This window comes from Streptococcus himalayensis (assembly GCF_001708305.1).
GTDB lineage: Bacteria > Bacillota > Bacilli > Lactobacillales > Streptococcaceae > Streptococcus > Streptococcus himalayensis.
In genome coordinates, this window is record NZ_CP016953.1 from 2192085 (window position 1) to 2249755 (window position 57671).

54 protein-coding genes, 2 tRNA genes and 1 pseudogene (1 of these 57 only partly in view) are annotated in these 57671 nt (G+C 42.0%); 12 read left to right on the plus strand and 45 right to left on the minus strand.

What is annotated here, in order from left to right:
• From rpsA to parE, 8 genes are all read right to left on the minus strand, one after another.
• Positions 1–945: the 5' portion of a 30S ribosomal protein S1 gene (gene rpsA / locus BFM96_RS10285; protein ID WP_068993876.1), read on the minus strand. Its footprint begins 261 nt before the window's first position; the window shows 945 of its 1206 coding nt (coding positions 1–945); it begins with the start codon at positions 943–945; the stop codon falls past the left edge of the window.
• Between the two features lie 156 nt (positions 946–1101).
• Positions 1102–1173: transfer RNA gene (locus BFM96_RS10290), tRNA-Gln, on the minus strand.
• Positions 1174–1357: 184 nt separating this feature from the next.
• Positions 1358–1438, minus strand: a tRNA-Tyr gene (locus tag BFM96_RS10295).
• A 52-nt stretch (positions 1439–1490) separates the two neighbouring features.
• The gene (locus BFM96_RS10300; protein ID WP_068993879.1) at positions 1491–1721 is read right to left on the minus strand and encodes a DUF2969 domain-containing protein; all 231 of its coding nucleotides are present in this window, start codon (positions 1719–1721) and stop codon (positions 1491–1493) included.
• Between the two features lie 64 nt (positions 1722–1785).
• The gene (locus BFM96_RS10305) at positions 1786–2814 is read right to left on the minus strand and encodes a branched-chain amino acid aminotransferase (protein WP_068993881.1); all 1029 of its coding nucleotides are present in this window, start codon (positions 2812–2814) and stop codon (positions 1786–1788) included.
• Positions 2815–3097: 283 nt separating this feature from the next.
• Entirely contained in the window at positions 3098–5548 is a 2451-nt protein-coding gene (gene parC, locus BFM96_RS10310) for a DNA topoisomerase IV subunit A (RefSeq protein ID WP_068993884.1), read from the minus strand.
• A 71-nt stretch (positions 5549–5619) separates the two neighbouring features.
• Positions 5620–6231, minus strand: a complete 612-nt coding sequence (fic, locus tag BFM96_RS10315; RefSeq protein ID WP_068993886.1) for a protein adenylyltransferase Fic — start codon at positions 6229–6231, stop codon at positions 5620–5622.
• Between the two features lie 259 nt (positions 6232–6490).
• Complete coding sequence (gene parE / locus BFM96_RS10320) at positions 6491–8434, minus strand: DNA topoisomerase IV subunit B (RefSeq protein WP_068993889.1); 1944 nt, start codon at positions 8432–8434, stop codon at positions 6491–6493.
• A gap of 353 nt (positions 8435–8787) precedes the next feature.
• Between parE and BFM96_RS10325 the strand changes: the two genes are divergently transcribed.
• Positions 8788–9243 carry a DUF1694 domain-containing protein gene (locus BFM96_RS10325; protein WP_068993892.1) on the plus strand — a complete coding sequence of 152 codons (456 nt, stop codon included), beginning with the start codon at positions 8788–8790 and terminating at the stop codon, positions 9241–9243.
• Between the two features lie 20 nt (positions 9244–9263).
• Here the strand turns inward: BFM96_RS10325 and BFM96_RS10330 are convergent, their stop codons facing one another.
• The 11 genes from BFM96_RS10330 to cdaA all read right to left on the minus strand — a co-directional run bounded on the left by BFM96_RS10330 (position 9264) and on the right by cdaA (position 20463).
• The gene (locus tag BFM96_RS10330; RefSeq protein ID WP_068993894.1) at positions 9264–10376 is read right to left on the minus strand and encodes a glycerate kinase family protein; all 1113 of its coding nucleotides are present in this window, start codon (positions 10374–10376) and stop codon (positions 9264–9266) included.
• Between the two features lie 6 nt (positions 10377–10382).
• Complete coding sequence (gene serB / locus BFM96_RS10335) at positions 10383–11033, minus strand: phosphoserine phosphatase SerB (RefSeq protein ID WP_068993897.1); 651 nt, start codon at positions 11031–11033, stop codon at positions 10383–10385.
• Positions 11030–11206: a twin-arginine translocase TatA/TatE family subunit gene (locus BFM96_RS10340; RefSeq protein ID WP_068993901.1), complete on the minus strand. Its 177-nt coding sequence runs from the start codon at positions 11204–11206 to the stop codon at positions 11030–11032. The genes serB and BFM96_RS10340 overlap by 4 nt, the downstream gene beginning before the upstream one ends.
• Position 11207: 1 nt before the next feature.
• Positions 11208–11927, minus strand: a complete 720-nt coding sequence (gene tatC / locus BFM96_RS10345; protein WP_068993903.1) for a twin-arginine translocase subunit TatC — start codon at positions 11925–11927, stop codon at positions 11208–11210.
• On the minus strand, positions 11917–13614 hold the full coding sequence (locus BFM96_RS10350; RefSeq protein WP_068993905.1) for an FTR1 family iron permease: 1698 nt from the start codon (positions 13612–13614) through the stop codon (positions 11917–11919). Before BFM96_RS10350 ends, tatC begins: the two co-directional genes overlap by 11 nt.
• A complete protein-coding gene (gene efeB / locus BFM96_RS10355) occupies positions 13592–14824 on the minus strand; it encodes an iron uptake transporter deferrochelatase/peroxidase subunit (protein WP_068993907.1) in 1233 nt (410 codons plus the stop codon). The genes BFM96_RS10350 and efeB overlap by 23 nt, the downstream gene beginning before the upstream one ends.
• 3 nt (positions 14825–14827) lie before the next feature.
• On the minus strand, positions 14828–15685 hold the full coding sequence (gene efeO / locus BFM96_RS10360) for an iron uptake system protein EfeO (RefSeq protein WP_068993909.1): 858 nt from the start codon (positions 15683–15685) through the stop codon (positions 14828–14830).
• 311 nt (positions 15686–15996) lie between these two features.
• On the minus strand, positions 15997–17163 hold the full coding sequence (locus tag BFM96_RS10365) for an MFS transporter (RefSeq protein ID WP_068993911.1): 1167 nt from the start codon (positions 17161–17163) through the stop codon (positions 15997–15999).
• Between the two features lie 328 nt (positions 17164–17491).
• Complete coding sequence (gene glmM / locus BFM96_RS10370; protein ID WP_068993914.1) at positions 17492–18844, minus strand: phosphoglucosamine mutase; 1353 nt, start codon at positions 18842–18844, stop codon at positions 17492–17494.
• A gap of 24 nt (positions 18845–18868) precedes the next feature.
• Positions 18869–19618 carry a CdaR family protein gene (locus tag BFM96_RS10375; RefSeq protein WP_068993917.1) on the minus strand — a complete coding sequence of 250 codons (750 nt, stop codon included), beginning with the start codon at positions 19616–19618 and terminating at the stop codon, positions 18869–18871.
• A complete protein-coding gene (cdaA, locus tag BFM96_RS10380; protein ID WP_068993920.1) occupies positions 19615–20463 on the minus strand; it encodes a diadenylate cyclase CdaA in 849 nt (282 codons plus the stop codon). The genes BFM96_RS10375 and cdaA overlap by 4 nt, the downstream gene beginning before the upstream one ends.
• Before the next feature lie 126 nt (positions 20464–20589).
• On the opposite strand from cdaA, the gene murT reads away from it, so the two are divergent.
• The 10 genes and pseudogenes from murT to BFM96_RS10435 all read left to right on the plus strand — a co-directional run bounded on the left by murT (position 20590) and on the right by BFM96_RS10435 (position 29339).
• Entirely contained in the window at positions 20590–21933 is a 1344-nt protein-coding gene (gene murT / locus BFM96_RS10385; RefSeq protein ID WP_068993923.1) for a lipid II isoglutaminyl synthase subunit MurT, read from the plus strand.
• Positions 21933–22727, plus strand: coding sequence for a lipid II isoglutaminyl synthase subunit GatD (gene gatD / locus BFM96_RS10390; protein ID WP_068993926.1), 795 nt, complete (start codon positions 21933–21935; stop codon positions 22725–22727). The genes murT and gatD overlap by 1 nt, the downstream gene beginning before the upstream one ends.
• Positions 22728–22735: 8 nt before the next feature.
• The gene (locus tag BFM96_RS10395; protein WP_068993930.1) at positions 22736–23017 is read left to right on the plus strand and encodes a lipopolysaccharide assembly protein LapA domain-containing protein; all 282 of its coding nucleotides are present in this window, start codon (positions 22736–22738) and stop codon (positions 23015–23017) included.
• 160 nt (positions 23018–23177) lie between these two features.
• On the plus strand, positions 23178–24125 hold the full coding sequence (locus BFM96_RS10400; protein WP_145939734.1) for a hypothetical protein: 948 nt from the start codon (positions 23178–23180) through the stop codon (positions 24123–24125).
• 504 nt (positions 24126–24629) lie between these two features.
• A protein-coding gene (locus tag BFM96_RS11015; protein ID WP_145939735.1) for an IS630 family transposase occupies positions 24630–25677 on the plus strand; the annotation gives its coding sequence in 2 pieces (ribosomal slippage) (positions 24630–25067 and positions 25069–25677; 1047 coding nt in all).
• A gap of 120 nt (positions 25678–25797) precedes the next feature.
• Entirely contained in the window at positions 25798–25983 is a 186-nt protein-coding gene (locus BFM96_RS10415; RefSeq protein WP_068993935.1) for a hypothetical protein, read from the plus strand.
• A complete protein-coding gene (gene tnpB / locus BFM96_RS10420; protein ID WP_068993938.1) occupies positions 25964–26314 on the plus strand; it encodes an IS66 family insertion sequence element accessory protein TnpB in 351 nt (116 codons plus the stop codon). The genes BFM96_RS10415 and tnpB overlap by 20 nt, the downstream gene beginning before the upstream one ends.
• Before the next feature lie 49 nt (positions 26315–26363).
• Positions 26364–26570: an IS66 family transposase gene (locus BFM96_RS10425; protein ID WP_068993941.1), complete on the plus strand. Its 207-nt coding sequence runs from the start codon at positions 26364–26366 to the stop codon at positions 26568–26570.
• Positions 26542–27875: pseudogene (locus BFM96_RS10430) on the plus strand (IS66-like element short variant transposase). Before BFM96_RS10425 ends, BFM96_RS10430 begins: the two are co-directional and overlap by 29 nt.
• A gap of 207 nt (positions 27876–28082) precedes the next feature.
• Positions 28083–29339, plus strand: coding sequence for an ISL3 family transposase (locus BFM96_RS10435; RefSeq protein WP_068993944.1), 1257 nt, complete (start codon positions 28083–28085; stop codon positions 29337–29339).
• Positions 29340–29421: 82 nt separating this feature from the next.
• On the opposite strand, the gene greA is transcribed toward BFM96_RS10435, so the two are convergent.
• The 12 genes from greA to BFM96_RS10495 form a co-directional block, all read right to left on the minus strand.
• Positions 29422–29904, minus strand: coding sequence for a transcription elongation factor GreA (gene greA, locus BFM96_RS10440; RefSeq protein WP_068993946.1), 483 nt, complete (start codon positions 29902–29904; stop codon positions 29422–29424).
• Positions 29905–29967: 63 nt separating this feature from the next.
• Positions 29968–31605 carry an endolytic transglycosylase MltG gene (gene mltG / locus BFM96_RS10445; protein WP_068993949.1) on the minus strand — a complete coding sequence of 546 codons (1638 nt, stop codon included), beginning with the start codon at positions 31603–31605 and terminating at the stop codon, positions 29968–29970.
• Positions 31606–31891: 286 nt separating this feature from the next.
• Positions 31892–32389, minus strand: a complete 498-nt coding sequence (locus BFM96_RS10450; RefSeq protein ID WP_068993951.1) for a GNAT family N-acetyltransferase — start codon at positions 32387–32389, stop codon at positions 31892–31894.
• Entirely contained in the window at positions 32379–32798 is a 420-nt protein-coding gene (locus BFM96_RS10455) for a GNAT family N-acetyltransferase (protein ID WP_068993954.1), read from the minus strand. Before BFM96_RS10455 ends, BFM96_RS10450 begins: the two co-directional genes overlap by 11 nt.
• A complete protein-coding gene (murC, locus tag BFM96_RS10460; RefSeq protein ID WP_068993957.1) occupies positions 32788–34119 on the minus strand; it encodes a UDP-N-acetylmuramate--L-alanine ligase in 1332 nt (443 codons plus the stop codon). The genes BFM96_RS10455 and murC overlap by 11 nt, the downstream gene beginning before the upstream one ends.
• 9 nt (positions 34120–34128) lie before the next feature.
• Positions 34129–34728, minus strand: a complete 600-nt coding sequence (locus tag BFM96_RS10465; RefSeq protein ID WP_068993959.1) for a cystathionine gamma-synthase — start codon at positions 34726–34728, stop codon at positions 34129–34131.
• Between the two features lie 53 nt (positions 34729–34781).
• A complete protein-coding gene (locus tag BFM96_RS10470) occupies positions 34782–37862 on the minus strand; it encodes a DEAD/DEAH box helicase (protein ID WP_068993962.1) in 3081 nt (1026 codons plus the stop codon).
• Positions 37863–38041: 179 nt separating this feature from the next.
• Positions 38042–38479 (minus strand): GNAT family N-acetyltransferase, encoded by a 438-nt coding sequence (locus tag BFM96_RS10475; protein ID WP_068993965.1) that lies wholly within the window; start codon positions 38477–38479, stop codon positions 38042–38044.
• Between the two features lie 123 nt (positions 38480–38602).
• Positions 38603–39121 carry an isoprenylcysteine carboxylmethyltransferase family protein gene (locus BFM96_RS10480; protein ID WP_068993968.1) on the minus strand — a complete coding sequence of 173 codons (519 nt, stop codon included), beginning with the start codon at positions 39119–39121 and terminating at the stop codon, positions 38603–38605.
• Positions 39122–39256: 135 nt separating this feature from the next.
• On the minus strand, positions 39257–39859 hold the full coding sequence (locus BFM96_RS10485; protein WP_068993971.1) for a DUF1648 domain-containing protein: 603 nt from the start codon (positions 39857–39859) through the stop codon (positions 39257–39259).
• Positions 39846–40124, minus strand: coding sequence for an autorepressor SdpR family transcription factor (locus tag BFM96_RS10490; protein WP_068993974.1), 279 nt, complete (start codon positions 40122–40124; stop codon positions 39846–39848). Before BFM96_RS10490 ends, BFM96_RS10485 begins: the two co-directional genes overlap by 14 nt.
• 348 nt (positions 40125–40472) lie before the next feature.
• A complete protein-coding gene (locus tag BFM96_RS10495) occupies positions 40473–42041 on the minus strand; it encodes a DEAD/DEAH box helicase (RefSeq protein WP_068993977.1) in 1569 nt (522 codons plus the stop codon).
• A gap of 407 nt (positions 42042–42448) precedes the next feature.
• Here BFM96_RS10495 and BFM96_RS10500 point away from each other — a divergent pair, with 407 nt between their 5' ends.
• Entirely contained in the window at positions 42449–43072 is a 624-nt protein-coding gene (locus tag BFM96_RS10500) for a hypothetical protein (RefSeq protein WP_068993979.1), read from the plus strand.
• A 41-nt stretch (positions 43073–43113) separates the two neighbouring features.
• Here the strand turns inward: BFM96_RS10500 and BFM96_RS10505 are convergent, their stop codons facing one another.
• The 14 genes from BFM96_RS10505 to BFM96_RS10570 all read right to left on the minus strand — a co-directional run bounded on the left by BFM96_RS10505 (position 43114) and on the right by BFM96_RS10570 (position 57670).
• Positions 43114–44025, minus strand: a complete 912-nt coding sequence (locus tag BFM96_RS10505) for a magnesium transporter CorA family protein (RefSeq protein WP_068993982.1) — start codon at positions 44023–44025, stop codon at positions 43114–43116.
• 14 nt (positions 44026–44039) lie between these two features.
• On the minus strand, positions 44040–44636 hold the full coding sequence (locus BFM96_RS10510) for a YitT family protein (protein WP_068994331.1): 597 nt from the start codon (positions 44634–44636) through the stop codon (positions 44040–44042).
• Positions 44637–44646: 10 nt separating this feature from the next.
• Entirely contained in the window at positions 44647–45027 is a 381-nt protein-coding gene (locus BFM96_RS10515) for a PH domain-containing protein (RefSeq protein ID WP_068993985.1), read from the minus strand.
• Between the two features lie 15 nt (positions 45028–45042).
• Positions 45043–46587, minus strand: coding sequence for a peptide chain release factor 3 (locus BFM96_RS10520; RefSeq protein WP_068993988.1), 1545 nt, complete (start codon positions 46585–46587; stop codon positions 45043–45045).
• A gap of 617 nt (positions 46588–47204) precedes the next feature.
• Positions 47205–47912, minus strand: coding sequence for a YwaF family protein (locus tag BFM96_RS10525; RefSeq protein ID WP_068993991.1), 708 nt, complete (start codon positions 47910–47912; stop codon positions 47205–47207).
• A 39-nt stretch (positions 47913–47951) separates the two neighbouring features.
• Positions 47952–48563, minus strand: a complete 612-nt coding sequence (locus BFM96_RS10530; protein ID WP_068993993.1) for an NUDIX hydrolase N-terminal domain-containing protein — start codon at positions 48561–48563, stop codon at positions 47952–47954.
• Complete coding sequence (locus BFM96_RS10535; RefSeq protein WP_068994332.1) at positions 48553–49923, minus strand: UDP-N-acetylmuramoyl-tripeptide--D-alanyl-D-alanine ligase; 1371 nt, start codon at positions 49921–49923, stop codon at positions 48553–48555. Before BFM96_RS10535 ends, BFM96_RS10530 begins: the two co-directional genes overlap by 11 nt.
• Positions 49924–50027: 104 nt before the next feature.
• The gene (locus BFM96_RS10540; RefSeq protein WP_068993995.1) at positions 50028–51071 is read right to left on the minus strand and encodes a D-alanine--D-alanine ligase; all 1044 of its coding nucleotides are present in this window, start codon (positions 51069–51071) and stop codon (positions 50028–50030) included.
• A 16-nt stretch (positions 51072–51087) separates the two neighbouring features.
• Positions 51088–51684 (minus strand): recombination mediator RecR, encoded by a 597-nt coding sequence (recR, locus tag BFM96_RS10545; protein ID WP_068993998.1) that lies wholly within the window; start codon positions 51682–51684, stop codon positions 51088–51090.
• A gap of 10 nt (positions 51685–51694) precedes the next feature.
• The gene (gene pbp2b, locus BFM96_RS10550; protein ID WP_068994001.1) at positions 51695–53746 is read right to left on the minus strand and encodes a penicillin-binding protein PBP2B; all 2052 of its coding nucleotides are present in this window, start codon (positions 53744–53746) and stop codon (positions 51695–51697) included.
• A gap of 417 nt (positions 53747–54163) precedes the next feature.
• On the minus strand, positions 54164–55432 hold the full coding sequence (locus BFM96_RS10555; RefSeq protein ID WP_068994004.1) for a toxic anion resistance protein: 1269 nt from the start codon (positions 55430–55432) through the stop codon (positions 54164–54166).
• Positions 55425–56240 (minus strand): hypothetical protein, encoded by an 816-nt coding sequence (locus BFM96_RS10560; RefSeq protein WP_068994007.1) that lies wholly within the window; start codon positions 56238–56240, stop codon positions 55425–55427. Before BFM96_RS10560 ends, BFM96_RS10555 begins: the two co-directional genes overlap by 8 nt.
• Positions 56241–56409: 169 nt before the next feature.
• Entirely contained in the window at positions 56410–57102 is a 693-nt protein-coding gene (locus tag BFM96_RS10565) for a phosphoglycerate mutase (protein WP_068994010.1), read from the minus strand.
• A 112-nt stretch (positions 57103–57214) separates the two neighbouring features.
• Positions 57215–57670: a Fur family transcriptional regulator gene (locus BFM96_RS10570; RefSeq protein WP_068994012.1), complete on the minus strand. Its 456-nt coding sequence runs from the start codon at positions 57668–57670 to the stop codon at positions 57215–57217.
• Between the last annotated feature and the right edge of the window lies 1 nt (position 57671).

The following is a 57671-nucleotide window of genomic DNA, read 5'->3' on the forward strand; positions in this document are numbered from 1 at the left end:
ACGTTTGTGTGAAATTTGTGAAATGTGAACCAAACCATCGATCCCTGGCAACACTTCTACAAATGCACCAAAGTCTGTCAAACGTTTTACAGTTCCTTCAATCACATCACCAGCAGCTAATTTTTGCTCTACACCATCCCATGGTCCAGGCGTTGTCGCTTTCAATGAAAGTGATACTCGACCTTCTTCTTCGTTCAAGTCAAGAACTTTCACTTCAATTTCTTCACCAACAGACACAACTGATTTTGGAGATACATTACGCTCATGTGACAATTCTGTCAAGTGAACCAATCCATCTACACCACCAAGGTCAATAAAGGCACCAAAACTTGTGATACGAGCAACTTTACCAGTCACTACATCACCAACTGCCAATTTCCCAAATACTTCCGCACGTGCAGCAGCTGTTTCAGCTTCTACAACTTCACGACGAGATAAGATAAAGCGGCTTTCTTTTGGATCTACTTCCTTGATTTTTGCAGCAAATTCTTGACCTACAAAACGCTCAGTATTACGAACGAAACGAGTATCAAGCATAGACGCTGGGATAAAACCACGAAGTCCTTCAAACTCAACTGAAAGTCCACCTTTAACAGCACGAGTTCCTTTTACAGTAACTACTTCTTCTTCACGACCAACTAACTTGTCCCATGCCTTGCGAGCTTCTAAGCGTTTTTTAGATACTAGGTAAGTCACTGTATCTGTGTCTTTTCCTACTACCTGGCGAAGAACAAGCAACTCAAGTGTTTCACCTGGTTTAACAAGTTCATTGATGTCTGCATCACGATCGTTTGTCAATTCACGAAGTGTCAAAACACCTTCAACACCAGTTCCTGAGATTGCAACGTTAGCTTGGCTAGCATCAACTGTCAATACTTCAGCAGTAACGACATCACCTGGCTCGACTTGGCTAACACTATTTAGCAAATCTTCAAATTCATTCATCTAAAAAATCCTCCAACAATCAAGCGTTCTCGCTTGACATACTTATTTATATTTTTCCTAAGCACCCGCAACGACATGTCTATCTTTACCGTTTGTATCTACAAAAATAAAATATCATCAGATATTTTACCCTTTGTGTGATACTTTACCTAAGAACTGGGGTAGCTGGATTCGAACCAACGCATGAGGGAGTCAAAGTCCCTTGCCTTACCGCTTGGCTATACCCCAAAAATATCTAGATACCTTATCAACTCTTGCTAAACTTCAGTTGAATTCAAGCTAAATTCCCAACGAAAAAGAGACATAACTGTTCCAGCTTTAGCCGGATTACAGGTGTGGCTACCTTTAGGTATAAATTGTCTCTTGAACAACGTTCAAATCGTCAATTTCTGCGGTCTTTGTATCTTAGATATGGAGAGAGAGGGATTCGAACCCCCGAACCCGAAGGAGCGGATTTACAGTCCGCCGCGTTTAGCCTCTTCGCTATCTCTCCAGATAATCAACAAAGACTATCATATCATCTTTTACGAAAAAAAGCAAGCCTTTTATTTGCTTAAATTATAGGTTTCAATCAAATTTTCGACTGCTTTTTCCAGTTTTCGATAAAAACTATCGGCATTTCCGTTTTTGACAATTGCAAATTGATTGTCTAATTCTGCAATTTCTCCAATTGCTTTTTTACCAATCGACAGAATATAGCCATCGATGGTATCTGTCCCAAATTTGACTTTACCTTCGGAAATTTGAATTTCAATTTTTTTATCTTGTTTACTCATGGTTACTACCTCTCTTTAACTTCTCTATTTTACACAAAAAAACTAGAGCTTGCAAGTACAAGCACTAGTTTTCAGTCACTTTTACAATCCAACCTTCAGGTGCTTCAATATCCCCAAATTGAATGCCTGTTAGTTCTTCATAGAGCCTACGGGTAACAGGACCTACTTCTGTTTCGCTATAGAATACATGGAAGTCCTCACCGTGCTGGACCCCTCCAATGGGAGAGATAACGGCAGCTGTTCCACAGGCACCTGCTTCGATAAATTCTGGCAATTCATCCACCAAGACCTCACGCTCTACTGCTTTCATCCCTAAGCGATGTTCTGCTAGGTATAGGAGAGAATATTTTGTGATGGACGGAAGGATGGAAGGACTAATTGGGGTGACAAATTCATTGTTTTTGGTAATCCCAAAGAAATTCGCTGAACCAACCTCTTCAATCTTGGTATGGGTCGCTGGATCAAGGTAAATCACATCTGAAAAGCCTTTTTTCTTAGCATATTGACCTGGTAAGAGAGAGGCCGCATAGTTCCCACCGACTTTTGCTGCACCTGTTCCATTCGGAGCTGCGCGATCATACTGGTCTTGAATGAGGAAATTGGTCGGTGCAAGCCCGCCCTTGAAATAATTCCCAACTGGCATGGCAAAAACGGTAAAGATATACTCCTCGGCTGGCTTCACGCCAATAATATCCCCAACACCAATCAACAACGGACGAAGATAGAGTGTGCCGCCTGTTCCATAGGGAGGTACGTACTCACTGTTTGCCCTTGCTACTGCTTTGCAGGCCTCTACAAACATCTCAGTCGGTACTTGGGGCATTAAAAGACGATCAGCAGTCCGTTGCAGACGCTCGGCATTTTGGTCTGGTCGAAAGAGCTGAATGGATCCATCCTTTGTCCGATAGGCTTTCAAACCCTCAAAGGCTTGCTGTCCGTAGTGAAGGGCAGGCGAGGATTCAGACAGGTGAAGAGTTGCATCCTTTGTTAGGCTTCCTTCATGCCATTTTCCATCTTTATAGGTTACGAGATAGCGGTAGGGTAGTTTCATATAGGAAAATCCAAGATTTTCCCAGTCAAGTGATACGGTCATAGATTTCTCCTTTTTAAGAACCTATATTCATAAGCGAAGTCATTCTAATCGGGAGCTTATTTTACGATCATCAAGCCGTTTTTTTTGAAGGAATACTGACTGTATTTCGAAAAAAAGCAACGATGAGTAGCTAAAAATAAGCCCTGAATAGAGTTGCTGAGTTGTGAATACAGGTTCTAACTTTGTGCTTACTATTGTACACCATTTTTCGAGATTTTCAAGTATTATTTTCAATTTTCAGACAATTTCATCAACAGAAAAACCAGCACGAGGCTGATTTTCCTTATACGATATAAGCATCGCTGACTTCTTCATCAGAGATAGTATCTGAAATAAAGCTGCCATTGCTGGTGCGTTCTGAGAAGGAAAGTTCTGAAAGATTGATTTCATGGTGCTTGCCGGAGTTTGAGATAACGTGTAACAGTTGACCATCGTCAGAGCTATCTCCTTGGTGGAATAAATCAACCTCAACTGCTTCTCCTTGCACCATTCCTGCAACAAAGACGCGGTGCGGTTTGGCCTTTAATTCACGCAAGACTTGCAAACCGCGATTGGCACGGCTGGTTGCTGGAATCTCCTCAACTGCTACTTTCTTCAATGCCCCTCGATGGGTCAAAAGATAGAAGGCCTTGCTGGATACAAGGAAGGCTGCTGCCACGGTATCATCTCCTTTTAGGTTAATCGCTTTGACACCAGCTGCCTTAGCACCAACAACTGGTACTTCCTCACTATTAAAGCGGAGAGCATAGCCATTTTTCGTGATAATCATGACATCTTCTAGCTGAGCCGGTGCCACAAATACCACTTGATCCTCATCATTTTTCAATTTGGCAAATTTAAGGGATTTGGACTTATAGGTTCGCCAAGGACTGAACTCACTACGCTCGACACGCTTGATTTGTCCCATTTTGGTTGCAGCAATATAGATACCTGTATCAAAATTGTCTACTAATTCCGCATAGATGATTTCTTCACGAACTTCAAAATTGGAAATGGTCTGGCTGAGGTGTTCGCCAATTTCCTTCCACTTGATGTCAGATAATTCATGAACAGGTCGGTAAATAACATTTCCTAGACTTGTGAACAACAAGAGCTGTTGAGTCGTTTTTGCTGGGCTCATAAAGATTAAGCGATCATCGTCACGTTTACCGATTTCTTCTACAGTTGAAGCTGCAAAGGAACGAGGACTAGTACGTTTGATATAGCCTGCTTTGGTAATGCTTACATAAGTCTCTTCTTCTACCACAAGACTTGCTGTGTCGATTTCAATGGTCTTAGCCGTATCTTGCAGTTCACTCAGACGTGGATTGCCAAATTTCTTTTTCACCTCACGAAGTTCTTTTTTCATGAGATTATACATGGTACGCTCATCGCCGATAATAGCAGCCAAGTAGGCAATTTTCTCGCGAAGCTCTGCTTCTTCTTTCTCAAGAACGACAACGTCGGTATTGGTCAAGCGGTAGAGTTGTAAGGTCACAATCGCTTCTGCCTGCTCTTCGGTAAAATCATAGCTGATCTTGAGATTTTCCTTGGCATCCGATTTATTTTCGCTAGCACGAATAAGCGCAATGACTTCATCCAAAATCGAAATAACACGAATTAAGCCTTCAACAATATGTAGGCGTTTTTCAGCCTTTTCCTTGTCAAAGCGACTGCGAGCCAGAATGACTTCTTTGCGGTGGGCAATGTAACTGGTCAAAATCGGAACAATCCCAACCTGACGCGGTGTGAAATTGTCAATCGCAACCATGTTAAAATTATAATTGACCTGTAAATCCGTATATTTGAAGAGATAATTCAAAATCAAGTCACGATTGGCCTCTTTTTTGAGTTCAATGGCAATGCGCAAACCAGTTCGGTCGGATTCATCACGAACTTCCGCAATCCCAGCTACCTTATTATTCACACGAACATCGTCAATTTTCTTGACTAGAACAGACTTGTTGATTTCATAAGGAATTTCTGTGACAACAATTTGCTCCTTGCCACCTTTTAACTGCTCAATTTCAGTCTTAGACCGTACGACAACGCGCCCTTTTCCGGTTTCATAGGCTTTCTTGATTTCATCGCGCCCTTGGATAATCGCTCCGGTTGGAAAATCAGGTCCCGGCAAGAATTCCATAAGTTTGTCCACCTTGGCAGTTGGATGGTCAATCATGTAAATCACGGCATCAATAACTTCTGCAAGATTGTGCGGTGGAATGTCCGTTGCATATCCAGCAGAAATCCCTGTCGCCCCATTGACCAAGAGATTTGGAAAGGCCGCAGGCAATACAGTCGGCTCTTTCTCTGTATCATCAAAATTCCAAGCAAATGGTACGGTTTTCTTTTCGATATCCTCTAGCAGAAAGCCCGCCATTTCAGACAAGCGTGCCTCGGTATATCGCATAGCAGCTGGCGGATCACCGTCCATAGAACCATTGTTTCCATGCATTTCGACCAAAATCTCACGATTTTTCCAGTCCTGACTCATACGAACCATGGCATCGTAAATCGATGAATCACCATGCGGATGGAAATTCCCCATGATGTTTCCGACAGACTTAGCTGATTTTCGATAGGATTTATCAAAGGTATTGCCATCCTTATTCATGGAATAAAGAATCCGCCGTTGCACAGGCTTCAAGCCATCTCGAATGTCTGGCAAGGCCCGCTCCTGAATGATATATTTGGAGTAGCGTCCAAAACGCTCTCCCATAATGTCCTCAAGGGACATGTTTTGAATGTTACTCATAGTAAGATAGAAGGCTTAAAGCCTATTTGATTCCTTTCCTTAGATTAAAAAGGTATTTATTCTGTTCGTGTTTAAGATGACAGATTTACCGTTTGATACAAGCTGTAACCTTCGTAGTAATAACTGTGGTCAATCCCTTTCATATACAGTTCTCGACTTGTAATATCATCTGTTAATGCCTGTTTTAATACATGCTTCATTTCCGTATCTCGAATAGGGCTTCTTTCCATAGCAAGTAGGTAATCTTCTTTATCAACTTTCGACCAGTCAATCACCTGTCCTAACTCAACTTTTAACAGGTGGTCTAACCAAATACGCATACTTCGGCCATTTCCCTCACGAAAAGGATGGGCAATATTCATTTCCACATACTTCTCCACAATCTCTTCAAAAGTAGATTGAGACATCTTTTCGATATGATCAAGCGAGGTCTGTAAATACATGACCGGCGCAAAACGGAAATTTCCTTTCGCTAGATTAACTGTCCGCACATGACCAGCAAATTCATAGATTTCCTCAAAAAGAAAATGATGGATAAATAAAAGTGTCGCAACAGTCCCTGCTGGTTTATCAGCTATAAGATTTTCTTCAAATAAACGTTTGGCACGAATTTTACTGATTTTTTCTTCCTGTCTAGCCAATTCGAGAGAATCTGTTATTTCCAATCTATTTTCTAAAACCATAATTGCTCACTTTCTGACATAACTTTACATGCCCACATTTCAAATGGAAGACAACACTTAAACAACTAAAACGATATTTTTTAGTTGTTCAAGTTAGTGAGGCAGCTAGCTTGACCGCCCGATAGCGGTAAACGTGCTAACAGGGAGTGGGACTCAATCGTGATTTCGAAGAAATCGATTTTGTCAATTTCGCTTTCTCATTTTTAGGCTCAAGTATTAACAGTCCACTGGACTGTCCCAGCCTCTATTAAGTACTGCATTAAAACACCGTCGCTTCTTCCAAGGTAAACTTGACGTTATCTTCAATCCACTTGCGGCGAGGTTCAACCTTATCTCCCATGAGGACCGATACTCGGCGTTCCGCTCTTGCTAAATCTTCAATAGTCACACGAATCAGCGTACGGGTGTCAGGATTCATGGTGGTTTCCCAGAGCTGGTCTGCGTTCATCTCTCCAAGGCCCTTGTAGCGTTGCAACATGGCACCCTTGCCGAAGTCCTTGCGGAGTTGCTCCAGTTCATTATCCGACCACGCGTAGGCAATTTTTTCCTGCTTACCTTTTCCCTTACTCATCTTATAAAGTGGCGGCAGTGCAATATAGACCTTACCAGCCTCCACTAAGGGACGCATATAGCGGTAGAAAAAGGTTAAGAGGAGTGTCTGAATATGAGCTCCATCCGTATCCGCATCGGTCATGATGATAATCTTGTCGTAATTGGCATCTTCCAGATTAAAGTCCGAACCAACACCAGCTCCAATGGTATAAATCATGGTATTGATTTCTTCATTTTTGAGAATGTCTGCCATCTTAGCCTTGGCGGTATTGATAACCTTTCCTCGAAGGGGCAAAATAGCCTGAAATTTGCGATCTCGTCCTTGTTTGGCAGATCCGCCGGCTGAATCTCCCTCGACCAGATAAAGTTCGTTTTTGGCTGCATTTTTGGACTGGGCTGGGGTTAATTTCCCTGATAAGAGGCCCTTATCCTTCTTGTTTTTCTTACCATTTCGGCTTTCATCGCGGGCTTTGCGTGCTGCTTCTCTCGCATCTCTTGCCCGAATGGCCTTGCGAATGAGATTAGAAGCTAATTCGCCATTTTCCAAAAGAAAGAAGGTTAATTTTTCAGATACGATACTATCAACTGCTGGACGAGCAAGGGGGCTGCCTAGCTTGTCCTTGGTCTGTCCTTCAAACTGCAAATGCTCCTCAGGTACCAAGATCGACAGGACAGCTGCCAGACCTTCTCGGTAATCGGATCCTTCCAAGTTTTTGTCCTTTTCCTTGAGAAGACCTGTTTTTCTAGCATAGTCATTCATGGCCTTGGTAATGGCAGTCTTAAGCCCTGTCTCATGCGTTCCACCGTCTTTGGTACGAACGTTGTTGACAAAGGAAAGAATATTATCTGAATAGCCATCATTATACTGAAGCGCCACTTCAACTTGGAATCCACTCTCTTCCCCATCGAAATACAGAACAGGTGTCAAGGTTTCCTTGTCTTCATTCAGATAACTAACGAAATCCTGCACGCCATTTTCATAGTGGAATTGGCTTTCTTCTCCTGTCCGCTCATCCAGTAGGGTCAAGGTTACTTGTTTCAAGAGAAAGGCTGACTCATTTAACCGCTCCGCAATGGTATTGTACTTGAAATCAGTCGTTGAAAAAATACTGCTATCTGGCATAAAACGAACCTTAGTGCCAGACTTAGACTTGGGAGCTGTCCCAACCTTTTCCAGTCCTGTTACCGGTTTACCACCAGTTTCAAAACGCTGGCGATACACAGCTCCGTCACGTGTAATTTCCACTTCTAGCCAACTAGATAGGGCATTCACTACAGAAGAGCCTACACCATGTAAGCCTCCTGAAGTCTTATAACCACCCTGACCGAATTTACCTCCGGCATGAAGCACTGTAAAAATAACCTCTACTGTCGGAATCCCCATGGCGTGCATCCCAACGGGCATACCACGCCCATGGTCCGATACACTCAGGCTACCGTCTTTATGAATGGTGACATCAATCTGGTCTCCAAATCCTGATAAGGCTTCATCGACTGCATTGTCCACAATTTCCCAGACCAAATGATGGAGTCCAGCCCCGTCGGTTGACCCAATATACATCCCAGGACGTTTCCGGACCGCATCCAGCCCTTCTAAGACTTGAATCGCATCATCATTGTAATTGTTAATATTGATTTCCTTTTTTGCCACAAGGAACCTCCTGTGTTGTTCATCCTTACTATCTTACAGGTTTTTTTCTATTTTTGCAAATGCCAATCGGTTTAAAAAGCTTATCTCCGAAACCCAAGAACAAAAATCCGCCCTATCTGTGAGCACGACAAATGCATGCCGAACATGTCATTTTCAGATAACTTTTTTACTATGAAATTTTATGATAATCCAGATGAAAACAGTGATGAACTAGCACACATCTGTATATGACCTGAAAATGTTAAAACATATATGTCTTTAGAAAATACTTGCATGTATTTTTTTCTTTCCTGCGGTGTGATCTGTGAGAAGAAAGGCTGGTTTTTTATCGCCATTTTTGTTATACTAAAACCATGACAGATCTACATGAATTCATCCAACAACAGGCTGCAGGTGGGCTAAAAGTGAAGCCCGATGAACAGCGAAAATTTCTGGAAACCTTTGAAGAGCGGGTAATTGTCGATGCGACCTTGGAAGAGATTAACAATCCGCTGTTAAAAGAGTATTTCTCCCACATACTTACAGCGATTAAGGCAGATTTTCAGCCTGTTTTGGTCAAAATCTCTCCAATGATGACAACCAAGGATCAATTGTTTTATCTCAAAACTGCCCAAGATTTGGGCTGTGAATCAACGATTGTCAGCGAAGATTGCCAGTCTCCTTTGGGACTCGTTATTCATACAGACCATGCTGTGGAAATAGAAGACAAGGATATGATGACTCGCTATGCTCCTCTCTTGTTACCAGCAGAAGAAAAGGCTACACAGAAAACTAAAAAACTTTCCTTTTGGAAAAAATTATTTCAATAATCACAAAAATCAGCGATCCATCATTCGCTGATTTTTAAGATATTGCCAATATTACGAGCCGTACGAATCACATTTTCCTTGGCATGAAGCAAGGTCTCCTCTAAGCTTTCCACTTGTCTAAGAATGGAAAAAGCTGCTTTTATATTCTCGATTGGAAAAGCTGGAAGGTCTGCTCCCAAACTGCCACAGATGGCAAGGACTGGCACATGCTTAGGAGCTCGTCTTGCCACACCAAAAGGTGCCTTTCCCCTGATAGACTGACGATCCATCTTGCCTTCGCCGACAATCAAGAGATCAGCCTTCTGGCACCGCTCCTCAAAATCGAGCAAATCCAAGCATACATCAATGCCCGAGACAATCTTGCCCCCAGCAAAAGCGACTAAGCCTGCGGTCACTCCTCCTCCAGCCCCCGCTCCTGCTAGGGATAACACGTCGGAATAAAAGGTGCTGTAAAATTGTTCCATCGCCTGATCCACAGCAGGCATGAGAAAGGAGGGCAAACCTTTTTGTTCTCCAAAGACATACGTTGCCCCTTCAGGTCCACACAAGGGATTGCAAACATCGGTTAAAATCTGAAGTTCAAGTTGAAAAATCTCCTTTGGCACACATTCTGAGGATACGCGTGCCACACGCCCCAGCGAACTCCCTTTGGCCTGCAAACGATGACCGTCCTCATCAAAAAATGCATAGCCAAGACCAGCTGCAAGGCCCAGACCCCCATCATTTGTCGCAGAACCACCGACACCGACCAAGACTTTTGTCACACCGTCTTTGGCCAAATGAACCAATAATTCTCCCAATCCTCTCGTTTCTAAGGCTAGGGGATTTCGTTTTTCTCGTGGAATGAGGCCCAAACCAACCAAATCTGCCATTTCAAACAAGGCTAAGGATCCTTTTCGTCCATACGGCATGACTACCTGCTCTCCAAAAGGACCAGTCACAAGGAGTTCCTGACGTTCTGCTCCTAAAACCTGATTTAAACTAGCAATCGTTCCTTCCCCTCCATCGCCCACAGGCATGAGATCAAATGTCGCTGTCGGCAGAGCCTCAGACAACCCGGTCTGGATACAAATCGCCACTTCCTCAGCTGTCAAGCTCTCCTTAAAGGAATCTGGGGCAATCAAAATATGCATGGGGGCCTACTTTCTCTTCACAGATTGAATCAGATGCCAGACCTGATACAAATCGTATTCGTTAATCTGATACGGAGCGGCTTTTCGCACCACAGGCTTAGCGTTAAAGGCAATTCCAATTCCTGCTGTCTGAATCATCGGTAAATCATTTGCCCCATCGCCCACGGCAACCGTCTGAGAAATGGCTAGCTGATTTTCCCTTGCCCAGTGCAGAAGACACTCCTTCTTGGTTTCTTTGGTGATAATCTCACCCAGTACCTGCCCTGTTAGAAAACCATCTTTGATTTCCAAGCGATTGGCCATGACATAATCAATCCCTAATTGGCTAGCGATGCTGTCCACAGTTTCGTGAAAACCACCCGATACCACGCCAATTTTATAGCCCTCATGCTTGAGCCTGTCAATCAATTCATGGGCCCCCTTGGTCACATGAACCTTATCCAAGACCTCCTCAAAAATACTTTGGGGAAGACCCTTTAAAAGCGCTACACGGGCATAAAGAGCCTCTTTAAACTCTAATTCCCCTCGCATAGCTCGCTCAGTAATCCTAGCTACCTGCTCTCCAACACCCGCTGCTTCTCCCAGTAAATCAATGACTTCTTCTTGAATAAGGGTGCTATCCACATCCATAACCAAAAGACCTGTTACTGCTGTCATTTATCCTTACCTTCTTCTTTTTCTTCACCATTTTCCATGGCTTTTTTAAAGGATGAGATCATTTTACCAATCGATTCGCCCAACTCTGGTAAGCGTTTTGGTCCAAAAATCAAGAGGGCGCCCAAGACCAAGATAATCATTCCCGGTGCACCAATATCACGTAAGATTCCCATATTAGGTTCTCCTTTTTTCTTTTTTTCGATAGAGCCATTTACTGATACCGACACTTACTTCATAGATGAGGATAAGGGGAACCGTCATGGCTAAATCACTTGTAAAATCAGCTGGCGTGATAACTACTGCAATCACCAGCAAGGTAAAGTAGGCATGTCTTCTATATTGTACCAAAAATCGTGGACTAAGGACACCAAGGGAGGTCAAAAATGCCACTAAAACAGGTATTTCAAACAAAACAGCCATCGGGATTGTCGTATGCAACAAGAAAGCCAGATAATTTTGTGCTGTTAATTGCGTATCAAAGAGCCCATCCCCAAAGGACAAAAGAACCTGTAAAAGAGCTGGGCTGACCAGATAAAACCCAAATAGTAAGCCCAAGACAAAGCAACAAAAGACCGCTGGGATGTACCAGAAAATACTTCTGGCTTCTCCTTTATCAAGTGCTGGAACTACAAAAGCCCAAACTTGATAGGTCAAAAACGGCAAGGTCAGCGTAAAGGCTAGGAGGCTGGCTATATTGATATAAATCCATAATATATCGTTAGGACCCAAAACAATCAATTTCTGAGAAAATCCCTGAGTCAAAAACTGGTAAATACTTCTCGAAAAACAGAGACTGATCAAAAAACTAACGAAGAAAAAAGATAGGGTCCACATAAAGCGACTTCGAAATTCGGTCAAATGCTCGACAACGGTTAGTTCTTGTTTAGTGTGCATGATGTTCTCGATTCTTCCACGTTAAGCAAGCAATCAAGAGGATGAGAAAGACCTGTGGTAGCAGAATTTCTAGACTTGGATACAGACCGATCACATCTATTGTAGGAATACCTCTCACTACATGACTCGGGAGGATATTGGTCAATTGTAAGGCATGGATACTAACTCCCAACATCTTAAAGGCCAGGGCATAAATCAGCCAAGTCAGATAGAAAAATACCTTATGTGGCTTGATTTTGCTCGTTGTTTTCAGCATGACAACAGCCAAGAGTAAAAGGACTAAAAAGGCTAGACCAATTCCTAATAGAAAGTCATTGAGGCTAATCTTTGGTAGGATACCTGCATAAAAGAGAATGGTTTCTGCCCCCTCACGAAAGACCGCTAGAAAACTCAAAGCAAACATTGAAAGGAAACTACCGCTTGCCGTCACCACCTGCATCTGCTGCTCCATATAGGCATTCCACTTCTTGACAGAAGATTTACTATGGAGCCAAATACCAATGACAACCATCATCACAACCGCAACAATCCCCACCAAGCCCTCAATGATTTCACGATTGGCACCAGAGGAGAGCCTTGGGAAAAATTGGTGCAAGGCAATCGCCAACAGGGCACTGGCTAATAAACCGACGACAGCTCCGCCATAAACCCAAAGCAAGCCTTTTTTCTGCTTGCTCGCTTTTAGAGTAGAGACTAGAGCTAGCACGATGAGAAGAGCCTCAACTCCCTCCCGCAGAAGGATTAGCATCGCATCGAAGACAGTGTAGCTGGCTGAGGGATCAATGCTTGCCAAATCCGCAATCAGTTGGGCGAGCTTTTCTTGATAAGCCGCTTCGTCACCGCGTACCATGATAACGGGCGACTCACTCTCGACCCGAGTATAAAGACTTGGATTCCGTGTACTAACATCTCCTTCAATGGTCGGCCAAATGGTGATAAATTCCTTCATCAGAGAAGCCCCTTTGGTCTTATCACCCGCTTCAAAAGCAGTTTGTGCTTGCTTGAGCAGATCAATCCCATCTGTTAAGGTTACATCCGTTGCAGCTGTAGCTACCTTTTGACCAGCTACAAAGGCTTGAATAGCATTTTTTAAATCATCAAATGATGTTTGAATACTGCCATAGTCTACAGGTTCTGTTTCAATACTACTGCGTAAGAAAGAAATGGCTGTTTCAATTTTTCCGTAATGCCCTGTGCTAGTATCACGAACAATGCCTTCATTCACTGTCCACGTACTATTGAGTTTTTTGTAGTTCTCCTTGACACTGTCAATCTCCTTGCGCTCAATCGCTTCCTGCAAAAGGTCAAAGGCAGGAGATAACTTGTTCATCAGTTTTTCTTTTTCAGCAGTGACATCAACAGGATGTTGTTCCGCCTCAAAGTCCAACAAGGCTTTAGAAACAGCCACTAGTTTTTCTTCTGTCGGTTCTTGTTCCAATTCCGCTAGGCGGTTGGTCACCATCTGACCAGCCTTGGAATCATAGTTATCGACCTGTGTGAAATCTTCCTGCAACTGAGCAATCAACTGCTCTGCCCTTTCCTTATCCCCTTTGTTCAAGGCTGTGGTCGCATCTGTAATCGTGATAAAGAGATGACTATAGGAATCCTCTGCCGAAACAGGTCTTGCAAAAAAGACGAAAGCAAGTAAGGCAAGGAGTGCCAGTTTATTCAAATAAGGCTTGACCAATGTACTCTCCTTTTTTTACGCCAGCAAAGCAAGCAAATAAACCACTTCCGACATGGGTGATATACTCGTTCATCTTATCCATATTTCCCAAATTGTTTTGAATGGTGATAAATTGCTCTGGATTTTTTTGGAAAGAAATAAACAGTAAGCCTGAGTCAAACTGACCTGTTTTTTCATCAATTCCATCTGAATACGAATAAGAGCGACGGTAGATTTCAACACCTGTTTCCTTTGCTAGTCTGACATGAGAATCAACGGGCACAAGTGGCTCGCCCTTATCGTCTTTTAAGTCCAAATCAACTTCATCAAACTCATCTTTCTTTCCAAAGGGTGCACCGCTTTCCTTGTAGCGACCAAAGGTATTTTCCTGTTCATTGAGGCTGGTTCTGTCCCATGTTTCCAGAAACATTTGGATACGGCGGACTGCCATATAGGTGCCTCCCCGCATCCAGTTAGAATCCTCACACCAGATGATATCCTGAAATTGCTCTTTTTTCGTCGCATTTGCCGTGCCATCTTTAAATCCAAACAGGTTGCGTGGCGTCTCTTTGCGGTTACCAATCGCTGCAAAACCAGCTTGACTCCATTTCATGGTTACGAGGCTGCGACCTTTTCGGACGAGATTTCGGACAGCATGAAAGGCCACTTGTGCATCGTCAGCACAGGCTTGGATAACAATATCCCCTCCAGTATAGGCTTCCTTGAGCTGATCCCTTGGAAAGACTGGCAAAGCTCGAAATTCTTTTGGTTTCTTACTTTCCAATCCTAGCTTGGTCAAGAAAGCGGGTGAAATCCCAAAAGTAAGGGTCAGGCGGTGAGGATTCAGGCCAACCGTTTCCCCTGTATCAAATGGTGGAAGATAGCCATTATCTCCATCTTCTTTTACTAGCTTTCCAGTCACTAATTTCTCACTGTAATCTGTCCAATCCTTGAACATCTGAATGACTTCAGCCTTGTCTGTTGAATGCAGGTCAAGTACAACAAAATACACATTTTTCTGGGTCGGAGTCACGATTCCTGCCTGATGTTCTCCATAAAAAGAAATGTCTTCTTGTCCGTCTGATTTTGCAATTTCGTCTGTCACTTTATGCGCGAAAAAAGCAGACGCACCTGAGGCACCGAGCGCAAGCCCAGCTCCTCCTATACCTGCTTTTTTTAAAAATTCGCGACGATCCATTTTCTTCTCAAACCATTTTTCGTCTTTTGTCATTTCTTACTTCCCGTCCAAGATAATCCCCATTTGAGACAGTGGCTCACCGAGTTTGGTCACAGCCTCAGCTAGTTTTTTGGTGTCTTCCTTACTCAAATCTGTGTAGAGTTTATAATGCGTATCATCTGTCATGTATTGATCCAGCAGACCATTCACATTCTTGAATTCTTTTTCAAGAGTCGTAACAAGACTAGCATCTTTATTCTCCAAGCTTGGCTTAAAGAGTTCAAAAATCTTCTCTGCTCCTTCAATGTTGGCTTTGAAATCATATAAGTCTGTGTGGGAATACACTTCTTCTTCCCCGGTAATCTTGCTTGTAGCTACTTCGTTGAGCAAATCAACGGCTCCTGTCAACATCATCTCAGGTGTCACTTCAACAGTCGCAATTTTCGCTTTTAATTCCTTGATGTCATTGACCAATTGATCCGCATACTGTTCCGTACCTGTTGTGGTATTTTCTTCCCAAAGAATCTTTTCAATGCGGTGGAAACCTGACCAACCTTCCTCAGTCTTATTCTCTTCCATGTAGTCAACCAAGCGGAAATCAATTTTCACATCTGATTCGCCAAAGCTTTCTGCAATCGGTTCTGAACGCTCATAGGCCATCCGAATGACTGGATAGACTTTCTTCGCTTCTTCTAATTTGCCATCTTTGAGTAATTGGGCAAAATTTTCCGTATCGGTCAACAATTGTCCAATCTGCTCTTCTACAAATGCCTTGTAATCAGCCGTTGCTTTGTCCAATGCTTGTTGACTCACTTGAACCATTGTGCTTTCACTTGTTGCCTGCTTTTCTTGTGTTGCAGGTGTGCATGCGGTCAATAAAGCTACCGATACTAAAACAATACCAAGTTTTTTCATAGAAACTCCTTCTTTAGTTTTAACATGTTTCTAGTATAGCACAGTTTTTCTCATTTTCAAAGAATTATCAGACAATTTAATAATTAGGAATAATTCTAAAAAAGTAAGAACCCAATTCTAGGTCACTGAAAAAGTCAGCATGATAGAAACGATAACAAATAATCTAAAAATCTAGAATAGCAAAATAAAAACCGAATGATGGAACCTTAATCTCTTTTGAGAAAGCACCATCATTCGATTTTTATCACATTATTGATTATCAAAAAGCTTGTTCAACGAACCCATCAAACCCCTACTTTTTTACATACGAGCTAAGCAATGGTTTCTTTTTTCTCAATCAGGACAATGGTCCACATCATCAATAAGGTTACAAGGAGTAAAATCAGCACCAAAGGATGCCATGAACCAAAGCGAGAATAGCTATACCCCAAAAAGACTGGTCCTGTCGCTGCAATCAAGTACCCGCCTGTTTGAACCATACCAGAAAGCTGGGCAGTAGCCTGAGTTGTGCTGGTTTTGAGGGATAGCGAGAGCATCAAATAAGGAAAGAGCACACTGACTGAAGCCCCAAGGAGCAAATGAATCACGAGCCACATCATAAAATTCCCTGGCGCAATGAGAATAAGGAGCAAGCCTACAACCATGATAGAAGAGACACCAAGCATGACTTTTGCCCGCTCTTCTTTTTTCAATCGCGCAACGATTGTCGGCGTTACCATAGAAATGGGAATACTGATAAAGCTAAAAATACCAGCTAAAATGCCAGCCTCAGAGCCGGTCAAACCAGCCGTTCTCGCCATCGTTGGCAACCATGTTAACTCTGTATAGTAAATAAGAGACTGAAGACCGCCAAAAATCAGAAAAATCCATGCTGTTTTATTGGTCCACATCGAGGGAAGAACAACTCCTTCTTTTTTGCGTTTTGCTCGACTTTGTCTGCTTAGGTTGGGCAACCAAACAACCAAGGCTAGACCAATCACCGCTGTTAAAAGAAGGATAAACGTCTTCCAAGAACTAGCGGATACAGCCGGCACAGCCACAACCGAACCAACCGTCGCCATAGCTCCCATTGTAGTGATGTAAAGCGTCGTGTAACGACCGACTTGCTTTGGAAAATAAGTCGAAACCAAACTGGGCAATAAAACATTGATCACTGCAATCCCTGCCCCCAACAACATAGTTCCTATAAATAAAAATGGTAGATTGACAATTCTCATCACAGACCCTAATAACATCGTAGTTAAGACCAGAGTGATCAGCCATTCATTGCCGAACTTCTTAGCAAGGAGCGGTGCCAAGGAGGAACACAGGGCAAACATGATGAGGGGAAGCGAGGTCAAGATGCCTAATTGACTGACAGGCACCCCCAGTCCTGTCGCAATATCTGTTAAAATAGGCGGAATAGCCGTAATAGGCACCCGCATCACAGCTCCTAGCATAATCAAGCCAAGAACGATGGGTGTTGAATTCTTCTTCATATCTCTCACTTTCTCTGGATAAAATAGGGATAGGCGAAATCTAATCTCAACACAATCAAACTGTCTTACTCCCTACCATCTCATCAGCTTCAGAAACCTGAGCTAAAAATTTTCCTACTATTACTCTATAAAAAATCAAAATCTGACTAGGCTCCACAATTGAGAATTGTGAAAGGTGATCGATAAAACTAGCCTAGCTTGTATCCTAAAGACCGTAGGTAAAACTAGAGGTTACGCTGGGAGTGAACAACGTCAGATGTTGATTGTTGACGAGTATAGGGACAAAAAAGGAAAAGGTTGAGTAAGAACAACTCAACCTCACACTGTCTTACTCAATGCCAATTTCCTTGCGGACAACTTCTACAATCGTATCCACATAGTAATCAACTGCTTCATCAGTCGGCGCTTCTGCCATGACCCGAAGAAGAGGCTCTGTTCCACTTGGTCGCACTAAGATACGACCATTTCCAGCCATCTCTTCTTCCATTTGTTCAATAATGGCTTTAATAGCAGGAACTTCCATCGCCTTATCTTTCATGGCGTTTTCCACACGGATATTGACTAATTTTTGTGGATAAATCATCACTTCACTCGCTAATTCAGAAAGGGTTTTGCCTGTTTCTTTCATGATTTTAGTCAACTGAACCCCACTTAATTGTCCATCTCCTGTGGTATTATAATCCATGATGACCACATGTCCAGATTGCTCACCACCTAGATTGTAGCCAGATTTTCGCATTTCTTCGACTACATAGCGGTCTCCGACAGCCGTCACTGTCTTGCGAATGCCTTCGCGATCCAAGGCCTTATGGAAACCGAGATTAGACATTACGGTTGTGACGATCGTATTTTGAGCTAACATTCCTTTTTCAGCCATGTACTTCCCAATGATATACATGATTTTATCACCATCCACGATGGTTCCCGTCTCATCAACAGCAATCAAGCGGTCGCTATCCCCATCAAAGGCAAGACCAATCGCTGCCCCACTTTCTTTGACCAAATCTTGAAGGGCTTCAGGATGGGTAGAACCTACCTGATGGTTGATATTCAAACCATCTGGAGTTTCACCAATGACACTGAGTTCTGCTCCAAGGTCTGCAAAAATTTGTCGAGCACTGGTTGCTGCAGCACCATTTGCAGTATCCAAGGCCACATGCATGCCATCCAAAGCAAGACCTGTGGAAACAAGGTATTGTTGGTACTTACGCAAACCTTCTGGATAATCCATAACGTGCCCTAAACCTTGAGCACTTGGACGAGGAAGGATATCTTCTTCAGCATCTAAAAGGGCTTCGATTTCCAACTCACGGTCGTCATCGAGCTTATAGCCATCTCCACCGAAAAACTTAATCCCATTATCAAGAGCAGGATTGTGGCTGGCTGAAATCATCACGCCCGCACTCGCTTTTTCAGATTTCACGAGATAGGCCACTGCCGGCGTTGCAATAACTCCTAATTTATAAACTTGAATACCTACAGACAAAAGCCCCGCAATCAAGGCGTGCTCCAACATTTCTCCGGAAATCCGAGTGTCACGCCCGACAAAAACCCGCGGAACATCTTGTTCATGCTGACTCAAGACGTAGCCTCCAAAACGACCTAATTTAAAGGCCAGCTCTGGTGTCAACTCAACATTGGCCTCACCGCGAACCCCGTCCGTTCCAAAATATTTTCCCATTTTTTATAATTTTTCCTTTCAACACTAATGTGAACTGCTGGATGATGTGGTGCTGAAATCAGACGAGCTACTTGAGCTGGAACTGATCGTTTTCACCGTCACCTTAACAGTCGTTTCAAGCGGTGTGACCACACTTGATAAAATTTCACGATTTTCATCAACCGCCTGCAAGGATAGGGTGGCAGAGTAATTCCCTGAAATCACCTCGTTAACAGGCAACAGGGCCTCGACATGGTCAATCCGCTCCAAAGTCGCTTCATCGCTGGTGACAACAACTTCCTTCTCGCCCAAACTAATCGAATCAATCAGAATGCCTGACGCTACTTGAGTCGGCTCATAGCTGAATTTGACTTTCACCGTTTTACTAGCCTTCTTCCCAATCCTGACACTTATTTTATCGGGATTCAGGGTAGCTGTCAAGCCGCTCGGCAAATTCTCAATCTTCAATGGCACTTCTATGGTCCCATCTCCCTTGCCTGAGAGATCCGCTACCACCTTAAATCTGCGGGTGCTCTCTTGCATCTCGCTGGCTAGCGTCAAGCGATTTGAACCCGTCAAGACTACAGAAACATCCGTTGATAGACCACTGACAAAATACTCATCACTATCATAACGCGTCTCAATCGGTACATTTGGCAAGGTATTGGTATAGGTCTCTGACTTGGTCTGACGTGCATTGGTATTATTTTGGTAATTACTGGAGCTTGCATAGATAAATAGAACTAGGGCAAAAAAGAGGGAGGAGATGATATACCAGATTTTTTTTGCTTTCATACTTTTCCTCCTTTAATCCATTTTTTGTACCAGGATTGCGTTTTTGGCTGTTCATTCAATAAGACTTTGCGCAATTCCGCTTCAAATTCATCTAAGCTTAAATCATGTTTGAAAACACCGTTATGGGTCACAGAAATGCCACCTGTTTCTTCTGAAACGATAAAGGTAAAGGCATCTGATACTTCGGACAAACCAATAGCAGCCCTGTGTCTGGTCCCAAATTCCTTTGAGATACCAGTGCTTTCTGTCAGCGGCAAATAGGCACAAGAAACTGCGATTTTATGATTGGCCACAATCACAGCCCCATCGTGCAAAGGCGTATTGGGAATAAAAATATTGATCAACAATTCTCCTGAGATATCCGCATCTAACGGAATGCCAGTCGATATATATTCCTGCAAAGTTCGACTTCCCTGAATAGCGACCAAGGCCCCAATTTTACGCGGGCTCATATAAGCAACGGATTTGACAAAGGCTTGGATCATCTTTTCTTCTACACTAATAGGTGCCGTAGCAAACAGCTCTGTGGCTCTCCCCAACCGCTCTAATCCCGTCCGAATCTCTGGCGTGAAAATCACAACCGCAGCGATGGCTCCATAGGTAATCACTTGGTTAATAAGCCAGGATACCGTCACAAGTCCTATCGCATTCGCTAGAATTTGTGCCAAAATAAAAACCAGCACTCCACGCACTAAAATCATGATTTTCGTGCCTGCAATGGCCTTTGAAAAATGGTACAACAACCAGGTAACTATCAAAATATCAATAACATTGATGATTAAACTCCAAGGACCTGAAAATAGACTCGCCCAATACTGTAAATTGGACAATTGTTGAAAATTCATACCGCTTTGCCCCTCCTTTACCAAAAAAACAATCTACACACTATTATAGCATGTTTTGAGAAAGATTTCTCTCCTTTTAGATTTATTTTCCTACAAAAGAAAGCCTTTTTATGGTACAATACCTCTATGAAGATAAATACAGTATTTGGAAAACTAGCGGGAAAAACTTCCCAAGCAATTTTAAAACAACTCGGACGTGGCTCTACCCTTCCCGGGAAAATTGCCCTTCATTTTGACAAGGATATTCTACAAAGTCTAGCGGCAGACTATGAAATCGTAGTCATCACAGGAACCAACGGAAAAACCCTCACCACAGCCCTGACAGTCGGTATTTTGTCAGAAGCTTTTGGGACAGTCGTGACCAATCCTAGCGGTGCCAATATGATTACTGGCATCACCACCACTTTTTTGAGTGCAAAAAAAAGTAAGACTGGAAAACCTATTGCGGTTCTTGAAATTGACGAGGCCAGCTTGTCACGGATTTGCGACTACATCAAACCAAGCCTCTTTGTTCTGACAAATATTTTCAAGGACCAAATGGACCGTTACGGAGAAATCTACACAACCTATCAAATGATTTTAGATGCTATCCGAAAAGTGCCTTCTGCAACGGTTTTGATGAACGGAGACAGTCCCTTGTTTAACTCGGTTTCCTTAGACAATCCAATCCAATATTATGGCTTTGATACACAAAAAACAGAGCCGCAATTGGCTCATTATAATACCGAAGGTATTTTATGTCCTAAGTGCGACCACATCCTCAAATATCGCTTAAATACCTATGCCAATCTTGGAGATTATAGCTGCCAAAATTGTAGCTTTGCTCGCCCAGCCCTTGATTATAAGGTGACGCAACTCAGCAAATTAACCCACCAAAGTTCTGACTTTGTGATTGATGGGCAAGCCTATCACATCAATATCGGTGGTCTCTACAATATCTATAATGCCCTTGCAGCCGTTTCAATTGCCCAATTTTTCAAGGTAGAACCACGTATTATCAAACAAGGCTTTGAAAAAAGTCGTGCTGTCTTTGGTCGCCAAGAAACCTTCAAGCTTGGTCAAACGGAATGTACCTTAGTCCTTATTAAAAATCCTGTCGGAGCAACTCAGGCTCTAGAAATGATTAGCCTTGCTCCCTTTTCCTTTAGTCTATCGGTTCTCCTCAATGCTAATTATGCAGATGGGATTGATACTAGTTGGATTTGGGATGCAGAGTTTGAACGCATCATGGAAATGGAAATTCCTGCAATCAACGCTGGAGGTGTCAGACACTCAGAAATCGCAAGACGTTTACGGGTAACAGGCTATCAACCTGAGCAGATTACTGAACATGCAACGATTTCAGAGATTCTAGAAACCATTAAGACACAAGAAACCAAACACGCCTATATTCTAGCCACCTACACAGCCATGCTGGAAATACGCGAATTACTAGCAGAACAAGGTATCATTAGAAAGGAGATGGACTAATGGTTTATACTTCCCTACAATCTCCAAAGGATAAAGAATATTCTTACGAACTCCGCATTGCCCATCTCTATGGTGATTTGATGAACACCTATGGAGACAACGGCAATGTACTTATGCTTAAATATGTTGCTGAAAAATTAGGAGCCAAGGTTCAAGTGGATATCGTCTCGCTCAAAGATGAGTTCGACCAAGAATTTTATGACATAGTCTTTTTCGGTGGTGGCCAAGACTATGAGCAGTCCATCGTGTCGCTTGATCTGCCTAGTAAAAAAGAGAATCTTCAATCTTTTATTGAAAACAATGGCGTTGTCATGGGAATCTGTGGCGGATTTCAGCTTCTCGGTCAATACTACATTCAGGCTTCTGGTCGTCGCATCGAAGGCTTAGGAATTTTAGGTCACTATACGCTCAACCAACACAATAACCGCTATATTGGAGATATTAAAATTCACAATGAAGAATTTAATGAGACTTATTATGGCTTTGAAAACCACCAAGGTCGAACCTTCTTATCAAGCGATGAAAAACCACTGGGTAAGGTCATCTATGGCAATGGAAATAATCAAGAAGATGGTACAGAAGGCGTTCATTATAAAAACGTATTCGGAAGCTACTTCCACGGTCCAATCCTCTCCCGTAATGCCAATTTAGCTTATCGCTTGGTCAGTACAGCCTTGAAAAATAGATACGGTACAGAGCTTCCCCTCGCCTCATTTGATGAGATTTTATGGCGGGAAACCCCTGAAGAATATGGCGATGTCAAAAGCAGAGCTGACTTTAAAGAACAAGACTAGGAGATTTTATGAAAAACTACATTCGCTACATTCTACTACTCGTAACCATTCTCCTGATAGCTGGATTATCGGTTGCGAACTTTGAAACAGTCCAGGTTAATTATCTCTTTGGTGAGTTCAAGTTACCTTTGATTATCTTAATCTTACTATCCGTTTTATTGGGTTCCTTGGGAACCTTTCTCATCAGTATGCCTAAAAACTTCTCCTTACAACAAAAGCTTAAGAAAACGCAAAAAGAATTGCAGACAGCTCAGCAGCCACTAGAAAGCAAAAAAGAAGAACAAGCCTAATCTCACAAAATCCATAAAAAAACTGATTTTCTATCCTAACCAGAAAATCAATTTTTTTATTTTCCAATCTCTGAACCCTCTTTCTAGCTAGAATTCCCAAAGAGATTGACAAGCCCTCTTTCCTAAAACTTCCAATACTTATTTTGAGGATATTTGATACATGATACACTACATAGAATCCACACTGGGCGAATATCTCTCGCTCATGCCCTATCACCACTACTATTTCATTCCCATCACTTCCCTGTCTCCACAGTCAATAGACGCTCGTTTTATCATCTGCTTTAAGGCAGATCATCAACTCTCTGTTGTCAATACGAATGATAAACAGGGAGCTAGCTCAACGTTTCATTTAGCAACTTTCTTTGATAAAGAAACTATTCTAGCTGGTATCGCTGCTGTTCCCATTGCCTCACTGCATACCGTTCACATTTTTGAATACCCTCAAGAATTAGAGCAAATTTATTCTGTTCCCAAGCTTACATACCTGATTGATACCTACTATCGGCATCCGTCTGTCATGGATTATCTCAAAACAGATATACACAATGCCAAACAGATTGAAAAGCTAGAGCAGGAGGCTATTCTTCGTGAAAAAATAACAACAGACTACGATCCTTTTCGTTACACCACGAGAGCTGATAAAAAAGACAATGCTCAGGATGAAACATTGACTGTTATTGCTGCCAAGGACTACGAAGGTATTCAAAATTTCCAGCCTTTTCTCCTATCAAAACGAGGTAGCAAGGTGTTGAGCGTGCCTGCCAGCTATACTGATTCTGTAACCAAAGAAACTGCTACAATTGAAATTATGGGATGGTATTTTTACGAGAAACAATTGAAAATCAGCTGGAAACCCAAACACACTCGTAAAAGTCGGTGGCGTTCTTCCCTCTTATCAGTAGATATTCGCTCAGGAGACTACTTTTTTCAAGGTGAAGTCTTCAAACATAAGACCGCCCCTATCTTTTTAAAACATTTGGATTTCGGGCACCGCATTTCAGCAATCTATCAGGAAGATATTCAAGTACAATTCCAAAGGCTCATTCAACTCATTGACAATCAAAAACGCAAAGCTCTACTGCGCAGAGTCGAACTTCGCCGATAAGTCAGACCTTCGAAAATCTTACATCATCAAAAATCTATTTTCATGGGCTAAGATGATCATTGACATGTCATGACTGTAAAGATTAAAATCCCAGCTTGCTTGAAGGACGAGCTGGGATGTTTGACTATACATTCGAACTAATACTCAATAAAAATTCAACGTTAGCATTTTTATCACTTTCTTAGATGATTTAGAAATAAGTTCCCTTTTTTCTATCTTCATTTCATTTACTGAAGTAGCATCCTATTTGCTTCACTTAGCTTGTTTTATTTTTTAGATAAAAAGCTATTTTTATACTCAATGAAAATCAAAAGTAGCGATTTTGGGCCTTTCTTAGATGTTTCCTACCCCTTTTTTATCACTGTTCTTTTCATCTGCTGAAAAAAGCATCCTGTTTAACTTATTTAGCCCACTTCATTTCATAGAAAAATAAATTTTTATATATGCACATCTGTTTTTGAAATTATACTTAACAAAAATCAAATTCTGATGTATAATAGTCCTATGAACGCTACACAAGAACAAATCACAGAACTCAAATCAGCTCTCAAGGCTAAACACCTCTCTGCCTATCACAAACGGATTCAAGCGGTCTATTTACGCTCTCAAAAGTTGACCTACAAGGCCATTTCTGACTTAATCGGTTTATCTCATGATACGATTTGGCGTTTGGTGAAAAAATATGAACAAGAAGGCCTCTCTGCCCTTACCCATGATGCACGAGGGGGGCGTCATCGTTCTTATCTTACTTACGAAGAAGAAAAAGCATTCTTAGAAGAACAGTTTGTTGGTAGTGCTTCAGGACAATTTGTCACTATTGCAGAAATGCACGAGGCTTATCAAACTAAAATTGGGAAACAAACGACGCGAGAAGGGTTTTATGCACTGTTGAAGCGTCACGGTTGGCGCAAAGTAACACCAAGACCTGAACACCCTAAAAAGGCAGATGCCAAAACGATTTTGGCGTCTAAAAATAAAATCTACCTTCAAGAAGACGAGAAAGCGCTTTAAGAATAGTAGACGTTACCAGAAGGTCAGACTCATGTACCAAGATGAAGCAGGATTCGGACGGATTAGTAAAATTGGGAAGTCTTGGGTGCCAAAAGGAGTACGACCTCATGTTCACAGCCACTATATTCGAGAATATCGCTACTGCTATGGAGCTGTCGATGCCCATACGGGGGAATCTTTCTTTATCATTGCTGGGGGATGTAACACCGATTGGATGAATGAATTTTTAAGACAACTGTCCCAAGCCTACCCTAATGACTATATCTTACTCGTGATGGATAACGCCGTATGGCATAAATCACGGACGTTAGAGAAACCTACCAACATTGGCTTTGAGTTCATTCCACCTTATACGCCTGAGATGAATCCCATTGAACAAGTCTGGGCTGAGATTCGTAAGAGAGGTTTCAAGAATAAGGCCTTTAAGACGCTTGACGATGTCATTAGCAAGCTGCAAGAAGTGATTCAATGTCTGCATTGGTCTGTGTTAAAACCCATTGTTCATAGAAATTGGCTCTTTTCAGATTTTGATGTTAAATGAGTATTAAATGAGTATTACAATGCAATAAGTACGATGTAACCGCCCCATAACGAGGTGTCTATGATATTTTCCACGCCTCTAGTATACTGTTATCAGAAAACAGAACTGGAGGCTATTGTGATGTCACAACCTATTGTTCCTTTGGAAACGCCCCAATCTCGTCGTTTTGATAAGAAAAACAAAAACGAGATGGTGCTGAAAATGCGTATTGGAAAAGTTGAACTAAGCTTGTTCCAATCTCTTCATCAAGAAACACTGGAAACTATTTTAGATAAGGTACTTGCTTATGAGCATTCAACTCAGTGATTTAGGGCAGGTCTATCTGGTTTGTGGCAAAACGGATATGAGACAGGGGATTGATTCGCTGGCTTATCTGGTAAAAAGTCAGTTCAACCTTGATCCCTTTTCTGGTCAAGTTTTTCTCTTCTGTGGCGGCCGCAAAGATCGTTTCAAGGTCCTTTATTGGGATGGACAAGGTTTTTGGCTACTCTACAAACGATTTGAAAACGGCAAACTCACTTGGCCTAATGATGAACATGAGGTCAAAGCCTTAACTTCCGAGCAAGTAGACTGGCTGATGAAGGGATTTTCGATAATGCCTAAAATAAAACCTACAAAAAGTCGTGATTTCTATTGAAATCATGGCTTTCTTTTCGGTATAATAAAGAAAACTGGAGGGTGAGACTATGGAAGAGTTATTAGCCATTATTAAACAACAAGCAGCTGTTAACCAACAACTCACAAATGAACTTGCTCTTCTTCGTGAACAAGTAGCTTACTTAACTCAAAAACTTTATGGCAAGTCATCAGAGAAAGTTGCGTATCAACCTGGTCAGCTAAGTCTCTTCGAAGAAGAACCACTTCCTGAAGAAGACGCTGACTTACCCAGGTGACACAGAAACGATTACCTATAAACGTAAGAAAACCAAGGGAGTTCGTCAGGCTGTTTTCAGTCAGTTTACTCCAGAGATGGTTCATCATGAACTAAAAGGCGAAGACTGCACTTGTCCAGACTGTCATGGTCAATTGAAAGAAATTGGTTCTTGTATTCAACGGCAAGAGTTGGTCTTCATCCCTGCACAATTGAAGCGGATTGACCATGTCCAACACGCTTACAAGTGCCAGAACTGTAGCGAGAAGAATTTTAACGATAAGATTATCAAGGCTCCTGTTCCGAAGGCTCCTTTGGCACATAGCCTAGGGTCAGCCTCCATTATTGCCCACACCATTCATCAGAAATTCAATCTCAAGGTCCCCAACTACCGCCAGGAAGAGGATTGGAACAAGCTTGTCTTGCCAATCACACGGAAGGAAGTCGCCAACTGGCACATCAAGTCTAGTCAGTATTATTTCGAGCCGATTTATGACCTTCTGCACGAGAAATTACTAGAACAGCCTGTTCTCCATGCGGATGAGACTTCTTATAGGGTCTTGGAAAGTGATAGTCAGTTGACTTATTATTGGACCTTCTTGTCTGGGAAGCATGAAGAACAGGGAATCACTCTTTATCATCACGATAAAGGGCGGAGTGGCTTGGTTGTGAAGGAGTTTCTTGGAGATTATACAGGCTATGTACATTGTGATATGTGGTCGGCCTATAGGCAGTTAGAACGAGCTGAGTTGGTTGGTTGTTGGGCTCATGTCAGAAGATCTTCTTCGAGGCGACGCCTAAAAAGGCAGACAGGACTTCCTTGGGTGCTAAGGGATTAGCCTATTGCGACCGTCTATTTGCCTTGGAGAATGATTGGGCAGATTTGTCTAGCGAGGAGCGACTACATAAACGCCAGACAGAGTTAGCCCCTTTGATGGATGAGTTCTTCGACTGGTGCCGCAATCAATCTATTTTACCTGGGTCAAAACTTGGTCGTGCGATAGAGTATAGCCTTAAGTATGAAGAACTATTCAAGGCAGTTCTTCAAGATGGTCGCTTGGTTCTATCCAATAATGTAGCAGAACGCGCTATTAAGTCCTTGGTCATGGGACGGAAAAATTGGTTGTTTTCCCAAAGTTTTGAGGGAGCTAAAGCAACTGCCATTATCCTGAGTTTACTGGAGACAGCTAAGAGGCATGGTCTTGATTCAGAGAAATACATCACTTATCTTCTAGACAATCTACCAAACGAGGAGTCACTCGCAAAAAAGGAGATTCTAGAGGCTTATTTACCGTGGACTGAACGAATTCAGAACAACTGCAAATAGAAAAGTTCCAGAGTCAAGCAAGACTTTGGAACTTTTTCAATATACCTCGTTATGGAGCGGTTACAGTACGATTAGCATTTTTGGGCTCTATAATATCTGTAGTGGGTAAATCCACTGTAGAGATTATGGAGCCTTTTTCAGTGTAGAAAAAAAGTCCCATATGACCTATAATGAAAAGCGATAAAACCATCATTTAGAAAGACTCATATGGAACAACTAAATCTTATCACAAATTTTCTCAAAATGAAAGACAAAAATATCACGATCACTAATGAATGCGACATGGGAACTCACTTAGAACTCCACGGTCACTTGGATTACACAGCCCCTAAATGCCCTTCCTGCAAGGGACAAATGGCTAAGTACGACTTCCAGAAAGCCTCTAAAATCCCCTACTTAGAAACTGCTGGCTACCCGCTACTTATCCGCCTTCGAAAGCGTCGTTTCAAGTGCAAGGAATGTGGGAAAATAGCGGTCGCTGAAACTCCTATTGTTAAGAAGAACCATCAAATCTCTGTCGCTGTCAACCAGAAAATCACACAATTACTCATCGAAAATCAAGCAATGACACATATCGCACACAGACTTTCCATTTCAACATCTACAGTTATTCGAAAACTCAATGAGTTTAAGTTTGAAACGGATTGGGATAAGCTTCCAGAAGTCATGTCCTGGGATGAGTATGCCTTCAAGAAAGGGAAAATGAGCTTTATCGCTCAAGATTTTGACACAAATAACATCATCGCTATTCTTGATGGAAGAACGCAAGCTACCATCCGAAATCACTTCCTACGATACCCTAGACAGGTCAGAAACCGCGTTAAATTCATCACTATGGACATGTTTAGCCCTTACTATCAACTAGCCAAACAACTTTTTCCTCATGCTAAAATCGTGCTGGATCGCTTCCACGTTGTGCAACATTTAGCTCGTGCTATGAACCGTGTCCGCATACAAATCATGAATCAATTCGATAGAAAATCCCAGGAATACCGTGTCTTAAAACGCTACTGGAAACTGGTACAACAAGATAGCCGTAAACTCAGTGATAAACGATTTTATCGCCCTACATTTCGCATGCATTTGACCAATAAGGAAATCTTAGACAAGCTCCTATCCTACTCAGATGAGTTACGACAACATTATGAACTCTATCAACTTCTTTTATTCCATTTCCAAGAGAGGAACTCAGAGCATTTCTTTGACCTAATTGAGCAAGAAAGAGCCACTGTTAACCCTATTTTCCAGACGGTATTTAAGACCTTTCTAAAGGATAAGGACAAGGTTTTAAACGCTTTGGAATTGCCTTATTCCAACGCTAAATTGGAAGCTACCAATAATCTTATCAAAGTCATTAAACGAAATGCCTTTGGTTTCAGGAACTTTGAAAACTTCAAAAAGCGGATTTTGATTGCCTTAAACATCAAAAAAGAGAAGACCAAGTTGGTCCTCTCTAGATGTTAGCTGACATCTACCCACTACAGTTGACAAAGAGCCCATTTTTGAGCCAATAACACAAAAAAGACGGGTTCTCCCATCTTTTTCTTTATACAGTTTTTTCAACTTTCAAGATTTTCACTTGATAGCTACCAACAGGGGTTTCAATCGTTGCGGTATCCCCTGTCTTTTTCCCAATCAAGGCATGACCAATTGGACTTTCATTTGAGACTTTATTGACAAAGGCGTCTGCTCCTGCAGCCCCAACGATATGATAGACTTCTTCTTCAGACTCACCAATTTCTTGGAGAGTCACTGTCTTTCCGATCGCTACCTCGTCTTGAGCTACGGAGTCACTATCCACAATCTCGGCATAACGAATCTTCGTTTCCAAGCTCGAGATTTGTCCTTCTACAAAAGCTTGTTCATCTTTTGCTGCTTCGTACTCACTATTTTCAGAGAGGTCTCCATAAGAACGGGCAATCTTAATCCGTTCGACAACCTCAGGACGTCGAACTAACTTCAACTCCTCTAATTCTTTTTCTAATTTTTCCTTTTCTGCAAGGGTCATTGAATACGTTTTTTCTGCCATGTAATTTCTTCTTTCTATTTCTTCTTGTAAAAACAAAGGCTGGGACATGGTCCCAGTTTTTGTTTATTGTTGTCCTTGTTGCAACTTACTATTGACATGCTCTTGAACATTCTTTTCATGCTCTTCATAAGTATTTGCAAAATAAACAGCTCCGGTCGTTACATCTGCTACAAAGTAGAGATAATCTGATTTGTTTTGGTTGATGGTGGCATCAATAGCTGCCTTACTTGGGCTATCCACTGGCCCAGGCATCAAGCCGGTTTGGTTGTAAATATTGTAGGGTGAATCGATATTTGTATCAATTCCTGCATCTTCTGCCAAGGTTGTTTTTTGACCAAGTTTTCCTTGTGCATACAAAATCGCGATATTACTTTGTAGAGGCATTCCTTGATTGAGACGATTGTAGAAAACTCCTGCAATATCCTTGCGATCTTGGTCTGTCGATCCTTCTTTTTCGACGAGCGAAGCGAGAGTCAAGACATCGTTAACAGTCAAGTTTTTAGCTGCTAAACCTTCATAATAAGCTGACATGGTCTGATCCATGGCACCTAGCATCTCCTCAATCAAGCTTTCAACCGTTGTTTCTTCCTTGATGTCATAAGTAGCTGGGAACAAATAGCCTTCTAAGCGGTATTTCACACCATTCTCCTTGGTTGGCAAGGTAGCAAGAAGGGTTGGGTATTTGCCTGCTGCTTGAGCAATGAAAGCATCATCTTGGACTTTAGCTAGAAAGGCTTCTGCGCTGACCTTATCCTTGACTTCTTTTAACTCTCCAATTGCTTGTGCTATCTGGTCAATCGTGTACCCTTCTGGAATGGTTAACTTAGCTAAAGCTGGTGTAACTGCTTCTTCTGTTCCGCCTTCTTGGAGGGCTTTTGCGATACTGTCTGTATCCATGCTCTTTCTCAAGTTGTAAAAACCTGATTTAAAGGCCGCATAGTTTTTAAATTTCGCATAGAAATTAAACACCTGACCGTTTTTAATCAATCCTTCTTTTTCAAGAATCTTCCCAATTTCCTTGGTGCTAGACCCCGCAGGAATCTCTACGGTGACAAATTCTTTGCTGTCTGCATCAACTGGCTGCAAGGCAGAATGCACATAGTAGGCAAAGAAAGCACCCGTCGCGATAATGGCAATCGTTAAGAGGGCAAACACCGTTCCAACAATTTTTTTAGCAATATTGTTTTGGCGTTTTTGTTTGGTTTCCTTGGCTGCACGCTGCATGCGAGAAACAGATTTTTCAGCTGGCTTTGCTTCTGGTTCTCTCAAGGCACCCGTTGGAATAGGCTCTTTTACTTCAATGCCATTCGATGTAATTTCTGCCCCATCTCCCTTATAAGAAACAGACACCGGTGTTTTTAAGGTATTGTATTCCTTATCGTCCACTACGGGAGCTGGTTTTGGCTCTATCTTTTCTTGATAAGACGGTATCGGCTCTTCTGTTTCTGGTGCAACAAATTCCGCAGTTTCCGTCACGATGGGCTCTGACCAGTCTTCTTTACCTTCTGCAATCGACACTTTAGGTTCTTCTGTAGCTTCAGAATGAGCTTCATGTAGAAAATTTGCAATTCCTAATTTTTCTTCCAGATTCCCAACTTCTTCTGGTTTTTCTGGTAGCTCATTTCCCTTAGCTCTAGCCAAGTCACGCAAAATCTGCTCTTTAAAACTTAGCTTTTCTGTATCTTGTGAATTATCAGACAAATGCCTGTCCTCCTTGTTTATAATCCTCACTATTATATCTTAAAAGCAAAATAAATGCAATATCAAACGCTTTCTCCTCACGCAGTATCCACAAAGAAAACTCATGCAGTGTTTTCTAGCTACCTACATTTTTGAACATTTTCACGATATCTATTGATTTGGATTTATTTGCATCTACATTGTAAGAAAATTTCATGATAAAAAATATAATTTTTATGAAAAAACCTTATCTGAAAACAATCGTTTTTTCATGCGTTTGTCCTGCTTTTCCCCATCAGAAATCTCATCAAGGGCTAACCGTTTCCCAGACCAAGTCATACCAGACTTCTTCTGCATATTGCGAACTCGACACCCCTTCGTTGATAAAGCCATGCCGCTCATAATAGGCAATCAAGTAATCATGACAGGTCAGATTAATCCCTAACCGACCGTCTCTTGTCGCAACTGCCTTCATGGCATTAATCAAGGCTTTCCCTATTCCCGATCCTTGGGAAGTTGGAGAAATCGAGAGACTCGTGATGGAAATATAGCCTCCTACCTGCTCACTCGTATCGATGACACTTACAGTAAAGGACAAATCCTTGAGATGACGTTCCCGTTGAACAGGTCCTTCCAGGTAACCGAGGAGCTCGTTGCCCTCTTCTGCCACTAAGAAACTCGTTTTACAATGTTTAAGATGAGCTTCTAGAACCTCTTGACTCATGGCCTCCTCTAGGCTAAAGTTTTCGCGTTCAATCGCTACTATAGCCGCTAGATCCTCTATTCTTGCCTGTCTAATCTTCATCGTGCCTCCTCAAAGGATGATGCCATACCATGGTCACTTGGAAAGTTTTTTCATCCATCTGCTCTTCAAAGCCATTCATCGCAAAATACTGCTCCTGTCCTCTCGGATGCAGCCAAATTCCATCCCAGTTCCTATCTAGGGCTTGCTCTTTCAAGGCTGCTAGGCACAGAGTCCCAATCCCTTGTCGCTGATAACGTGGTAAAACTCCCAAACACTCAAGGCGGAAATGGTTATCTGAGACCTGCCCAAAAAGAAAAGCAACATGTTCCCCATTCAAATTGAATAGAAATCCAAGCTTTCCAGCTATATCTGCATCTAGCAAGGCAGTCTCAGCAAAAATCAAGCTATACAAACGCTTGATTTCTTCCCAATCTGCTACTTCTTGGATAGTCCACGGCTTATTGGACATTGCTGGTTAAATTTGCAAGGAGTTGCTCAAAGGAATATTCATAGGTTTGAATATCTCCCGCCCCCATAAAGACATAGACGGCATCCGTATGCTCTAGCAGAGGAGATACATTGTCAACTGTAATGACTTGATTTTTCTTGATAATCTTCTCGGCCAAGTCTTCAACCTTAACATCTCCATGATCTACTTCACGGGCAGAGCCATAAATCTGCGCCAAGTAAACCGCATCTGCCTGATTCAAAGCTGCTGCAAACTCATCTAGCAAGGCAATGGTGCGTGTGAAGGTATGGGGTTGGAAAATACCAATGATTTCCTTACTAGGATATTTTTGACGAGCCGCATCCAATGTTGCGATGATTTCCGTTGGATGATGGGCAAAATCATCAATAATCGTGGTTCCATTGACAATCTTCTCTGTAAAACGGCGTTTCACTCCTGCAAAGCTCACTAAATGCTCTCTCACTAGATCTAGGTCAAATCCTGACACATGAAGCAAACCAATGACAGCCGTTGCATTCATGACATTGTGGCGACCAAAGGTCGGAATTTTAAATTCTCCCAACTCTTGACCACGGAAAGAGACTTTAAAGCTAGAGCCTGTCGTAGAGCGTAATAAATCATAGGCAACTAGGTCATTGCCCTCTTCAAAGCCATAGTAGTAAATCGGAGCTTGAGCAGTAATTTTTCTAAGCTCCTCATCCTCCCCATAGAGGAATAGCCCCTTTGTAACCTGCTTGGCATAGTCGTCAAACGCATGAAAAACATCTTCCAGACTTGTGAAATAATCCGGATGATCAAAATCCACATTGGTAATAATCGAATACTCTGGATGATAGGGCATGAAGTGACGCTCGTATTCATCAGACTCAAAGACGAAATATTTTGCTTGACTAGAGCCGCGTCCCGTCCCGTCTCCAATTAAATAACTGGTATCGGTGATGTTGGACAAGACATGAGATAGCAGACCCGTTGTTGAGGTTTTCCCGTGGGCACCCGCCACTCCAAAACTGATAAAGTCACGCATGAACTCTCCTAAAAATTCATGGTAGCGACGGTAAGGAATGCCTGCCTTGTCCGCATAAGCAATCTCTACGTTATTGTCCGGACGAAAGGCATTGCCTGCAATCAATTCCACTTCTGCTGTAATATTTTTTTCATCAAAGGGAAGAATTGGAATCTCTGCTAGTTCAAGACCACGCTGGGTAAAATAATATTTCTCCACATCGCTCCCTTGAACCTTGTAGCCCATTTGGTGCAACATCAAAGCAAGGGCACTCATACCTGAGCCCTTAATTCCAATAAAATGATAGGTTTTTGTCATCATGTCTCCTTATTTCTTCTCAAAACGGGTCAGATTAAGCTCTTGAGCCCTTGCTTGTTGCCGTTTTTCCTGCTTGGTTTCTGGATTATAAATCTGACTTTTTTTCAAAAAATCATAGTTACTTTGCTTATTTGAGGAAGTCTTTTCTACTGGTACTTCTTCTACATCCGAAAGTTCCGCCAAAATATACTGCTTTTGGCTTAATTTTTGCCCATATTTCGCAAATTCCCCAGGCTTTTCCTTTTGAAAATGGGCTGTCGGTTGAACCTGTGCAGTTTTTTTAGTGCTACGACTAGCAAAACCATGGGACTTACTCGTCACATTGCTGGTTAGATAAGCAGCTGACCGTTTTTTCTTTAAATCTTCACGCGCTTTTTCTCGTGCTAATTCTCCGTAAGTTTTCTCTCTTTGAGGATTCGTTTCTTGATTATGAGCTTGCGATGGTGCCATCTTCCCTTCAGCAATCGGTTCCCACTCTAAATAATTGCGATCCACATAGTCTCCTAGGATATTACTAATAAAATCTTGTTCATCATAGAGATTCATAAAAGGCATCTCCGTCAGCATAATATCCTCATCTGCTACTATTGGAAAAGTTCTTTCTCTCATACGTCCAATTCCTTTCAACACTTCATTATAACCTATTGCACCATTTTTTCAAGTTATTCAGCTGAAATTCCCAAAATTTCTCGAATTTCTGCCACGCTAAGGCTCCCTCTTGATTCGGTTCCGTCTAAAATCGTAGAGACCAGGTGGCGTTTGTTTTCTTGCAATTCCTGGATTTTCTCTTCAATTGTCCCTTGGGTAATCATGCGATAGACTTCGACATTGCGCTCCTGCCCCATCCGATGGGCACGGCCAATAGCTTGGGCTTCGACTGCTGGATTCCACCACAAATCCACCAAGATAACGGTGTCTGCCCCTGTCAGGTTTAGCCCTACGCCACCTGCTTTTAAGGAAATCAAAAACGCATCCTTATCGCCATTGTTAAAGGCTGTAGTCATCTCTTGACGCTCCTTGGCTGGAGTTGAACCAGTGATTTTAAAGGAAGACATGCCCAGTGTTTGCAGTTCTTGCTCGATAATGTCTAGCATGCCTCTAAATTGTGAGAAAATCAATACACGGTGATTGCCATCTTGCAGCTGCTCCAGTAGCTGCCGTAAGCTTTCTAATTTCCCACTTTCGCCATCGTAATCCTCCAAAAAGAGCGACGGTGTGTCACAAATCTGACGCAGACGCATTAAACCAGACAAGATTTCCATTTTGCTACGATTGAGCTCCTCATCTGTCGCTAACATCACTTTCTCCTGCATCTGCTTGAGTTGAGCTAGATAAATGGCTTTTTGGCTATCGGCCAATTCATTTCGATAAACCACTTCAATCAAATCTGGTAATTCTTGCAGCACATCTTCTTTCTTACGACGCATAACAAAGGGCTGGATAAATCGAGCCACTTGTTCTGCTGGCAATTTCAAAAATTCTTTTTTAGTCGGCAAGAGACCTGGTAACACAATCTGAAAAATCGACCATAGTTCACCCAAATGATTTTCAATCGGCGTCCCTGAAAGGGCAAATGTCGTCCCCACATCAAAGGAGCGCAGGTGCTGAGCAATCTTTGTCTGAGCATTTTTCATAACCTGAGCTTCATCTAAAAAGAGGTAGTGAAAGCTAATCTTGCTATATTCCTCCACATCTTGTCTAAAGGAAGCGTAGCTTGTTATCACCACTTGATGATTTTCAGCAATGAGATTGTCCCGGAGAGGTTTTAAGCCATAAACCACTGCCACGTCCACCTGAGGTGCAAATTTTCTAAATTCATCCGCCCAGTTATAAATCAGACTGGATGGTGCTAAAATCAAGACCTTGGTGTCCTCTTTTAACTGACTGGTTAAAAAACTGATGGTCTGAAGGGTCTTTCCCAACCCCATATCGTCTGCTAAAATTCCTCCAAATCCATAGTGATGAAGCATGTTCATCCATTTGACACCCGTCTCTTGGTAGTCTCGCAACTCTGCTTTTACACAAAGTGTAGGCAGAGAAAATTCCTCTGGATGGGTTAAATCATGAGCTAGACTTTTAAATTCCGCTGAAAATTGAACCTTGTCCTGACCTTGAAATAATTCAGAGAGCTGATACGCGGCAATTCGGTGTGTCTGTAAGACGCCATCCTGATTTTTCTTGGCTCGTAAATTTTGGAGGGTTTGACTGATTTTCTTGGTTTCCTCATCAAAAATCAGGACCTTGCCCGAGCGACTGACAAAGAAATTCTGCGACTGAAACAGAGCTTCTAAAGCCTCATCGACCTCCCCCTTATCAATCCTGTCAAAATCAAAGCCAATATCCAGCAAACTGCCGTTTGTTGTCACGGTAATCGTTGGTCTTTCAACCTGATACAGGGCTGAAAAATCGTCTGTTAGCTCAACTTCTCCCAACTCTTCAAACAATGGCAGTATTTCGTGGAAAAACGGATAGACTTCCTTTGCTTCTAAGGAAGGACGTTGGCTCAAAAACTGACCTTCAAATCCTGCTAAACGAGCCTGTTCAAAGACCCTTTGCTCCAGATGAAAATCACTCGCAAACGGCAAGTCCTCCAACTCTTTCTGGCTACGCACTACAACGTCTCCATAATCAAAAGAAATAGCAAGCGACAGACGATGTTCGTTTCCGATATCAAAGAAAAAGCGAGGCTTGAAGGATTGAATTAAGAGATTTTGCGGAGCAGTAACCTTCCCTATCTTTCGAAATTCTACTAGACTGGCTGCAAGCTTGGCTTGGTCTGCTGGGTCAAATTGCAAGCGTTTTTTCCCATCCTCATCCGTCTGTAATTCTCTAAGAAGCTTGACCATGTGCACTTGTTCAGGATTGAGCTGGTAAAAGCCATTTTCATAAAATAAAAACTGGTCCTCATAAAAGAACTTGACTTTTTCTTCTGACATGCTCAATTCAAAGTAGGATGAATAAGCTTCTACCTCAAACTGATAAATACCTGAGTCTTCATGCAGGTCTTGGAAGGTCAGCCATTCATAATCATAGACACTGTATTCTAAATGAAACTGCGTCAAATTCATCAGAAGCGTCACCCCCTCTTCAAACAAACTCGCAGGGAAATAGAGGTGCCGCCCAGCATTGGCAAAGATAAATTCATCATCTGACAAGAGACCTCTTAAAAAGCCCAGCAAATCACGGCTTGCCTCATCAAACATGGCTAAGCGAAGCGGCTCATAATAATTTTTCCCAATCTGGTAGTGCCCTTCCTTCTCCAAAACTCCTAAAAAAGCCCTGATGTCACGGATAACATAGGAACGTTCATCTGGCAAACGACTGATGCGTACTGTCCACAAAAAGGTTCCTGAGTAGCTATCCTCATGCCCCACCGCTGATAACTGATAGAGCTCCTCAGCTGGCTCAGGTAAAATCTTATCCAAAAATAAGCTCCCGAAAGACACCTTGGTATGGGTTTCTTCGCTATCAGATACCTCGCTAGCTAAACTTTCAAGCAAGACCTTGCCTTCCTCGTTATTTTTCAGAAAATATTCCAAACCTGCTAAGTGCGCACAATAGCCCTTCTTTTGAAATAAATCACAGGCACAAAAAATAGCCTCGTCTTCTAAACTATACCGCAGTTGCTGATCCTCAACACGACTATAAATCAGCTGTTCCTTCACTTCTACGATATCAATTTTTCCACCCTCATAGAGCGCAATCCCTTCGGTACGAATTTTCCCTGGAATTAATTTTGCCATAACTACCACCTTTTATCAATCTTCTCATTATACCATACCTTAGACGAAAAAGAAAAAAATCTTGAAGCAATGAAAAGATTGATGTCTTCTTATCAAATAAACAAAAAATGATCCTGTCCTTCCTGGAAAGAAGAACAAAATCATCTGTTTATCATTCGATTTTCCTGATAAAACGATCGTTATAAAGGCAAGGTCATAAGATTTGTATGTGATGTTGGATACGTATAGGCAACGCAGTCTAGCTCATCTACTGCCTTAAATCCTAAGGATTCGTAGAAAGCCATTGTCTTTTCTTCTCTGCCTGTCAAGAGATGCAGTTGGTAAATAGTAGGATAGCTGGCTAAAAGCATTTCCATCAGCCTTCGTCCAATACCCCTTCGTTGATAGTCTGATAAGACTAGAATATCTTGCACAAAGAGAATGGAAGCAGCATCTCCCACAGCTCGTAACAAGCCTACGAGCTTTTCTTGATCAAAGGCTGCAATAACTAGTAGGCTGTTTGCTAAGGCCTGTTCTAACATCTGGGGTTGTTGGGTATAATTGGTCCATTCAACCGCCCTGTACAATTCAAGAACAGCTGTTATATCCAATTTTGCTTGTTTCACATAGGTAATCATCCTCTTCTCCTTTTCTTTTATAGGATTTTAGAAAGAACATGCTGTATCCAAATTCCTGATCCCCATAGGAACCTCCTTATTTACTGGTATATAATAGCCGTTTTTATTTGCTATACTACGAAACTACGAGCCATTTGGCAAAATAATCGTCTCTAGCAATTCTTCTTCCTCTCTAATTCGACGCCACAAAGTGATAGTATAAAAAGGTGCAAGAAATAGTGCTGTTAGCCATGAGTGACATAGGAGGGTTAGACCGACTAGTTCCGGAATAATATTCAGATAGTAATTAGGGTGTTTGATGATGCGAAAGAGCATGTGGTCATTATAAGTATGTCCCTTAGCAATCATTAACTTCACTGTCCAAATCTCTCCCAAGATAGACTGTACAAGATACAACATACACATGGAAAATACAAGTAATCCAATCCCGATTATCCCAATAAAATCTAAACGGATATGTTGGACGAAAGCCATTATGATACTAAAAAGATAAAATAAAATATGTAGAAGAGTTAAATATTTAGTATTTTTAACTCCATATTCTCTTCCACCATTCTTCAAAATCATTCGTTCATGCTGAACAGAAATCTTTAAAAACCATAGTCGTAATAAAAATACAACGACAACAATGCTAATAACCACTATATCTTCTCCTTATGTTAATAGATTATGCCTTTTATTATAAAAAACAAAGATTATAGGGTCAATAGCTTCCGTATATTTTACACCTTGCAGAGATGAACCTTAGATAGTCTATAGTTTTCCTACTCCACACCCTTAGTGATGGGGCATTTTATAGCCTTTATATCCACAATACATACTCCAAACAATCGCTGAAATTGTAAAGACAATCAAAACCACGATAGATACGATTGGTTCAAAAAATAGACTAAGGAGAAGAGCGACTGCGCCTCCTATAAATAGATAGGCTGTTTTCTTACGATCTGCTAGTGTCTGAGAAGCAGTCGTAGTCGCTACATCTTTTGGCATGTAATTCCCCATAATCAGATACACTCCTGCTAAGAAAGCGACGACTAGGCGGCGAATATCTAGTTCATTTCCTAAATTCACCAGTAGAATACTGGTCGTTACAAGTGTCATAACGATAGGCATCACCCATTTCCCTACCTTAACAACAGGAACCTGACCATTTTTAGTGACATCAAGAGCGATGCACAAGAAAACATGAAAGAGAAAGGCTAGTAAAGGTATAAAAATCAACGACATCCATTTGCTACTTGTTTGATTTGCAACGTTATCCGCTCCAAAATGAGTATGAAGTACAGCTGGTAGTTGTCCATAGTAAAGGGAGACAAGAACCAATGGTATCAAGAAAAGAGAGCTTGTCACCAACAGTAGTTTCCAATCAATTTTTTTCATCTTTTTCTCCTCCAAAGCTAGCAATCCAAACTAGCACTTCTTCAAATACAGTGTAATTCAGCCGATAATAAATAAAATTTTTCTGCTTTTCTTCTAAAATTAAGCCCGCCTTTTTCAAGACAGATAGATGATGTGAGACTGTTGCACCACTCAAGTGAAAGAGTTCTACAATCTCACCAGCCGACTTGGGACCTGCCTTTAGGCTATCTAAAATCTGCCTCCGAATGGGCGCCGAAATCGCCTTTAATGTTTCTGATAAACCCATATTGTCTCCTTTCATATTCTATTTAGAAATATTTCTAAATAGAATATTACTCCTTTTGCAGTGCATTGTCAAGAGTTATTTAGAAAAAATTCGAAATAGTTTCAAAAAAGAAAACCAGCTCCAACTATTTCAGCTGAAACTGGTTCGATTATTTCCTTCATAGGTCTACTTGTTACTTGAATAGCAGACTGACTAAATCTTGAGCTTTGCTGAACCTGAAGAACAGTCGCTAAAGAAATCCACTAATTTGTTAAAATAAACTGGTTCACTGGACATCTAAAGAAATCTGCCGGATTAACCTCGCTTTCGAATGTCTAGGCTCGGGCTAAAATAATCCACTGGATTATTTTACTTATCTCCCTTATTGCGGATGACGAAGCCTGTCTTTTTCTCGCTAGAGATGCGTTTGCGTGGTTTTTTATTGTCTTTTCCAAAGCGGTCGCGGTCATTAGAGCGGCGTTTTTCCTTGTAATCTCTGCGGCCACCAGAACGACGGTCATCTCCACGGCGGTTGTTTGACGATCTACCGCCTTTACCAGACGACTTGCCTCGTCCTCCGCCCTTATCACCTGGGACATACTTAAATGGCAATGGTTTTTCACGCGCAATTTCTACTTCTGGCATGGATTCAGGATCTTGTACCGTCAAGCTCAAGATGTACATCGCCAATTCTTCTGGTGAAAATTCGCTGGCTAATTTGATTGCATCCTTCCCAAATTTATCAAAGTTTTTGCGAATGCTTTCATCGGCAAAATCACGTTCGATTTTCTTCAGTGCAATCTTTTTCTTAGCTTGGAAGGCTTCTTCTGCTGTCGCAGGTTTCATGCCTGTCATGCGTTTTTTGGTCAAATCTTCAATAATCTTGAGATAGCCCATTTCATTTGGCGATACAAAGGTAATGGATTGACCAGATTTTCCAGCACGACCTGTCCGGCCGATACGGTGAACATAGCTTTCTGGGTCCTGCGGAATATCATAGTTATAGACATGCGTCACGCCTGAAATATCTAAACCACGAGCTGCAACATCCGTTGCAACAAGGACATCAAGACCGCCCGTTTTGAAATCACGCAGAACACGGAGCCGCTTGCTTTGATCCAAGTCGCCATGAATTCCTTCTGCACGAAAACCTCTGATTTTCAATCCACGGGTCAATTCATCCACACGCCGCTTGGTCCGACCAAATACAATCGACAATTCTGGCTGATCGACATCCATGAGACGAGTCATGGTATCAAATTTTTCCTGCTCTTTGACACGAACATAGTATTGATCCACTAATTCCGTGGTCAATTCTTTGGCTTCAATCTGAATATGCTCAGGATTTTTCATAAATTGAACGCCAATTCGCTTGATCGGAGCTGGCATAGTCGCTGAAAAGAGAAGGGTTTGGCGTTCTTCTGGAACACGAGAAATAATAGATTCAATATCTTCCAAGAAGCCCATGTTGAGCATTTCATCTGCTTCATCAAGGATAAGGGTTTCCACATGATTGAGTTTCAAGGCCTTGCGTTTAATTAAATCAAGAAGACGACCTGGCGTTCCAACGACAATGTGCGCACCTGTTTTCAGTGCCTTGATTTGTTTTTCAATACTCGAACCACCGTAGACTGAGCGTACTTTGACCCCCTTACCTCGTCCAAAACGAAAGAGCTCTTCCTGACTTTGAACTGCTAATTCGCGCGTTGGTGCAATCACTAAGGCTTGCACAATCAGCTCATCTGTGCGAATTTTTTCAAGAGTTGGCAAACCAAAGGCAGCTGTTTTTCCTGTTCCTGTCTGTGCTTGACCGATAACATCCCTTCCCTCAAGGGCAAGGGGAATGGTCTTCTCTTGAATGGGGCTGGCTTCCACAAACCCTGCTGTTTCAATTTCTGCTAGCAAGTCAGCAGATAACTGTAATTCATTAAATTTCATCTATCCTTCTTTCTAAGAGAGTGGAGTTATCTTTGTCGTTTCGCCTCCGCAAGGTTGTCGAAAGTCTATGACAAACTCGACATTACTGCGCTCAAATACTTTTTTATAAAAGGATTTGAAGAGGCCAAACAGATATTCCACTCTAAACACCAATGGGACAGTAGCCCTCGTCTAAAAAAGAAAACTGTCTACGTAGGACAGGTTTTTTAGACATCACTCTGGTGCAAGAAGTGGAGCTTTTTTCCCAATATTTACAATCTTGTTGCATTGCAACTTCTCTAGTATAACACAAATCTCAGAAATAGATAGCTTTTTATCCTTTTATTTCAAAGAGATTTCGTTTTCAAACTTTTGACAGAAGAAAAAGGATGTAGTATAATGCCAAAAAAAGAGAAAGAAGAAGGTCTATGAAACGTCAAAAAACAAGAAAAAAGAAGGGAAAATTCCTTCGTACAATTCTCATCATTTCAGCCCTACTCCTTACGGCCAGCATTTTTCTCTACCAAAATGGTCGTATCGCTGGACAATGGCATAGCCCAAATCTAGAACAAATCGCTCGTCAGAAAATCCAAGAAGAGCTGAACAAGCAAGTGGAAGGACTTGGAACAGAACTTGACCTTACCACTCTATTAAAGCAACAGCAAGTCATCTTAGAAGTCAAAGACGATAGAGCGACTCTCAAGCTCACTGCTACTTTGGACAAAGAAGCCCTCCTTGCTAGCATAGGAATTTCAGCGGATTCTTTTCTTGCAGAAACCTTGACTGCGACTCTCGAGCAGGCCATGACCACCACCCTGCAAAACCAAGGAATTCACTACGATAGCGCCAAAGGAACCCTTTCCACCACACTCTTTGAAGGGCAGCTCAATCCCCTTTTTCATATCATCACGATTGAAACCATCACTACCGCTCCTTGGACAGGCTTAGAAACCACTGGCCTCAAAGAGGGCAGCGTCATTCCTTACTGGCGTTCTGGCTCTACCATTTCCTTTGCTGGAAATCATGACTATCGCTTCAACAAACTTCCCTAACCTCTCAAAAAGAGTTGAGCCACCATGCCCAACTCTTTTTCCTATGATTGTTTATTGGCTGCCCATTTCAAGAGCTCTGCCAAGACTCCCCACAAGACAATGCTAATAATGACGATATACATCCAAGCATGGTCATTTTCCATCCATGGCAATGGCACATTCATGCCAAAGAAACCTGTAATCACGGCTAATACCGCTAATAAAATCGAGATAATCGTTAGCAAGGTCAAGTTATCGTTTAAATTATTATTCAAAACATTATTGTAGGAGCTAGACAGCTGTTGCAGGACTTGTGAGACCAAGTCTGTCATCGCAACCAACTGACGAGCTTCAATCATGGCATCTTCAAACTGTTCGGTTTCTACCTCATCAAATGCGCGATAAATAGCATGTCCTTTGATGTGTTCTAACAGCATGAGATTTTGCTTAGCAGCTGCCAACAAATAGACCGTACTGGTTTCTAAGTCCGATAAGGCAAACAAGTGCTTTTTCGTTGTCTTTTGGCGTAAAAGACTGTTAATCTCATCCTTGGTCTTATCCATTCTTTCGATAATCGGATAATAGGAATGACTAATCAACTCAATACTGGCAAAGAGAAATTTATAGACAGAAATAGAGTCATGACGCTCTAGATAGTCCATCATATTGTTTACCACATAAGCATTGTCTTCGTCCGTAATCGTAATCAAACGATTTTTTTGTACGATGAAGGTCATAGGAATGGTTTCATAATAGTCCTTTTCTCGCTCCACATCAAGAACATTATAGATAAAAACAACCGTTCCATCTTCACGATTGTAATCCATGTGCGCTCGCTCATGTTTATCAAGGGCGTATTCAATCGTTTCTCGATCAATGTCGTATTTCTGATAATCATCAGGAACTCGCGCGAAAGTAGCCGCATCGAGATTAATCCAAGACATCCCATTTTTCAAATTTTTTTCAATAAACATCTCTGTTCTCTCTCCTAGGAAGTTGGGTTGCTTTTCTTCGCCAATGCTAATAAAGCATCGAGCGTTCGGCTGATAATGACAATCATCACCAGCGTATAGAAGGTCTTGAGCCAACCAATTTTAAGTGCCAAAGGCAGCAAGACCAAAATATCTATGGCGAGAATAACCTTAGCAACCTTCCACCCCCAATATTTTTCACATAAAAGAGCGATGATGTCACTCCCTGCCGTTGTCCCTTGACCCAGCAACACCATGGCCAAGGAAATCCCCGTCAATATCCCTGCTGGAAACATAGCAATATAGGGAACTTGATAAAGTCCTTGAAGGGATTTCGTCCCTTCCAAGGACAAAGACATCATGACAATGGATAAGAGGGTATATATCACGCGCTTCTTATCCAAAAATGTATAGGCTAACACCAACAAAACAGCATTAAAGATAAAACTGGTCAGCCCAACACTCCACCCAAAAACATAGTAGAGAAGCAGAGTCAACCCTGTAATTCCCCCTTCTCCAAATTCATTGGGAATCACAAAAAGATTGATATTGATGCCAAACAGAATGGAGCCTAGAATAACCAAGGCTGTATTTTTGAGTTCTTCTTTTCTCATCATCCTTATCTTAACCTAGCACCGCTTCGGCAAGAGCCTGCTGAATGGCAATAACACTTTTATCACTCTTAAATTGCAGAGTTTCAGCAGGTTCTACACCAGATGAAATCCAGATTTTCAACTCAGCATCCAGGTCAAAATGCCCAGATGTTTCAACTTCAAAACGAGAAATGGAACGATAGGGAATAGATTTATAGGACGTTTTCTTTCCGGTCATTCCTTGTTTGTCTACCAAAATCAAGCGCTTATCGGTAAAAACGATTAAATCACGAATTAGGCTAAAGGCTTCATTTACCTGTTCTGTCGGTAATAAAACCGCCTCTAGTTGTGCTTCTACTCTTGCTGCATCCGTTTGACCAGCATTCCCCATTAAACCAGATAATAGTCCCATTTTAAGCCTTCTTTCTTACATCTTTTCTTCTAGTACCACATCTGGATACTTGTCCGCAAACCAACGGAGGGCAAAGTCATTTTCAAAGAGGAATACAGGATGGTCAAAGCGATCCTTGGCAAGAATATTACGGCTAGACGACATCCGCTCATCCAGCTGTTCTTCCGAAATCCAACGCACCGTCTTTTTCCCCATTGGAGTCATCACAACTTCTGCATTGTATTCATTTTCCATGCGGTGTTTAAAAACTTCAAACTGGAGCTGACCAACGGCCCCCAGCATATACTCGCCTGTCTGATAATTGGTGTAAAGCTGAATGGCCCCCTCTTGCACCAACTGTTCAATTCCCTTGTGGAAGGATTTTTGTTTCATCACATTTTTGGCAAAAACTTTCATGAAAATTTCAGGAGTAAAGGTTGGCAGGGGTTCAAATTCAAACTTGTTTTTTCCAACCGTTAGCGTATCACCAACTTGGTAGGTTCCTGTATCATAGACCCCAATAATATCACCTGCTACTGCATTTTCAACATTCTCCCGTGCCTCAGCCATAAACTGGGTGACATTAGACAGCTTAGCTTTCTTTCCTGTACGAGTAAGATTGACATCCATCCCACGCTCAAATTCACCAGAAACAATGCGGACAAAAGCAATTCGGTCGCGATGACGAGGATCCATGTTGGCTTGGATTTTAAAAACAAAACCAGAGAAGTCATTAGATAAGGGCTCGACTATCTCACCGTCCGTTTTCAAATGCCCATGCGGTTCTGGTGCGAATTGCAAGAAGGTTTCAAGGAAGGTTTGCACCCCAAAATTCGTTAGGGCCGAGCCAAAGAAAACCGGTGTTAGCTTTCCTTCTAAAATAGCACTTTCTGAAAATTCATTTCCCGCTTCGCTCAAAAGTTCAATGTCCTCTAAGACTTGAGCATAGAAAGGATTGCTTCCAAAGAGCGCTTCTCCCTCATCAAAACTGGCAAAGCGTTCCTCACTACGATAGAGTTCTAACCGCTTGTTATGCAAGTCATACAAGCCCTCAAACGATTTTCCCATACCAATTGGCCAATTCATTGGAAAACTTGCAATCCCAAGAACTTCTTCCAATTCTTCCAAGAGATCAAGTGGCTCACGACCGTCACGGTCCAATTTATTGATAAAGGTAAAAACTGGGATATTACGGTGTTTTACGACTTCAAATAATTTCTTAGTCTGAGCCTCGATCCCCTTTGCGGAGTCAATCACCATGACCGCCGCATCAACTGCCATCAGCGTCCGATAAGTATCTTCTGAGAAGTCCTCGTGTCCTGGGGTATCTAAGATATTAACCCGCTTGCCATCGTAGTCAAACTGCATCACAGAAGAAGTCACTGAAATTCCCCGCTGTTTCTCAATATCCATCCAGTCAGACTTAGCAAAATTTCCTGTCTTTTTTCCCTTAACCGTACCAGCTTCACGAATTTCCCCACCGAAGTAGAGCAACTGCTCTGTAATCGTTGTTTTCCCCGCATCCGGGTGGGAAATAATGGCAAAGGTACGGCGTTTTTTTATCTCATCTTGTAATGTCATCTTTTTTTCTCCTTATCATCCTTGTATCTACCTGCGTTTCTCACTTCCTACATTGGATGTCTCCTTTTCTCTAACCCATCTAGTATAGCTAATTTCAAGGATTTTTTCAATCATTTCAGCACACTTCTCACGACAAACGCATGAAGAAAATTTTTCAGAATTATTTCTAAAATGTGATTTTTTATTCTGAATTATTGAAAACCAAAACTCGTAATTGCCGAAAGCGAAACTTTCATGTAGTATTAAAGGATGAAAAACTAGAGAATTTCTCGAAAATCCTTCGGATTTTTTGTAAAATAAGGTTATCAAAGTGGGCATTTTGGCGTTTTCACAACTTTTTCAACGAATGATTTTCTTCATGCATTTGTCGTGCCGATTTCTATTCACTCAGTACCTTCATTTCTTAAAATTTCAACCAATCGGCTCAATGTTCATAGAAGAACGAATAGTCACTACTTTTCATATATTATTTAAAAACAAATGACAAATCGCTAAAAACCGCAGAAAGTGGAGTTAATAGCCTCTCTCTGCGGTTTTTGATTTCTAAACTTCCAACTGGGCAACTCTTTTACGACTGATGTCTGTCAACACTAGCACATAGAAAAGAGTGATACCACTCAGCCCAGCTCTTCATCCACCCTTTCACTCCACCTTTGCTCTTCTAGGGTACGCCAGAACTTCAGTCCCTTAAATACTGAACATAAGGCCACGATAAAGACTAGCGTCATGATCAGATAATTGAGAAACAATCCGTGATTGCCAACTAAGGGTGGCTGGCGTAAGAAGCCATAATCGCCCCCGGTCAAGATATCTACCAGCAATATCCCAAGATTAAGAATGACCGTGATTTCCACGATATGACGCTTGGTTAAGTGCAAGGCTTTTCGGCGTTGCAGATAAATCAAGGAAGAGCCCAACAAGGCCACATGACCACAAATAAAGGAAAAGATAGTCACATGAAACCAAGGAAAGGGATCAAAGACTGGATAGAGAAGGGCAACAATAGAACCAAAAACGCCAATTCCTGCAAAGTATTCCTTGTAAAGCCACTCGTCTGGCATGAGTAGCAAGGCAAACATGGCCATCCGGCAATGATAAAGCGGTAAACTCTCTGATATAGGCGTTCTCGTCCAGATATACCAGCCATAGAGGGTCAGGAGTTGTATCACTTGCAGACCTTTGAACGCAAACAAGCAGGACTGTTTTTGATAAGCCTTCATAACCCCATATATCACTCCTACTAAGAGCAAGGCCAAGCACGCATGATCTACAAGCGTCAATTGCGGCGGCTCTGTCTGAACGGCTGTAAAAAATTCCTCTATCATCGTTTCTCTCCTTTATAGTCCTTCCACTCATTCGAACTCTTAATCAATCATTTGAGGTTTTCTCCCCTGATAAATCTCCCAACACCATGTGATTTGCTCACCTGTTATCCGTGTTTGCGACAAGACTGGCAAGTCATCTATCTCAAAAAATCGCAGCTCTGCAATCTCATGATTGGGCTGAAAAGCTCCTTCTAAAAGCTCACAAGCAAAGACACATTTCATAAATTGCTGCCCTTGAAATTGATGACGATTCGTATCAAAAATCGCCAATAATTCCTTGACATCCGCTGTAAATCCTGTCTCTTCTTTCACTTCTTTGGCTACATTTTCTCTTAGAGATAAGCCGATCTCTGCAAATCCACCTGGCAAGCTCCAATCGTCTTTGCCCACTCCTCTTACCAAGCAAATCTGATTTTCTTTAACGATAAAGGCACGGACATCTAGCAAAGGGGTCGCATAGGAGCGAGTCGGGCGGAGCAAATCACCCACCTCTTGAGGGTCTAAATCGGTCATAGACTCCAATAACTGGTGCAACTCTTTTTCAATCTCTTCATAGCGTTCCTGATCAAAAGGATTGCGACTAAAAGAAAGACCTGTATGGGTGATTGCCAGTAAGCGTTGGAGAGCCAAGGCCATGTGTTTAGCGTCCATTTTCCAATCTTTCTACCAATAGGGCTAGATTCATGCTGTTACTGCCTTTGAGAAGGACTTGATCCTTTGGATGCAATGTCTCAGCAACAAGGGCACAAAGCTCCTCAAATTCATCCTTCTCTTCATCCTTGACAAAGTAATGAAGCGCTTCTGGAGCAAACCGTTCTTTTGCCTGATTGTACAAGGCTGCCATATCTTTTCCATATAAAAATAGCTGAGAAATGCATTCAGGATCTAGAGTATTAATCACGGCTGCATGCATGGCGAAAGACTCCTCCCCCAACTCCTTCATATCTGCCAAGACAGCTAGCTTTCGCCCCCCTGGATTGGCAGGAATGCTTGAGAAAGTCTCTAAAATCAAGCGCATCGCCGTTGGATTGGCATTGTACACATCTGACAGTAAATCGGCTCCATTCTGGGCTTTTTTCCACTCAGTCCGATTGCGGGTCAAGCGTAACTGCAGAAAGGCCGCGACAATCTCCTCGTCACTAATGCCCTCTTTTTTAGCAACATAGGCTGCTAGCATAGCGTTGGTGGCGTTGTATTTTCCAGTCACAGGGAGGGTGATTACGTTCTCCATTTCATTCCATGAAAAATGCAAACTTTCTTTTTCCTCCACCAATTCACGCAGATACAAATCTCCCCCTTGGCCAAATCGTATCACTTCTTGGTCCTGCGGGAGATACTCCTCGATAATGGCATCTGTAGGAACCAAAAGCAGTCCTCCTTTTGCCATCCCATCTGCGATTTGCAATTTCCCTTGAGCAATTTCAGAGCGATTCTTGAAAAATTCCAGATGGGCTTCTCCTACCAAGGTGACGATGCCCACTTTTGGCCGAGCCAACATCGACAGCAAATGAATGTCGCCCAAATGGTCCTGCCCCATTTCCAGAACTAGCTTTTCAGTTCCTTCTGGCATGTGCAAAATGGTGTAAGGAAGACCAATTTCATTGTTGTAATTCCCTTGAGTTTTATAGGTTTTAAAGCGACTGGATAGGAGATGGGCCAGCATGTCCTTGGTCGTTGTTTTCCCATTTGAACCCGTCACCGCAAAAACATCAACCGCCATTTTTTCGAGGTAATAGTGGGCTAAGTACTGCATAGCGGCTAATACATCATCCACTAAAATATAAGGGACATCTGATAAGGATTTTTCTGACAAGGTTGCTGCAGCTCCCTTCTCAAAAGCCGTTGAGATAAAGTCATGTCCATCTCGCACACCTTTTAAGGGCAAAAATAAATCTCCATCTTCAATCAAGCGGCTATCAAACTCAGCTTTTTTAAATACCTTATCCTCAAACACCGTCACATCATTTTTGGCTTTCACTACACGCGCCACTTCATACAAGCTTAATTTCATCATTCTTCACCTTCTAGTCTATACTTTCTCCATTATATCATAGAACAGTCGAAAGATTGGTAATAAAGGCAAAAAGGAGAGAGAACATCTGTCCTCCGCTCCTCCTATAATAAATGTTTCTCTCGTTTTTCAAAAACTTCTTTGGCCAACTCTACCAAACGCTCGATAAGATTTGGATAGCTGAGCCCCATATTTTCCCATAGAAGAGGATACATGGACCACTGGGTGAAGCCCGGCATGGTATTTAGCTCATTGAGGAAAACCTCACCTTTTTTCGTGTAGAAGAAATCACAACGCGATAAGCCTAAGCCCCCCAAGGTACGAAAGGCTATTTCTGCATTTGACCGCATAGTTGCGGCCACCTCATCAGAAATCTTAGCTGGAATATCCATGGTGATTTTATTATCAATATACTTGGCATCATAGTCATAAAAATCCACATCCTTGACCACTTCACCTGGCAAAGTGCTCTTCACATCGTAATTTCCAAGCAGTCCCACCTCAATTTCTCGAGCTTCCACCCCTTGTTCGACAAGGACGCGGCTATCATATTGAAAGGCAAGAGCCAGTGATTCACGGAGTTCTGCTTGATTTGTTGCCTTTGAAATACCGACACTAGAGCCCATATTGGATGGCTTGGTAAAGACAGGATAAGAAAGTTCCCTTTCGATTTCTAGGATTTTTTGATCCAGATTATCCCCTTCAATCACCGCCACATAAGGAACTTGAGCAATACCAATTGACTCTAGCACGCGCTTGGTACTAATCTTATCCATGGCAACGCTTGAGGATAGCACATTTGTGCCAACATAGGGCATTTTTAAAACTTCTAAAAATCCTTGAATCGAGCCATCTTCGCCCATCGGACCGTGAAGAACGGGAAAGACCACCGCTCCCTTTTCATAAATATCACTAGGTTTAATTTCTTTATCCCAGTCAATGGTTTGATTAGTCATCAATTTCTCATCGCTAGGAGTTTGGTCAAATTCTTGGGTCTTAATAAACTGTCCTTGCTGAGTGATAAAATACGTTTTGACCAAGAATTTATCATAATTCACAGCCCGCATGACACTTTCTGCTGATAAGACAGACACTTCTCGTTCTGCACTCCGCCCACCATAAAGCAGGATTAGGGTTTCTTTTGCCATTTTTGTCTCCTTTATATTACAATTCTGTTCGGTTTTCAATTGCGCGAAGCAAGGTTACTTCATCTGCGTATTCGATGTCAGATCCGACGGCTAGTCCACGTGCCAAGCGGGTCACCTTGATGCCAGCTGGTTTGAGAACTCGTGAAATATACATCGACGTTGCCTCACCGTCTGCAGTGGCATTCGTTGCAACAATGACCTCTGTCACTTCACTATCCATCAACCGCTCAATCAAGCTCTTGAGGTTGATGTCATCAGGACCTATCCCATTCATCGGCGAAATCAAGCCGTGCAAAACATGGTACAAACCGTGATATTCTTGGATATTTTCCATAGCAGAGACATCTCGACTATCTTCAACGATTAAAATCGTAGTTCGATCTCTTGACGTATCTTGGCAAATGGCACAAGGATCGTCATCGGTTAAATTCCCACAAATCGCACAATAGGTCAACTCTCGTTTGGCTGAGAGTAAATTTTTCGCAAAATCATTGACATCATCATCACTCATCCCAATCGTGTAAAATGCCAGCCTTGTCGCTGTTTTAATCCCAATTCCGGGTAATTTTGAAAAGCTATCAATCAATTTAGCAATCGGTGTTGGATAAAGCATAGCTTCCTTTCTAATTCATAGGGTGTTTGCTTTGGTAGAGGTTGATAATTTCCCGCGTCATCGTATGACTGACTGTTGAAGCTAGGTCTGTATTATGGGGAAAAACCACAGCTACTGCAATCTGAGGATTGTCACTTGGAGCGTAGGCGACCACGTTGGTATTGACAGCCTGCTGCCCTCCATTGACAAAGGTTTCGGCAGTTCCTGTTTTGGCACTGATAGACACCGCCTCGCCTTGGCCGATCGTCTTTCCGGTTGCAAAGCCATTTTCTCCATGAACTGTTCGATAAAATCCTTGCTGAATCAGCCCCATCTCTTCTGGAGTAATCGGAACTCTCCCCATCTCCTTGGACTCCACTGTCGAAATCAAGTCTCCCAAGCCACCCGTTTCATTATTTCCATAGATGCCCTCAACCAAATGAGGGGCTACTCGTACGCCATTGTTAGCGACAGTAGCTGCATATTGAGCTAACTGCATAGGCGTGTAGTTGTCAAATTGTCCGAAGGCATTGGTTAAATAATTGGCAAAGGTAAAGTCTCTGGGAACAAAACCTTCTGATTCGCCTGGTAAATCAATCCCTGTTGAGGTTCCCAAGCCGTATGCCGCAAACGTTGCCCGCAATTTCTCCATAGAGGCATTCAAGTTGGTCAAATCGATCTTCATATTTTCCTGATAAGGTGTACCCATCAGAGCAAGAGCCAACTGCACCATATAGGTATTGGAAGAATATTCCAAGGCTTCTACCGCTGTAATTGGCCGCAGCCCATACTGCGTAAACCAAGAAGTGATGGGTTCTCCGCCTCCAAAAACGATGGGCTGATCTGTCAAGACTTGATTGCCAGAAATCGCTCCATGCTCCCAGCCCGCACTCAGAGTTGCTCCCTTGACCACAGACCCTGGTACAAAGACATTGGTAATACTCCCTAGAGCATCTGGCCGAACATCGCCTTTCTCTAGATCATGTTTCATGCCTGCCATCGCAAGAACGGCTCCTGTAGTTGGATTCATCGCCACGGCATAGACCCCTTCTGAATAGGTGGCATTGCCCGCTGCAATCTCCGAGGTCAAATGCTTTTTCAAAATCTCTTCGACCCCATTTTGGAAATCCAAATCAATGCTCAGTTTGATATTTGAGCCTTTCTCGCCTTCAGCAATCGTGTCTACACTCTCTAGATTTCCATTTTTATCCAAATGAATCTCCTTGACAGAGCGTTTTCCCTGCAAAAACTCTTCATAGGTCTTTTCTAAATAGCTCGTTCCCACGCGATCATTCAAAGAATAGCCTTTTTTCAGGTACTCTTTCGCTTCTTCTGCTGGCAATCCTGCCTTTTCACTAGAAACACTTCCGACAATCGAAGCTAGGCTAGTCTCTAAAACTTTTCTGTCCCACGAAACGGTAACACTGATGCCTGTTAATTCCTTACTCCTTGCAGCAAGATGCGCAACCTGCTCTGGACTCAAAGGATCCGTTTCCAGTATTCCTGTTTGGAAATTTGCAACCTTGTTCATCTGATTAAATAGAAAAATAACCTTTTTTTCTTGGTCTGAGTAGTGGAATTGCTTAGGATTAACACTCTCGACTGCCGCCTGATAAATCTCACTTTCTGGCAGCTGATTGCCATCGGTATCCAATCGCTTCTGTTTTGGAAGTTTGGCGACCACACCCCGATACATGTCTGGATCTGCCAGATAATAATCAATTTGCTGGCGTTCTGTCACCTGAATATCTTTAACGCTGATATAAGATAAAAGCTTTTCTGCCAATTCCTTCATCTCAGCAGCCGTCATTTTATTGCTCCGCGTAAAGGAAACCACCTGCTTGGTCGTATTTTCCACCAAGGGTTTACCACTGGCATCATAGATTTGACCACGGACGGAACTGTGGCTGATTTTGAGCTGGCTGGCTGTTGCTAATTTTTTATTATAAAATTCTTGATTGAGAACCTGCATATAGCCCAAGCGTGCAAGTAAAATCCCAAACAAGATCATCACAATCCCAAAGAGTAAATTAAGTCGTTTGGGAATGGATGTCCTATCAAACTCTCGTTTTTTCGCTGTCATACCTTCCTCATACTGATTTTCTATCTATTCTATTTTACCACAAAAAAGAAAAAGAGAAGTAGACTTTCTTTGAAAATCCCACGACAAACACAGGAAGAAAATCATTCATTGGAAAAAACATGAAAATCGCAAATGATTGTCTTCATCTCAAATTTCACCTCTTTTACTTAACATCAAACAGATACCTATTTATTTTTGTTGTGAAATGAGATAGACTAAGTAAGCCAAACAGAATGATTTTTTAGCAGATGAACAGGATAGGTATAAAAATAGGTTATTTAGGTTCGAACCATCTAAGAAAGTCGCAAAAATGCTAACTTTGATTTTGGATAAGTATGACCAATCATCTTTTTTCACCATCCCCTCCTCACGAAAACAGGAAGTGAAAACGTCACCTCTCTTCACTTCCTGTTTTATTTATGACGACACTTCCTCATCAGAAACTTCTTTTTGCACTTCTTTTCCTTCATTTAAGAGGGCAGCGATAATCTTTTGATCCCGTAATTTGACTGAGTCATTGATAACTTCAGCTGATTTAATGACCGCTGTTTCCAACTGTTGACGCTGTCTGCGACCATTTTCAATAGCTGCAATAATTCCTTGATTCTGTGCCACAAGACTCTCTGCCAACTTGGTGACAGAATCCATTGTCATAGTTGGATTTTGGGCTGATTTTTCCAAATTTGGAATAGCTTCCTTGCTCGTTTCCGCGAGCAGTTGGAGGGCAGCATTATTCGCATTGACAATCGCATCTGCTGTCATACCAGATTTGACCGACTGTTGGAGCATACCCAACTGAGCCAAGGAGAGCTTCATGGTCGGGATAGTATTGCGGCGGAGCATGCCTAACTTCTGCCGCATGTCCGAAGACACCTTGACCAAGTTTCGCATCTGCGGCGTTGTTGCCCAGGCTACGTAGAGACGGCTCACATATTCTGTATGTTGCTGCTCCAAGGTATTAATGACCTCCGTCATTCGGGCCAATTCCTGCGATTTGACTTGGTAATCCACCGTAGTCGTATCAAGAGTAGCTATTTCTTCCTGTAAATGTGCTGCTTGTGCTGTCCCCTCTTGTTGAATGGCTTCCACAAAGGAAATGACCCCCACCAAATTCTCAATTGATTTGGTATTATCTTCAATGAGCATCTCAGCTGAAACAATATTGCGAATCAAGCTCTCTTCCTGCTTGACGACTGTCGCTGCCATCGAGTCCATCTTTTGCTCAATATTTTTAGAATCAAAATAGAGTTCCTGTAAACTATTTTTCCCTTGGTGGAATAACTTTTGCAAGAGATTTGGTTTCTTATCCAACTCAGCTGGCTTAGCATCCTTATATTTGCTGACAAAGCCATTTAATTCTCGATTGGTTTGAAGCAAGAGCTCATCCACTTCAGGCAATTCTAATTTCTTTTGCTCTGCCAAAATGCGATTTACCGTCTGGTTTACCTCTTCAACCGCTCCTTGACCAAAGTCCAACAGGGCATTTTGATCGGTTACAAATTGCCCCAAAAGAGCTGGGGCTTTGCTAGCAATCGCCACCTGCTGCTCTGGTTTTAATTTTTCAAAAAAGGAAAGGGATTGTGGCTTTTCGTCAGTTGTGCTCGCTATAATCTCTGTCGTCTTATCTGTCTTGCTCAGACTACTAGCTGCAATCTGGTCAATATCAAAGTTAAATCCATCACTCATCATCGTCTCCTCCGTCGTCTTTCGTCTTGTGCTTGATAATCCGCAAACTAATCTCAAAATCGCGCATATCCGCTTCATTGAGCTGCTTAAGCGTCTCATCTAAGTCCAGATCAAACTGCTTCATCGCATCCACCGCAGCTGCTATCCGCTCCTCAGCATGGTAATAATTCTTTGGTTCAGCCAGCATTTTCTGATACCCTTCCAAGATATCTTCAAATCGCTCCATCTGCATATGATGAACCGCCATCAATTCTTCCTTATTGCCACTTTCAGATTGCTCAATTTTCTCTGTAATGGTCTGATGGTCCACTCGAATATTGCGGATAATCTGCCGCACCTCCTCGGGCAAATCTGTATGAATAGCCTTTTGAGTAACATCTCCCATTTTAGTCATGGTCGTAGCCATCTCTTCACGGACATTATCAATCTTCTCAAAAATACGCTTCGCCACTGCTGGCTCAATCTCAGACTTCAAACGCTCTGTCTGCCCTTCAATAGTGGTCAAATTGCTTTCAATGTCCTCTGCCAAACGCAGATAGCCAGTTTCATCACCCTTTTTTTCATAGGTTTCTAACCGCTTAATTTTTCGATCTGTACTTGCAATCAAGGTTTTCAAATCATCAATTTGAGTCGTCAATTGCAACTCTTGACCAGCCTTATTTTTCTTGTAGAGGAGATAGCCTCCACCTGCTAGACCTATAAGGATTAAAATCGGGATAAAATATTCCACAATCAAGCCAATCACAATTATAAAGGCTAGAAAAGCCCAGCCATTAAAGGAGCTCTTTGCATTCCTTCTTTTTGCCATACACGCTCATCCATTTCTACCCAGTTTCTCTTGGTCATTCCTAGATTAGACCAAGATTTATTCCCTCTTATTCTACCATAAAATCTTTAGAAAGCGTAGTCATTTTCCTAAGACCAGGAAAATTTCTTGGCAAAAAACAACCCTAACAGGTGTTAGGATTGTCCTTTGATTATTTACCTAAATAATATTCAGATACTACATTCAATTTTTCGTCAAATTCGAAGACAAGTGGTGGGAAGTTTGGAATTTCCACATCCATGATTTCGTCATCTGACAAACCTTTGATATGTTTCACAAGAGCGCGGATTGAGTTTCCATGTGCCCCTACGAATACGTTTTTACCACCTTTTAACGCTGGAGCAATTTTATCTTCCCAGAATGGAAGGGCACGCTCAAGTGTTACTTTCAAGTTTTCAGCATCTGGAATTACTGAATCATCAAGGTGAGCATAACGACGGTCTGTATGTGCTGAATGCTCATCATCTTTTGCCATATCTGGAGGCAATACATCGTAAGAACGACGCCAGATGTGTACTTGCTCATCACCGAATTGTTCAGCTGCTTCTGCCTTGTTTTTACCAGTCAAACCACCGTAGTGACGCTCGTTCAAACGCCATGATTTTTCAACTGGAACCCACAATTGGTCTGCTGCTTCAAGAGCAAGGTTAGTTGTTTTAATCGCACGTTTCAAGACTGAAGTGTAGGCTTGGTCAAATTCGATACCAGCTTCTTTGATCAATTTACCAGCGTCGATTGCTTGTTGTGTCCCTTTTTCAGACAAGTCAACATCTGCCCAACCTGTGAAAAGGTTTGCTTTGTTCCATTCAGACTCACCGTGGCGAGCAAAGACTAATTTTACCATTTATTTGGTTCTCCTTTGATTTTTGAAAACTGCCATGCAGTTACTATTCTATTTTACAAAAATTTTTTCAAAAAATCTAGTCTAAACAAACGATAAAACGATTTCAGCTAGATTATTTCCCAGCACAATTCGGACAGATCCCATACATTAAAATCTGTGTTTTGGTCACTTGATAACCTGTCTGTGCCTCCACTTCACGTCTCAAATCAGGCATTTCCCCATCTTCAAAATCCGCAATCCGTCCACAACTCTCACAAACAATGTTCAGATGTTCGTGTCCCATAAAATCAAAATAAGTCGTTTTATCGTTGCTGATTTTGATTTCTTCCACAAATCCTTCTTCAATCAATACCTTAAGATTATTATAAACCGTCGCTAGACTCATACTTGGAAATTCTGGCAACAAATCCTGATAAATCTTCTCTGCACTTGGATGTTCACGACTCTGAATCAGATAAGCAATCACAGCTTTTCTGGTTTCTGTAATCCGAATTCCCTTGTCTTTCAAATGTTGAATGACTTCCTGATAATCTTCTTGATGCCTGTCTACTATAAAATGACCTTCCATA

Coding starts and splice junctions, on each gene's coding strand:
- BFM96_RS10300 (WP_068993879.1), bottom strand. CDS start 1,721: ATGAGTAAACAAGATAAAAAAATTGAAATTCAAATTTCCGAAGGTAAA.
- BFM96_RS10305 (WP_068993881.1), bottom strand. CDS start 2,814: ATGACCGTATCACTTGACTGGGAAAATCTTGGATTTTCCTATATGAAA.
- parC (WP_068993884.1), bottom strand. CDS start 5,548: ATGAGTAACATTCAAAACATGTCCCTTGAGGACATTATGGGAGAGCGT.
- fic (WP_068993886.1), bottom strand. CDS start 6,231: ATGGTTTTAGAAAATAGATTGGAAATAACAGATTCTCTCGAATTGGCT.
- BFM96_RS10325 (WP_068993892.1), top strand. CDS start 8,788: ATGACAGATCTACATGAATTCATCCAACAACAGGCTGCAGGTGGGCTA.
- BFM96_RS10330 (WP_068993894.1), bottom strand. CDS start 10,376: ATGCATATTTTGATTGCCCCAGATTCCTTTAAGGAGAGCTTGACAGCT.
- serB (WP_068993897.1), bottom strand. CDS start 11,033: ATGACAGCAGTAACAGGTCTTTTGGTTATGGATGTGGATAGCACCCTT.
- BFM96_RS10340 (WP_068993901.1), bottom strand. CDS start 11,206: ATGGGAATCTTACGTGATATTGGTGCACCGGGAATGATTATCTTGGTC.
- tatC (WP_068993903.1), bottom strand. CDS start 11,927: ATGCACACTAAACAAGAACTAACCGTTGTCGAGCATTTGACCGAATTT.
- efeB (WP_068993907.1), bottom strand. CDS start 14,824: ATGACAAAAGACGAAAAATGGTTTGAGAAGAAAATGGATCGTCGCGAA.
- efeO (WP_068993909.1), bottom strand. CDS start 15,685: ATGAAAAAACTTGGTATTGTTTTAGTATCGGTAGCTTTATTGACCGCA.
- BFM96_RS10365 (WP_068993911.1), bottom strand. CDS start 17,163: ATGAAGAAGAATTCAACACCCATCGTTCTTGGCTTGATTATGCTAGGA.
- glmM (WP_068993914.1), bottom strand. CDS start 18,844: ATGGGAAAATATTTTGGAACGGACGGGGTTCGCGGTGAGGCCAATGTT.
- BFM96_RS10375 (WP_068993917.1), bottom strand. CDS start 19,618: ATGAAAGCAAAAAAAATCTGGTATATCATCTCCTCCCTCTTTTTTGCC.
- cdaA (WP_068993920.1), bottom strand. CDS start 20,463: ATGAATTTTCAACAATTGTCCAATTTACAGTATTGGGCGAGTCTATTT.
- murT (WP_068993923.1), top strand. CDS start 20,590: ATGAAGATAAATACAGTATTTGGAAAACTAGCGGGAAAAACTTCCCAA.
- gatD (WP_068993926.1), top strand. CDS start 21,933: ATGGTTTATACTTCCCTACAATCTCCAAAGGATAAAGAATATTCTTAC.
- BFM96_RS10395 (WP_068993930.1), top strand. CDS start 22,736: ATGAAAAACTACATTCGCTACATTCTACTACTCGTAACCATTCTCCTG.
- BFM96_RS10400 (WP_145939734.1), top strand. CDS start 23,178: ATGATACACTACATAGAATCCACACTGGGCGAATATCTCTCGCTCATG.
- BFM96_RS10415 (WP_068993935.1), top strand. CDS start 25,798: ATGTCACAACCTATTGTTCCTTTGGAAACGCCCCAATCTCGTCGTTTT.
- tnpB (WP_068993938.1), top strand. CDS start 25,964: ATGAGCATTCAACTCAGTGATTTAGGGCAGGTCTATCTGGTTTGTGGC.
- BFM96_RS10425 (WP_068993941.1), top strand. CDS start 26,364: ATGGAAGAGTTATTAGCCATTATTAAACAACAAGCAGCTGTTAACCAA.
- BFM96_RS10435 (WP_068993944.1), top strand. CDS start 28,083: ATGGAACAACTAAATCTTATCACAAATTTTCTCAAAATGAAAGACAAA.
- greA (WP_068993946.1), bottom strand. CDS start 29,904: ATGGCAGAAAAAACGTATTCAATGACCCTTGCAGAAAAGGAAAAATTA.
- BFM96_RS10450 (WP_068993951.1), bottom strand. CDS start 32,389: ATGAAGATTAGACAGGCAAGAATAGAGGATCTAGCGGCTATAGTAGCG.
- BFM96_RS10455 (WP_068993954.1), bottom strand. CDS start 32,798: ATGTCCAATAAGCCGTGGACTATCCAAGAAGTAGCAGATTGGGAAGAA.
- murC (WP_068993957.1), bottom strand. CDS start 34,119: ATGACAAAAACCTATCATTTTATTGGAATTAAGGGCTCAGGTATGAGT.
- BFM96_RS10465 (WP_068993959.1), bottom strand. CDS start 34,728: ATGAGAGAAAGAACTTTTCCAATAGTAGCAGATGAGGATATTATGCTG.
- BFM96_RS10470 (WP_068993962.1), bottom strand. CDS start 37,862: ATGGCAAAATTAATTCCAGGGAAAATTCGTACCGAAGGGATTGCGCTC.
- BFM96_RS10475 (WP_068993965.1), bottom strand. CDS start 38,479: ATGATTACCTATGTGAAACAAGCAAAATTGGATATAACAGCTGTTCTT.
- BFM96_RS10485 (WP_068993971.1), bottom strand. CDS start 39,859: ATGAAAAAAATTGATTGGAAACTACTGTTGGTGACAAGCTCTCTTTTC.
- BFM96_RS10490 (WP_068993974.1), bottom strand. CDS start 40,124: ATGGGTTTATCAGAAACATTAAAGGCGATTTCGGCGCCCATTCGGAGG.
- BFM96_RS10495 (WP_068993977.1), bottom strand. CDS start 42,041: ATGAAATTTAATGAATTACAGTTATCTGCTGACTTGCTAGCAGAAATT.
- BFM96_RS10500 (WP_068993979.1), top strand. CDS start 42,449: ATGAAACGTCAAAAAACAAGAAAAAAGAAGGGAAAATTCCTTCGTACA.
- BFM96_RS10505 (WP_068993982.1), bottom strand. CDS start 44,025: ATGTTTATTGAAAAAAATTTGAAAAATGGGATGTCTTGGATTAATCTC.
- BFM96_RS10510 (WP_068994331.1), bottom strand. CDS start 44,636: ATGAGAAAAGAAGAACTCAAAAATACAGCCTTGGTTATTCTAGGCTCC.
- BFM96_RS10515 (WP_068993985.1), bottom strand. CDS start 45,027: ATGGGACTATTATCTGGTTTAATGGGGAATGCTGGTCAAACGGATGCA.
- BFM96_RS10520 (WP_068993988.1), bottom strand. CDS start 46,587: ATGACATTACAAGATGAGATAAAAAAACGCCGTACCTTTGCCATTATT.
- BFM96_RS10525 (WP_068993991.1), bottom strand. CDS start 47,912: ATGATAGAGGAATTTTTTACAGCCGTTCAGACAGAGCCGCCGCAATTG.
- BFM96_RS10530 (WP_068993993.1), bottom strand. CDS start 48,563: ATGGACGCTAAACACATGGCCTTGGCTCTCCAACGCTTACTGGCAATC.
- BFM96_RS10535 (WP_068994332.1), bottom strand. CDS start 49,923: ATGAAATTAAGCTTGTATGAAGTGGCGCGTGTAGTGAAAGCCAAAAAT.
- BFM96_RS10540 (WP_068993995.1), bottom strand. CDS start 51,071: ATGGCAAAAGAAACCCTAATCCTGCTTTATGGTGGGCGGAGTGCAGAA.
- recR (WP_068993998.1), bottom strand. CDS start 51,684: ATGCTTTATCCAACACCGATTGCTAAATTGATTGATAGCTTTTCAAAA.
- pbp2b (WP_068994001.1), bottom strand. CDS start 53,746: ATGACAGCGAAAAAACGAGAGTTTGATAGGACATCCATTCCCAAACGA.
- BFM96_RS10555 (WP_068994004.1), bottom strand. CDS start 55,432: ATGAGTGATGGATTTAACTTTGATATTGACCAGATTGCAGCTAGTAGT.
- BFM96_RS10560 (WP_068994007.1), bottom strand. CDS start 56,240: ATGGCAAAAAGAAGGAATGCAAAGAGCTCCTTTAATGGCTGGGCTTTT.
- BFM96_RS10565 (WP_068994010.1), bottom strand. CDS start 57,102: ATGGTAAAATTAGTCTTTGCTCGCCACGGTGAGTCTGAATGGAACAAA.
- BFM96_RS10570 (WP_068994012.1), bottom strand. CDS start 57,670: ATGGAAGGTCATTTTATAGTAGACAGGCATCAAGAAGATTATCAGGAA.